Source organism: Halobacillus halophilus (assembly GCF_020171985.1).
In the GTDB taxonomy this organism is placed as follows: domain Bacteria; phylum Bacillota; class Bacilli; order Bacillales; family Halobacillaceae; genus Halobacillus; species Halobacillus halophilus_A.
The window spans coordinates 1-57,671 of record NZ_JAIVAL010000003.1; the positions used below are offsets into that span (position 1 = coordinate 1).

Genomic DNA, 57,671 nt, shown 5'->3' on the forward strand with positions numbered 1-57,671 from the left:
GATCATGTTCATCCCGCAGAAGTCTTCATCGTCCCCCTCCGGACCTTGCGAAATAGGGAGCTCGAAATCATGTTTGAAACGTCCAGCCTTATGACTCAGATAAACGTATAACAATTAGCCTATACGTGTAGATAATCACTGCTATAGAAGCTTTTGAGGCGGATCAAGCATCTCCCTACCGCTTATAGAAGGGTCCGTTCACCTTTCCATCATAGGGTGGCGAAGGAAACGACGAGACTCCCGCACGGGAGAAGGAGCTAGGCGAGACCCCACAGAGAGTGATAACGACTGAGGAGGCTTGTTGTTAAAGGAGGATCGACTAAAGTCGCCACGTCCTGTGGCAACGTCGATCGACCCTACGTCTAGTAGGGCCGCAGGAAAGCGAGTTGTTTCCGTAGCCAGCCCCTCTCTAAATCAGCAACGGACCTAAGATATCTCGAAACTGGATCTTCAACTAATCTGCCCTTATGTTTAATAACCACCTCTTTATTTTCATGCACTTTAGAAATAAGAAAGTCGCACGCTGGACGTGCGACTCTTATTTTTACGCACTCTTTTGTACAGAGTCGCGATCATTCTTGAATATAGCTGAGGCAGCTGTTAAGAGAATCCAGAAAGTGAAGACAAGTATGATGGCTCCAAACGTAAACAGCATCCAGTCACTGCCTTCAGCCCATGGCGCCCATTCTCCAAGTACCTGAGTAATCATAGCCCATAAAGTCATGAACATGAGGAAAACCATCGGGATCATGGTTGGCCAGTAGCTTCGTCCCAGACGCTTCAGCCAAATGGATACGAGCAGTAAACTAATACCGGCAAGCAGCTGGTTAGAAGTACCAAATAATGGCCATAGCAGATAGCCGCCGGAACCAAACCCTTTAGGTCCCTGAGGAATCAAAGTCAGGGCTGCACTGGAAACTACGGCAACAGTAGTAGCTACATGCGTTTTCGTAAGAGGAGTTATCTTATATTCCGTTCCAAGTTCTGCAATAATATAACGCATTAACCGGACAGACGAGTCCAGCGTGGTTGCTGCGAAGCTAACCACAATAACGGAAACTATCGTTGAAGCGACTGCAACAGGAATTCCAAGACCCGCAGCGAGCTGACCCGCTCCCTGAATAAACACACCCAGTCCAGCACTGCTTGCAGCCGTGAAACTACTGTAAGTTGCTGTAAACTCTCCGGCTGTCGGGAAGAACGTAACCACAGCTATAATAGCAACTAGCGCGAGCGCCCCTTCTCCTACGGACCCTAAGTAACCTACAAATCTGGCATCCTTTTCATTGTCCAACTGTTTGGATGAAGTACCGGATGATACCAGTCCGTGGAAACCAGAAATTGCTCCACACGCAATCGTAATGAACAGCAGAGGAAACCATGATGTCTCTGCTGTCGAATTCGTCACCGGTGCTGTAATCTCAGGGTTCGTGAAAAGTAGTCCTAAATACAATAAACCAAGCCCGACAATCAGCTGGTGAGAGTTAATGTAATCACGCGGTTGAAGCAGTTTCCACACAGGAAGAGTCGAAGCAATATAAACATAAGCCATTAACACAACAATCCATACGAAAAAGGCCATGGATGTGGCACTAAGTCCAAAGGCCGACGATGCCCCTTCGCCCCCGAAATACTTCACTAAATCAATTTGCAATACAGGAACATAGCTTGCCACAATAGCTGCCAAGTACATAACGGCAAGCGCTACAATGGACGGAAGCAGCATATTCCCTTTTTTCTTATACACGCTGTAGCCGATCCAAATAGCCAGTGGAATTTGAATAAATACAGATAGTACGCTTGCCGGGAATGAAATAAACAAGTTGGCAATAACCCAGGCAAACACAGCGTTAACCATCAGTACTAATAATAGAATTATAAATAAAAACAGCACTTTCGCTTTTTGACCGATCAACTTGCTCGCCAGGGTACCTACTGATTGTCCCTTATTTCTCACCGATAATACTAACGTACCAAAATCGTGGACTCCCGCTGCAAAGACAGTACCAAGCAGTACCCACAGAACTGCAGGAAGCCAGCCCCAATATACGGCAATAGCTGGACCAACAATTGGCGCAGCACCTGCAACAGATGTAAAATGATGCCCCCAGAGAACAAATTTATTGGTCGGCACAAAATCGACCCCATCCTTATATTGATGGGCTGGTGTTACATAGTTCGGATCCAGCTTATAAATTTTCTCAGCAATAAATTTCGAATAATACCTGTAGCCGAGAATAAAAACAATACCCCCAACTACCGCAAGCCAAATACCACTCACAATACTCCTCCTCCTTTATGTATGCGTTTCCATACTTCTGATATTATACTACAATTTTTTCCTATTCATCAACGCTGTTGACTGATTTATCAAAAAATTCAGCCGAATGTAGGAGGGTATTGTCGATTGGAACTCTTAAAAAGGTTAGATAAATAGGAAGGGCGACTTAAATGCTTGGGAAACAGAAAATACCATAAAAAAGCTTACAGTCTCCATTTGAATAAGAGCCTGTAAGCTAATTTATACCTAACTATTCTGATGCAATACGGCCCAGGAAGAAGCCGTCAACTTGATCCATTCTTCCGCGCCAGAAGAACTGACCTTCAGCGGGAGTAGGGCTTGAATCCCCATTATAAACTTGAGCATTTTTAAGATGAATATAGCTTACATCTTCTTGATTTTGATCCTCAGCATTCTGGCTTGCCTGGGAGAGCTTTTCACTAATTTGTTTTGAAACATCATTTCCCCCTTCAAAAGATTGACTGGCGGAATCGAGATATTTTTGAGCTGATACTGTTGTCCCCGTTACTAAAGCACCGTTAATGTTCAGCGTGATATCCAGGGAAAAACCGTGTTGGTTGGCAGCTTTTACATAAGTCATGAGTAAATCGTCCATATTATCTTCTCCCTTCTATTATTACTACTTTTCATTAGTAGTATCATCATTGGTTGATAGTGATGTTTTGTGCTTATTATTCTTGGAATCTTTGTTTCCATTATTCCGTTCTTGGGAAGCTGCTACTTCTTCATGTGAAGAGTTTGCAATCTTCTCCTGGGTGTCTGAAGGCTGTGTTTCACTGTCAGCAGAATTTTCTTCTTGCTGTTTGCTGCCTCCAGAATTGCTAGACTGTTGGTTCTGTTTTGAAGAATTATTGTCTGGCTCAAACTGCTTAATTCCTGAAGAATTGCTTGCTTGGTTTTTGTTTTCTTGAGAATCATCTTTTGCCTGTTGTTGGTTATCCTCTGACCTGTTACTTGATTGCTGTGCTTCATTAGACGGAGTGGAATTGTTCTGCTCGTCCTGCTCTACTCTATTTTGAGAGCTGTCGGATTGCTGGCTGGTTTCTTCAGCTTTTCCGCTTGGCTGCTGCTGGTTATCCTCTGACGTGTTACTTGACTGCTGTGCTTCATTAGACGAAGCGGAATTGTTCTGCTCGTCCTGCTCCCCTCTATTTTGAGAGCTGTCGGATTGCCGGCTGGATTGGTCAGCGGTTCCGCCTGGTTGCTGTTGCGTTTCTTCTGACGTGTTGCTTGACTGCTGTGCTTCGCTAGACGGAGCAGAGTTGTTCTGCTCTCTTCTACTTTGAGAGCTGTTGTATTGCTGGTTGGATTGACCAGCGTTCCCGTTTGGTTGCTGCTGAGTTTCTTCTGAGGTGTTGCTTGAATGATTCTGCTCATTATTATCCTGGGAACCACTGTCTGATTGTTGTTGATTCTCAATAGGATTGGTATTGATTAATGTCGTTTTGGAGCTTCCTTTTGCATCATCATTCTCAGATCTTCTAAATCTGCTTGCAACATCGCTGGTCCTTTCTTTCGTTTTATCTCTAAAACTCTTAAAGCTAGAACCTGCTTTAGAACTTGCTTCACTCACCTTCGTACTAGCACTTGAAGTAGCTTCTCCTACTCTACTACCGGCTTCACTAATTTTAGACCCAGCTATTGTACCTGCTTTACTAACTTTTGAACCAGCTTTACTTACGTTCTCCTTCAAAAAGGCTCGTTTACTTCTTCCTTCTTCTTCTTGATCACTTGAATGATGATTGTCCGCTTCTGAGTTAGCGTTTTGCTTCTCAGAGTTATTCTCATCATCAGAAGATTTTAGTTTCTTAGCCGTCGTCATTAACCCGGCTGCCAAACCTATGGCGCTTCCAATGACGGCTCTTGATGTTTTACTGTTTACGTCAAATTTTGACTTCTTTGCACGGTCATCTTCATTCTGGAGACTGGTTTTTTTATCACTCATGATTTGTCCTCCTTTTAATATCGACTGTTATGGCTCATATTTTTTTCTAACTGTTCTAAACGCTTGGAAAGCTGTTCGTTTTCTTTTTCTAATTCCTTGGTGTTTTGCTCAGCTGCTTTGGAGCTTAGGAATGGATCTGTTTCCCACCAGTCCATACCGATTTCTTTTGCTTTATCTACAGAAGCAACAATCAGTCGAATTTTGATGGTCAATAATTCTACATCCGCTATACCGACTCTAATATCACCTGCAATTACAACACCCTTATCTAAGACCGTTTCCAGTACATCTACGATACTATTAGACTGTGTGGACTGTTCGATAGCCATGGGTTGAACCTCCTTTTATTACAATAAGTTTCCTAATGGACCCAGATCGATGTTCAAATCCTCATCTTCTAATTCGAAAATATCTTTAAGTTCATCCATTTTCACTTCCAGATTCATGAGGGCTACCCCTAATTTCTCAATTTCTTCTTCCGTTAGGGTGCCGCCATCCACCCTTCTTATAGCATGGCGTTCCACAAGCTGGCGCAGTAATTCTATAACCGTTAAAACCAGCTGGGCGAGACCTTGTTCTGCCCCTTCTGGATCTAATTCAATCCGCCCGCTTTTAACCGGCTGATGCTCAAGATCGCTCTGTGACATATTCGAGTGCCTCCTTTTCTTCATCCATTCGTTCAGAGGAAATGGATTTTGCTCCTTGCTGGTTCGATTGCACCAAGGTTTCTACGGCTGAAATCAATACTCGTAAATCCAGATAGACGAGATCAATCCCGGCAATGGAAATAACTAAATCTCCTTTAATAGCCACACCTTTATCCAGAACGGTATCCAGGATATCAATCAGAGAAATATCTTTATTTTCATATTGCTCTCTTTCACTCATCACTTAGACCTCGCTTTTTGAGAGATTGACAAAATGGTAAGCCGGCCACGGACCGGTCACTTCGAATTTCCAGCCGGCATGCTGGTGCTCGTTGTTTGCTGTTGTCACTTCTTCTAAAAAGCCCTCCACCTGATCTAAAGGAAGTAGAAAAGCGCTGTTCCAGCACATCTCTTCGTCTTTACCTGTGACATCTTTATTCCACGTCTTTTTCACCACATCCTGATCACAATACGTGCTCAATTTATCGTGAAAGCTTTTAGAAAAAGAATTTAGTTCTTTTTCTACTTGTTCATCTACCAGCTGGTCCAGCTTTTTACGCTGCAAGTACTGTTTTCCCTTAGACATACTTTCAATTTCTTCTTTTTTCTCTTTTATCGTTAAATCATGCTCGGCTACTTTCTCTCTTAAAGAAGGCCGATCACAATAAATTTTCAAGTTCCATTCTTCTTTTCCTTTAAGATTATCAAGTAATTGAACCCAGTCTCCTGCGTAGGTACTCACCATATCTTCGAGACTATTTTCGCTTTGATAGATCGTACAAAACTTCATGGGAATAATCGTTGTCCGCTCTCGCAATTTGATTAATGTCTCGTGATGATGAAAAGCTTTATCTTTCACCCATTCCATATCCTTCGTTTTTTCTTCAAGGACTTTCTCGCCATAATTTTTCTCCTCAACACGGCAAATTACGGTCGCACATTGATCAAAATTGATCGTATGAAGCACGTGCTCGCCATCGATACCTATCAAATCGGAAAAAGGCTGCTCTTCTTTTTGATGAGGTATAATGCCATATAAATAAATTAGTTCGCTCATCTCTCAAACTCTCCAATCCTATCGCCGTTTCGTCATTTCCTCCCATTGCTCAAGCTCCATTCTCTTGGCAATTTCATATCGCTCGAGCAATTCCTCTTCCTGTGCTTCGTAAACGTCCTGTGAGATCTCATCCAGTTCATACATCATCTGAAGATTGACAAGCTTCTTCTGAATATGATCCAGGTCATACATTTCTTTATCCACTTCTTCCTTAACGTGCTCGCCGACTTTAACAATCAAATCAATCGGGGAAGTGAATAGTTTATGAATCATGACGTTTCCTCCACTTTCAATTTAATATTTATGAAATTATAAGCAGGCCACGGCCCCGTATATTTAAATTCCATTCGGTCTTTCCAGCGTTCATGAAGTTCATTTACTTTTTCATCAAACGCTTTTTCTTTGTCACGATCAATCAAATAAGCACCATTTAACAACATCCTTTCTCCAACCGTTTCGTTAGATTTCGAGGATACAGACAACCTTACAAGCGGGGTATGAATCTCTTTTTCAATTTCTGTTTTTAAGTTGTTAAAGAAATCCTGGGCCATTTCACCGAGTTTAATCCGGTCAAAATAACCAGCGGCTTCCGATTTACTCGAGACCGTTTCTTTTTGCTTCATTACTTTGTTACTTTTATTAACTTGGTCTTCGAGCCATTCTTTTCTCCCCACCACTTTTAGCCCGATTTCGATTTTGTTTTCAACTTCAGGAAAGAGGCGGGCTAACTGAGGATATAAATTTTCAAGAAGGACTTCTGTATCTTCCCGGGTCTGGAATACGTTTCCGAAACTAATGGGTACCACAGAGGATTCACTTTCCATCACCCGGGAAATAACATTTTGGTGAGTCATTAAATGATCTTTTTTCGGAGTGTATATTTTCACCGGTGCTTCAGCGGCTACCATCGCAGCATCTTTATAATGGATGGTAAAAATAGAACGCTCTTCACCTTCAAATTCAATAGTGCCAAAATCTTTTTCTTCGTTTGTTTGAATGCAGCAAAATACATAAATACCTAATTCTTCAGCCATATCTTCTATGCCTCCTACACCTTTTTACATGCCTCTATAATTTTTTCCTGGAGAGCTTCTTCTTGGTCGTCCGTGCATAAATCCAAGGTGAAGTATGTGATATCAAGACAAAGCTCCTGAAACTCTTGATCATTTCCATCAATCGTCAGTTGATATCGTTTTGCTACATCCGCGATCATGATCGATGCACGTAAACTTAAAGACGAATCACGGTTGTTACATAAGCTTTTTACCCGATGGACAAAACCTACGATGGCTTTTGCTTTGTCCTGATCAATATTCGTCCGTTCAGCCACGATAGTGGTTTCTGCTTCTTGATCCAGTGATTTCAAAGGCAGCGATATCATACGATCCAGAAGGGCGTCCTGTGTTTGATACACACCGACATATTCAGCTGGGTTACTGGTGAAAATGATGGAAAAATCCGGGTGAACTCTTATATGGGAATCCTTCCGCTTCGTTCCATATAGGGGTAGGATTTTTTCTTCCAAAACGGATAAAAATAGGTTGTTAACTTCCGGCTGGGACCTTGTAAATTCATCATAAACAACGGTGTACCCGTTTTTTACAGCTTCATATAAACGGCCTGAAACCCATCCTTCCGTAATGTTTTCCTCAACTTTTCTTACGGTCCGCACATAATTATCGTTTACTTTTTTACGATTGTAGCCTTTAAACGCTCCAATTAATTCAGCGTTTGATAAACTCTTATTTCCACTGATTAACACGACAGGACGTTTTCTGGTTTTAGCGATATGAAGAGCCAGCGTCGTCTTTCCGATTCCTGTCGGCCCCGTAAAGTGAACTGGATAACCTAACGATAAATACCGCTGTGAACGCTTAATCAAATTTTGAAAGAAGGGATGGGCGTAAACGCCTTGATCTTCTTGGGGTTCAGCTTTTGTTTCCGTTAACTTTGTCATTTCCACCCCTCCGTTTCTTAATGTTCTACTTCAATTTTCTCTTCTAAATCACTGCGGTAACGTAAGCTTATTCGGGAAAAACCGGTTACTTCATGGTTGTTATCTAAAAACACTTCATAAAGTCCAATCATTTGATCATTAGCGTACTTTTTCATATATTCTTTTTCTTCAATTATTTCAACTAATGCTCTCCAACCATCATCCTGCTTCTTAGCAGAAATAATTTTGTGAGGAGGAGCGATATTCTGATTGAAAAATTGAGTAACGTTGTCTAACAGTTTCATATGGATTGTCCCGCCTTTCTACTGAATAGATAGAGAAGGGGTTGGTAAAAACCAACCCTCCACTACTTTAAATGCTAAATTCGCCTCGTTCATTAGATTCCTCAGAATCTTGAGATTGAGAGCCCAGACGCTGCTCTGCAAGACGGCCACCAATACCTTCTTCTTCTACTTCATCGCGAAGAAGACCTACGGCTTCTGCATAACGGAGCCAAGTATCCACACTTGCGATAACCACTCTTGCTTCTACCGTGATTAGTTCAATACCGACGACAGATACACGGGCAAACGCATCAATTACAATCCCTTTATCAAGAATACGGTCTACTACCTCTGCGAGACTTGAACTATCTGTTGATTTTTGTATAGCCATTTTCATTCTCCTTTCAAATTTTATCCATGATATGTTTTGATATCTTCAATTCCCTTCACATCTTTAGGACCTTTGACGTTGGGAGCACTCTTAATGTTATTCAGCCCCTTAGCATCTGTTGGCCCCTTAATGCTGTTGGAACTTTTGAGCTCATTCACACCTTTTAGATCGGTGGAGCTTTTTACCTGAGGAGCACTTTTCATTTGACTGAGCCCCTTTATATTAGAGGGACCTTTAAGCTTGGAAGAGCTCCTGACGTTCGATATCCCTTTAATGCTTTCTACACCCTTAGTTCTTCTGTCAGAGTTTCGAGAGCGTTGGCTTTCTCTAATCTTTTCTTGAAGTTCTTCGCCAGACTCTCTTACAGAAGCAATCTTTTCACGGAGCTGCAAGAGTTTTTCCTGGAGCTTTTTCTCTGCTTCATCAGCTCTTTCATGAACTTTATTAGCATTTTCCTGCTTCTTCTCTTCGAGATTAGTTCTTAATTGTTCAATTTCTCTTCGCAGTTGTTCCTTATATTGCTGGGCTAAATAGTCACTGGCTTCATCCTGCGCTTCTTCCGTAACTTCCTGGGAAGCTTCCTGGATTTCATCAGTGGCTTCATCCGCAAATTCAAAAGGGTGCTCTGTTCTTCTTTTGAGTTCAGAGACACTTGGAACTTTTTCACGAAAACTTTTTGCTTTCTCCTTAACACCTCCTCCAAGATCGTTAAGGAGGGAATCGTCGTTAGAAGATTGCTCTTTATTAGGTTTTTCTTCGCTCACTTCCATCAACTCTTTTCCTTTATTTAACTATCGACTAACAAATATTGTGCTATTTTTTATCCTTAGTTCCCATGAGAGCTATATTGAAACCTTATAAAAAGGGATATAAGCAAAAAATGGTTAATTTTTCATTAATTATTACAGAGGATTCCAACTTTTACCTCAGTAATTCCAAGGGGTTAGAAGGCTTATTGATTCATATATTACATTTTTTACATTTTAATTATATAAAGATAGTTTTTTGGAGAGGCAGCTTATATTTTTGTAGAAAAAAAGAGTCTTGCGAGAAAGCTCGCAAGACTCTTTTTATTTATTTACATAATTACGTAATTTTCCTATACCTTCGATTTCAATTTCTAATTCGTCTCCAGGAGAAAGCGGTCCAACTCCTGATGGCGTTCCGGTCATAAGCACATCCCCTGGCTTTAACGTCATCACCTTAGTAACCTGTACAAGGATCTCTTCTACACTATGGATCAAATCACTTGTACTAGAATCCTGCTTCACTTCTCCATTCAATGTAAGTTTGATCCGAGTATTTCCCGGGTCAAGGTCGGTTTCAATCACTGGTCCGAGCGGTTTAAAAGTAGGATAAGACTTGGCCCGGGTGTACTGACCATCTTTCTTTTGCAAATAACGGTCGGAAACATCATTCCCACATGTGTACCCAAGCACATAAGATAAAGCTTCTTCTTTGGTTACATCCTTCGCTTCTTTCCCTATTACTACAGCCAATTCGGCTTCGTAATCAATCCGGTGATCTTCTGTTGGAAGGGTAATCCCATCATTATGACCAATGACGGCTGTCGGCGACAGCATAAACATCATGGGCTCTTCAGGAAGAGGCTTCCCCTGTTCTTCAGCGTGAAGGGCATAATTCAGACCTATAGCTATAAGCTGGCCCGGTTCAGCAGGAGCCAATACTTCCACTTCGTCCAGCGAATCGGTAGCGGATAACTTTTGAACAGGGCCTTCTATGTAATTGCCATCCAGTCGGGTGATTGTCTCGTTTTCGAGCACCCCATAATAAATTGAATCTTCTTTACGATAACGGATATACTTCATCGGAAAACTCCCCTCTTTAGTAATGACTCTATTATAAATCAACATCCCAGGCTAATCCTACCAAAACCTTCCACCTCAGGTCATCCATATTGTGGATGACCTGAGGTGGAAATAAATCCCTGCTTTAAACTACTAAATATTATCAAATTGTTCTATCAATCTAGGTGAAATCGTAATACAATGACAGAGTATAATAAAAGGAGGCCTCAACTCTTGAAAAAAGGCTTTGTAAATGAAATTTTCTTTATCCGATTTGTTGCTTGTATGTGTGTTGTTCTTATTCATTCTATTACAATGACCCGAAGCAACCTCGACGTATCAGCTTCTACAACAAGTGTCACCTATATAATTAATATGAGCATGATGTTCGCCACCCCGGTCTTCGTCATGATTTCGGAGTTTTTGCTATCTTACTCTTATCCTGATCGCCTCCCGAAATCATTTTGGAAGAAAAGAATACTATATATTCTGGTTCCTTACCTCGTGCTCGCAGCCGTTTACTCCGTGTATGCCCTTGGTCTTGATGGTTTAACATGGTCAGCCTTTGGCGAGCTGTTCTTTAAGAAAACCCTTCTTGGCGCCTGGCACGGATATTTCGTACTGATTATCTTTCAGTTTTATGCACTGCACTTTTTATTGAAGAAATCCTTTGATCGCTTTCCCCCACTATTGGTAATCGGTCTTGCTTTAATAATTAACCTTATGTATCTCGGATTTTTTAATTTTAAAGGGACGATCTCAGGGCTTGAATTTATGTGGGAGTATTATCAGCTTCCGTTTCTAGGCTGGTTTTTCTACTTCACGGTTGCTTATTACGCAGGAAAACATCTCGACGAGTTTCTTTCTTATCTGAAGAAATATAGATTATGGATTATCGGTGGAGCAGTCTTTGCCGGAATCATTCCTATCTATTTAAGAATTTCCGGTGTATTGACCTCCGTCAGCTCAAAAAGATTTGATATCATTTTCTACACGTTCCTTGTATTTTGTGTCCTCTATCTGATTGCTATGAAGTTAAATAAGGTACCGAAGCCTGTCCTTTGGGTCAGCAGCTGTTCCTACAGCATTTATCTGCTTCACCCCTTGTTTCAATATAATGCGGTCGGTTGGTTTGAGTCCATTCAGCTGCCGTCTAATATAGTCGTTTATATTTTGGCATTCTTTGCTTTAGGTGTAGCAGGCCCTATCGTTATGAGTTATCTATTTAATCTGATCCCTTTTGGGAGTTTGATTACCGGACGAATTAATATGCCGAACCTCGGCTCCTCTTCTTCCCAAAAACCTGTTGTCACGAAAGGAAAAGCATCCTAATAAAAAGGCACCCATTCCAGGGGTGCCTTTTTATATTGCATTTTAAAAACGGCTGACGCGGATTTGATCGATTTCACTTGAAAGTGGGTATTTCACACGAAACTTTCGATTAATCGCGTGAATGAGGCCATGCTTCGCCTCTTCACTTCTAATTCCACTTTCTGATATATCCTCGTGCTGGTAATTAACTTCAAAGTCAATCTGGTGGTTCTTATAGTGAATTTGTCCAGATACTACCATAAAATAGATCCTCCTTCTTACTCCAGTGTCTGAATCATTGTTTCAATACCTTCTTGCAGGGTTGATAAAGGCCATGCCGGCATTTCAGGCTCGTCCATCGCAATTTCAAAAGATGCTGGTATATGAACAAAACCTGCCGGAATCGTTTTATCCATTTGATGGAGTTCATGCAACAGCGAATACATAACATTATTACAAAGATAGGTGCCCGCTGTGTTAGATATTGAAGCGGGTATTCCTTTTTCTCTTAGACATGTAACTATATTTTTAATTGGGAGCTTAGAAAAGTAAGCATCGGCCCCCTCTTCCTGAATCGGTTCATCCTCAGGGACGTATCCATCATTATCTGGTGCCCCGTCTTTAACATTAATCGCTACCCGTTCGGGTGTAATTCTTTTACGATGAGCCGCCATTCCTAATGTGATGACAGCATCGGGATTAATATGATGATAATGAGTGAGCAGCTCTTCAGCTGAACGATTAAAGTCTACGGGCAGGACAACCCCTTTAATAGTATAGTTCCCAATCGTCCGTCCATCCAGATATTCTACGATGGATTCTGTCGGGTTGAATGCAAAATTTAAAAAAGGTTCAAAACCTGTTAATAATAATTTTTTCATGTGCAGACCGCCTTTCTTGTTTATGAGAGGACCCACAAGAGAATAACAGAATACAGGATGGATCCTCCACCTGCTCCTAAAAAGATCAACTTACAACGCTTAAGCCATACTTCTTTCCAATCTCTCCATTCGTAAGCCTCAGCAATTCTCTCATCGGCCCTCTCCTGAGCTCTCGAGCGTGGAACGATCAATGAAGAGAGCCTCTTAAAACCTCCGAAGAAAATATGAAGAAATCCCGTTTGGCCGATGTAAAAGCTGGCTAATAAAAAGAATAAGCCCCCAATAAAAGGATTCGTTGATCACTACTGCTTCACCAAGACCCATTCCCGAATGAATCAAAAACCATGCAGAAAATGAGAGTAACAATGTAATGATATAGATTTTCAAGTGGATGCTCCTCTCACGGACATTACATAGAAGGAAACCGGATTACTTATTAGACGGTAAGCAGGGTTACATGCCTACAACCAGAAGCTTCGTGGAAGCGACATATATTGACGGAGCGTGTGTGTATAAAAAGAAAATGGAACATGAATAAATCCCCTTCCCTCTTCTTACTGAAAAAGAGAAATCTATCATTTTACTGAAAGATTATTATGGTAGAATAGAATAAGGTTTTTCACCATAAGAGGTAAAGGGGAAGGTATGTATGTCCAGTCAATATAATTTAGCCTCTTCCGAATTTCACTCATTAAAGACGGTGTCTCGTAAAATGTTTGAAATCATCAGCAGGCAATTAAATGTAAATACAGCATATGTTACGAAGCGCGGCGAGAAAGCGATGACCGTTCTTAGCTCGTTTAATAGAGAGGACGAAATTATCCCTGAAGGCTATCGCGTAGAGTATGGCGGGACTTACTGCCGGCTGATTATCTCGGACGATAGGGATTATATGCACACGAATAATTTAACGAAGGATGAATTGACGCGAGAACTCGAAGTCACGTCCCAGTTGGAAGTAAAGGGTTTTCTTGGTGTCACCTTAAAAAACACGAATGGTCATGTATTCGGTACATTATGTGTGATGGATAAAGAAGAAAAGAACTTCAGTAATGAGGATGTGGAATATTTAAAATCAATGGCCGAGATTCTTTCTCATCTGATTGATTTAGATGAAACAAAATATAACATGGGATTATTAAATGTGCCCATTATTCCAATTACGAGCGGTGTTTCTATTCTGACACTGCAGGGCATTATTGATGGATACAGAGCAGATAAGATCATGGAAACAGTACTTCAGTACGGAGTTGATCACGATATCGACTCTTTTGTTATCGACTTGTCTGGACTCGTAATTGTCGATAACACCTTTCCAAGTGTGTTGATTGAGCTGGTCCGATCTTTAAAATTGATGGGAATGGAAACCATCATGACAGGGATTACGCCGGAAATTGCAAAACATGAAGTCAACAACACTCAGCTACTTCACTTAAATACTAAAACAGTGCCGAATCTTGAGTCCGCGCTTGAGTATATTGGATTTAGGCTAATAGAAAAGCAGGAAACGTAAAACCTACCTAAATAGATCAAAAGAATGAGCAGCTCCCCGGATGGGGAAGCTGCTCGTTTTGTGCATATATGGAAAAATGAATATTCTTTTTTATTTCTCTCTGTCAATTCCCAGGTGGTGACCTAGCATCAAGAGGGACTGATTAATTTTCCAAATATAGTATAAATGATGAACTAGATCACCTTGATTGTCTTGATGCCCTGGTGCGAAGCGTTCAATTTTTTCCCGTTCTTCCTGTAAATCATGCAGTGTCCCTGTCCATTCCTCAGTTTCAATCATCTCTGTTAAAACTTGAATGTTATGCGTGAATTTCTCTTCCACGGTTAAAAAAACACTGCTGACTTCTTCTGGATAGTGGAAATTCTTCTGATAGGAAGAGGCGACCAGATGCTTGGCATAGTAGTTAATGGCCGTAAAGATGGTAATCCAGCGTGGAAGTCCAGAATATTTCCTAGCCCCTGGCCCCTGAAGAACAGGTCTCGATTCATCTTCAATGGTTTGAATTTTTCCATCCAGTTCGAATGCAATATCCGCCATGTCTTTAACGCCTGTCGGCTGCTTTAAACTTTGAATATACCGCTTCACATAAGAATCAAGCTCATTTAAGTAATCCGTGAAAGCTTCCGATACCTTGTCCATGGTTTTGGTAGGATAAATGAAAGCGGAAACTCCAAGAGCGATAGCGCCTCCTGCAATCGTATCGATAACCCGGGCGCCTAACAGTTCCATACTAATTCCGCCTAGGATCAGGTCATACATAAAGGCAATCAGCATAGTAATAAACAGACTCATAATGGTGTAGGAAACCGTCAATAAGTAAAAAGCTAAAAAAATCACGGAAAATAAAAGGATCACTTCAAGTGTCGAGTTTCCAGACACAAGCGTAGCAAGGATAAAACCAATTATGGCACCAATCAGCGTTCCTACCGAGCGCTCTAACCCCTTCAAATAAGTACGGCCTACCGTCTCAGTGCCCAATTGAACAATAAAAGTAGTCAACAGTACCCAATACGGTTGAATAGGAGAGATAAGATAACCTACTATAATGGCAATCGTTCCGGCAATGAGGGATTGAATGGCTTTTTTTGTGGTGGGCTTCAGCCCCTTCTCATCTTTCTCATCTTCCTCGTCTTCTACCGTCTCCCCCTCTGAATCTGGGTGTGGAACGTCGATCGCTTGCAGGGAATACTGGATGCGGAGTGCTCCTTCTGTAACATGACTTGCAATGGCTTCTATACGGCGAAGCAAGTAAATCCACCCTTCCGGTCGGGAAGGCTGCTTGTTAAATAACTCATTTATGAATGAATTCAACGATCTAATGACATTTTCCGCTTCCGCGAGGTTTTTCTCCTTATAGTCCTGATCAAGCACCTCAGCTGCCTGCAATGTCGAAATAACCTGGACAAGCAACTTACGAAGTTCAGCCATCTCGAGCGCATCATCTTTTTTCAACTTTTGTAAACTGTCAGCGAGCGTCATAACAAACATAGCCGTATCGAACACATAGAGCTTAAGCTGTTTTGCTGTGAGACCTGGCCAGATACCTTTAATATCCTGAGCACTTAAGTCAGTGGAAACATTATTCGCGTATTCCCTCAACTTCCGAACGTTGTACTCAAGCTTTCTTCTTCGTGATTCACTCGTTTCAGGATCTTGAATAATTTCAATTAAGAGTTGAAATGTAAGGTTTGCCTGGCGATGAAAAGAACGCATACTCCGCTTGAGAAGCTGAACGGAGTCCTTGAAAATGACAAAATTATAAAGGAATGCATAGATGATTCCAATGGTGATGGCCAAATAAAATAAAGGAAATTGGGCGGGTGATAGTTTTAAGAAAGAGGAAAAATAGACTGTAAAAAACCCAATCATACCAAGCGAAAAGTATCGGCTTCCATACCTTGAGAAGTAAAAGCCACTAAAAATTATGGCAATCATTAATGCGGAAACAAGGATGGCGTTCCAGGCTAATAAGGAACCTAACGTCACGCCGCACCCAGCGGACAGCGCAAGCAGCAGTGTGGTCACTTGCTTCTTTTCTTTTGTATCATCCATTACGACCATGATTCCCATGAGACCGGCAATTCCTGAGATGATAGATGGTAAAAGCGGATCAAGACCCAGGAGGTTTAAAATAAGAGTAGTTGTAAAAACGGAGGAAATTAAACTAATGGTCGCTTTACCAGCCTGATTCAAACGTTTCCGTCCAGGATCAGAAGCTAATAACCGGCGGAGCCAATAGGACTTATATAGGAATTGCTTCACTGCAGCATCCACCTTTTCATGTTCATTGCTTATTATTTACTTCTTCTATGGTAAGGGGTTTTAGATTTCAGAACAACTATTATGTCCTGACTGAAAACCAAAAAACCCACCCGCAAATCCGCAATCAGATGAGAAGATGGGAAATTATGCAAGACCTGAGGTGGAAATTAATGGATCTAGTTGTTATTTTCCTTTCAGCTGGTTCATCACGTCTGTAATTTCATTAAAGTAGGCGGAGGCTTGCTCATACTGCTCTGTAACCAAGTTCACAAACAGGATATCAATCATATGCAGCTGGGCGAGACGCGAAGAAGTCGCACCGCTCCTGAATGGCGCTGGTATCTCCCGGGAAGCGGAAATGTACAAGGGAATATCAGCTGAATTCGTCACCGGTGACTGACCGTATCTTGTCAGGCTGATCGTTTTTGCACCTTTTTCCTTCGCGATCTCCATAACTTTGGCAGTTTCATACGTTTCACCGGAAAATGAGATGCCAAAGACAACATCCTCCTCATCCACGTTCGCAATATTCATGACCGCATTGTGAAGGTCTGTGAACGCGGATGTACTTTTGTTCATCCTCAAGAATTTCTGCTGGGCATCCTGAGCCACAATGCCAGACGCCCCCACACCAAAGAAGTGAATCCTCCGGGCGTTCTTAAGCACCTCAACCGCCCGAGCCAGCGTTTGATAATCGACCAGCTCAGTCGTTTCATTGATTGCCTGCATGCTGTTGCTTGTTACTTTTTCAACAATAGAGTCCGGCTGCTCGCCAGGCTGAATATCCCGGTATTTGGAACCGGGCTTTTTCTGTAGATCACCGGATATACGCAATTTAAGCTCCTGTAATCCTTTTAGCCCCAGAGACTTGCATAATCTCATGACCGCCGCGCTGCTGGTAGAACTTAATTCTCCCAGCTGACTGGCCGTACAATGGATCGCCTCATGGGGCTGTTCAAGTATAAACTGCGCGATTTTACGCTCAGATGGAGGTAGCTTATCCTTCATTTCGTTCAATATCACAAGCCCGCCGGTTAAAGAGTTCTTCATCCATATCACCACGCTTATCCTTTAATAGCTCCCTCAGTCATACCTTTCACAATCCTGCGCTGGAAGATGGCATAGAGAATGATAACAGGCACAATTGCAATGACAAGACTTGCAAACAGCGTTCCCCATGCATTGGTATATTGCGTCTCATTACTAATGTAATCAATGGCAAGTGCCAGCGTATAGTTCTCTTCGGATTGTAAAAATATTAACGCCATAAAGTATTCATTCCAGAATTGTATCATGTTCATGATGGTTACGGTAATAATCCCTGTTGTCGAAAGTGGTGTAATAATTTTCCACAGAATACCATAAGGGCTCATCCCATCAATGGATGCAGCTTCCTCCAATGATTTAGGGATCGTTGCCATAAAGCTGGTCATTACAAAAATACTAAAAGGAAGCTGGCTGACGGCATACACGATCGCAAGCCCGAAGATATTATCAAGTAAATTCAACTGCATCAATAAGAAAAACAATGGAATCCATCCGAGTACCATTGGAATCATCATGGCTGAAATATACAGCGTAAATAACAGCCGGTTACCCCGGAACCTCATCCTCTCCAGAGCATAAGAAGTCGGAATGGCCATAGCAAGCGTCAATAATGCTCCAAGACCAGTAACAATTAAACTATTAAACACACTGATATCGATATTATAATTGGTCCACGCGTCCACGAAGTTACCAAAATTAAATGATTCAGGCATCCCCCATGGATTAGAGTAAATTTCAGCATTGGATTTAAATGCCCCAAGAATCATCCATACGATCGGATACAAAACAGCGAGCGACCAAATAATGAGTGGAATGCGTACAAAAGATCGTGAGAAAAATCCGCCTTTACGTTTCACTATCTCTCCTCCTGCTGGTTAATATTCTACTTTCTCTCTTCTCATAAAGAACTGCATAATCAGCACGGTAATTAGAGATAAAATCAGGATCATGACACCGATTGTTGCCCCGTAGCCGAAGTTGTATTTTACGAAAGCCTGTTCATATAAGTATGACCCCATCACATGGGTGGAATTGTTCGGCCCACCCTTCGTCATAACCTGAACGATAATAAACGACCCATTCAATGTAGTAATAATAATATATAAAATGGATATTTTGATCTGCGGCCAGATCAGCGGCAAGGTTACTTTCCAAAACTGCTGCCATTCGGTTGCTCCATCAATTTCTGCAGCTTCATAGTAGCTTTTGGAGATATTTGAAATTCCACCCATCAGCATAAGCATGAATAATCCAATCCCCGCCCAAACCGAAGGCAGTACAAGACTTGGCAGCGCCCAGTCTTCACTTCCAAGCCATGGGCGCGTCCAGCTTTCAAGACCTATAAATTCCAGGCCGGAGTTCACAAGTCCAAGACTCGGATTGTAGATAAACATCCACAGAATACCGATAACCACAACCGACATAATATTCGGGAAGAAAAAGACGATGCGGTAAAAAGGGGCTTCTTTTATTTTCATCTGGGTTAACGCGACTGCAAAAAAAGTTGCTAGAATCATGATGCCAATCACTTTTGTAACCACAAGAAAATAGTCGTGAAGTATAGTTAAGGGGATAATTTCATCGTTTAACAGCCGTTTATAATTATCAAATCCGACAAACTCCGCGAGAGAAGATGCTCCCGACCACTCAAAAAAGGAGTAATACAATCCATTGAACAACGGATAGAGAGTAAAAACTGAAAACATTAAGAACGTAGGCACGAGACAAAAAGCAAGAAACAAGTTACGCTGCTTTTTCGACTGAACCATCTCTTTCACCTCTTTTCAGGATAGGTAGTAAAAATGGAATGTGGAATTGGCTTGAGCCTCCACATTCCATCCCTTCTATGACTTATTCCAAATTGCTGCGATACTCACTGGCTGCTTTTTCAGCTTCTTCTACAAACTCTTCTGCTGTTATATTACCAAGCATAAGGGAAACAAGTGAGTTACTGATTGGAGTTTCTAAGTTTGAACTCATCGGATGTGGCTTCTGATAAATTTGAACCTGATCCGGATCGTTGATCATCTTATTCGCTTCGATTAAGAACTGCGGAACCTCTTCGCTGGAAGCTAAGTCAACACCTTGAAGGTTCATAATTGCACCGGTGTGCTCAGAGAACAATTTCGCATATTCCTTTGTAAACACAAATTCCACAAATGCTTTGGCTGCTTCCGGGTTTTCCGCTTTTTCAGCGATAGCAAGCGGTCTCAGGTCCGGTACGATCGCATATGGTTCCCCTTCATCCTGCATAGGTGACGGGATGAAACCATACTGGAAGTCTTCCGGCGTATCTTTTTCCATTTCATTCGGAAGCCAGAATCCAACAGGAATGAACGCGTTATCGTGCATCAGGAAGTTCATTTGCGACTGCGTATGGTTCAAAGCGCCAAATCCAGGATCAATATAGCCCTCTTTCTGCATCTGTTCTACCTTTTTCATTACATTAAGTACTGGTTCACTCGTCCAAGCACCTTCTTCACCTTTAATCACTTTATTCAGAAGTTCGTCTCCGCCTGCAGCACCGAATGCTGGATATAACATTCCGCGTAAGAAGTAATAAGGATACTGTCCGGTGGTTACAAATGGGGCAATGTCCTCTTCTTGTTTAATCTGTCCCATCGTATCCATGAAACCTGGAAAGTCTTTCGGCACATCCCATCCTTTTTCGTCAAACCAGGCACTGTCATACCATGTTCCCCACGTATCAAAAACGAGCGGCAGACTATAAACATCGCCATCATATTTAGCCGGGTCTACAATAAAGCTTTCGTTTAACGGCGTACCGTCTTCAAGTTCGATACCGTTCATCCATTCCGTCAAATTCATTAGCTGACCATCTTCCACCATTTGAGTTTCACTGGATCCTGCACCATCAATATAGACAACATCTGGTGGATCATCGGATACCCAGCGCGAACGCATCTCTTCGTTGATATTTGGGCCCGCATGTTCCGTTATGGTTACATCAGGGTATTTCTCTTTAAAATCACCGATAACTTCCTTCCACCAGGAATCTCCATACCCTCCAACGAAATACTGAATTTCAAGCTCTCCGGAAATTTCTCCGTCTCCACCAGATTCTGAGCTTCCTTCCGAATCAGAACCTTCACTTTCACTGCTTGTGTCCTCCGACCCTGCTCCCGGAGCGCACGCTGCTAAAACTAAAACCAAAAATGCCACCAACATGAACCAGGCCGATTGTTTTCGCCAAATGGTCAATGCAAGCTCCCCCTTTTATTTGGTAAATTTATTTGAAACCCACAGTGTGGTGTTCAAATCATTCATCCTGTGTTCCCAGTGCCTGCCGCAGATGCCCTTCATTTTTATCCAGCAGGTTAAGTGCTCTTTCATAAGAAACGCCTGATTGAAGCATGATAATGGCCGGCTTCACTTGAAAGTCTGCCTCAACTAAGGCATGGTCGGCTTCTTCATAAGATGTCTGCGTGCACTCCACAATAATTCGTTTGGCCCGCTCGCGCAGCTTATGGTTACTTGCATGAACGTCGACCATTAAATTCTCATATACCTTTCCGAGATGAACCATTGTTGTGGTGCTGATCATGTTCAATATCATCTTGTGGGCGGTTGCGGCTTTCAACCGGGTCGATCCTGTCAATACTTCTGGTCCTACCACTACTTCAATGGAAGTTTCGGCAAAAGCACTAATCTCAGATAATGGATTGCACGAGAGCGATATTGTATAAGCGCCTTTCTCCCGTGCGTATTTCAAAGCTCCGATTGGATAAGGCGTACGGCCGCTTGCGGTAATCCCCACCACTACATCCAGTTCAGTAAGCTGTTTCTCTTTAAGATCCATTTCTCCCTGCTGCTCATTGTCCTCCGTATTTTCCCGGGCCCGGGAGAGCGCGCTCCCTCCACCTGCCATAACGGCTTGAACTTTGTCCGGAGGAACCATAAACGTAGGCGGACATTCAGACGCATCCAGGATCCCAAGTCTTCCACTTGTTCCTGCCCCTACGTAAAACAATCGCCCTCCTTTTTTTAAAGCTGTGGTAATATGTTTGATGGCTTCCTCCACTTGCGGAAGAACGGTTTGCACAGCTTCCGCAACGCGCTGGTCCTCATTATTCATGACCGTGAGGATTTCACCAGTCGACATCCGATCCATATGTTTTGACCGCAGATTTCGCTGCTCTGTAGTTAATAAAGCTAAAGAATCTTCCATATTTTCTTACCACCTTTCTTTACTTTGCGAGTAAACAGGCCCCGAATTCCGGCGGTCCGAAGGCTTTGCAATAAGTTCCCATCCTCCGCCTATGTAATTGTTCAATGAAATGCTGTTTTATAACCGTGGAATGTTGAAAAATAGATCCTGCTGCCGTAACCGGTGTTTCTGAGGTAAACGATGAAGATTGACGGTGTAAGCTTGCTGCATGAAGGAGCAGTTCATCCGCAGCCTCCTGCAACAGAGCAATCGCCACTTCGTCTCCTTGCTCCGATGCTGCAATTACATACTTTGCTAATCGCGCTATCTCGTGCTTTTCATGTGAGCGGCCGTACATATACGATATAAGCTGATCCGGTTGTTCCAAATGAAGACCGCTTAAAAGTAAGGACGTAATCGCCGTGTCCCGGCCACGGCCATCCACGGCTTTCGACACTTTTGACAGCGCTTTCAATGATATGTAATAACCACTGCCTTCATCGCCTATTAGATGTCCCCACCCGCCGCAGCGAATGATTTTTCCGCTATTATCCATGGCAATCGCATTGGATCCGGTACCTGCGATGACGAGCATGCCGCTCGCAGCTTCTTCAGGGAGCGCCCCTTTTAATGCAATAACACTGTCCGAGGTAACAAACAAATGGCAATTTTCAGACAAATTAAGAGGGTAAAATTTTTTTCTCAGCAACTCCGTCATAAGTTCTTCATCATCCTGCCGTCCAACGCCAGCCAGTCCGCATCCCACTCCAACGATCTGTTGTGGTGCGATCGCAAATTTCGAAAGACCCTGTCTGATTAAATTTACCAGTCTTGTTCCTGCTTCCTCAAAACCTATAATATGAGGATTCGCGCCTTTCCCTACCAGTCGTTTAGGCTCCTCCGGGAGCTTACTTTGGCCGGCTTCCATAAACAAACAGGTAGTCTTCGTACCTCCGCCATCAATCCCAATGACATAATTCATGGCCATCCCCCAAACTATTTTATGAATTCAGTATAACGTTCATGAATTTTTATGTCAATTAAACTAAACAAATTTCGATATAAAATTTTAGTTACTTTTGCGTGATTCTATATGGGGTTTTATGGATGACCTGAGGTGGAATAATGTGGAATATACTTCGCTATGTATTCTTAAATCATATATCTTGACTTCAAACTATTTTCTGCGTTACCTTTAATCGTGCAGATAAAAATCATAAGGAGGAATGCCAAATGTCAACACTAACACTAGACCAAGCACACAGTGCCATCGATTTCCAAATTAAACATATGATGGTTTCAAAAGCTAAAGGAGAATTTACTGATTTTAATATAGAGGTGAACGGTGACTTTACAGATCTTGAATCTGCTAAAATCACAGCAACCATACCTGTACAATCAATTGATACAGGAAATGAAGATCGTGATAATCACCTTCGCGCAGGCGACTTCTTTGAAGCGGAAACGTACCCGAATATGATTTTTGAAAGTAAATCTATTCAAAAAGTAGATGATGATGAATACAAAATCACTGGAGACTTTACGATTAAAGGGGTAACGAACGAAGAAACATTTAACGTAGAGTATAACGGAACGTCCAAGAGTCCTTTGGATGGCAGTACGGTAGCCGGCTTCGATGTAACCGGAAAAGTTAACCGCGAAGCGTATGGCATGACGTACAATGCTGCCATGGAAACCGGCGGCCTTATGCTAGGAAAAGATGTAAAATTTGAAGGAAACTTTGAATTCATCGTATCTGAATAATACAGGGAAAAATCCAATCCTCATGCACGAGAGGGTTGGATTTTTTTATTTATCTCTTCTGCCATAATGCCCCATCTATCTTTCCCACTCTCTTTCGTGGTAAGATAAAAGTAACGATAAGGAGGTTGATTTATGCCCTTTTCAACGGTAACGGTTAAAGAAAACAAGCAGGAAGCCCAGTTGCAAGTCCAGCGTATGGCCATCTTCAACCAATGTAAAATTGTTGAAGCTCTCAGTGATCAAGATGAAACGTACTATCTTTTTTTTCATAAAGATCAGTATTTGAATTATGCTTCCGCAAAGAAATTGACCAAGCGTTCTTATGTGAATAAAGCCTTCCAGAAAGGGATTGTATTCATACCTCCTCACCCGCTGATCGACTTTGTACTCTCCTCTCAGTCTCAGTTCAGCAAGCGAAGTTTTAATGGATTGTTTAAAAAACTCCAGAACTACTATAGTTTGCAGGAAACAGCTTTGATTGCCACCTACTTCGAATCCTTTATTAACAAAGAAAAATTATCGAACTTTATCGAAAGCCTTTTTTACAAAGAACGTCGTGACGGAAAACTACTGTCATGCTATCGAATTCTTCACATCCTTAAAGACTTCTCTCCGCATCATCGTTTAGCGGACGCTTTTTCAGGAGACCTTGATTTCAACCGATTTGATGAGCGTTACAAAAACAATGATGAAACCACGCTATCCTCCGATCCCATTTATATGGAGAAAAAATTGTATTCTTCCAAGCATCATGATCAGTCATTTCAGAAATTATCAAGAATGTATGATGAACAAGGCCGAATAAACGACTTGCTGGCCATCTCGATTCAGCAGGCTGTCCACACACAGGAGCCAGAAGCTTATGCAGCCCTGCATAAGCTGATAGACAGTCGATTCGAGGAAATAGATCGTCTCCATCTGCTTGAAGATTTGTATAAACGCGGACTGACTATTGAAACGCTGCAGCAGGATTTGCTTCATGCTTATATAGAAAATGAAAAATTCAAAGACATTATAAAATTAATTCACCAAAGCGGACTCACTTTAAGTCCTCATCAATCTGGTCAATTAGTGAAGATGGTTGGAGGAAATGAAGACGCTGCTGAAGAGTTGACCCCAGAGGAATTACAGATGCTCGTGGGGCTTTTGCTGGAGAGCGGAGATCCCGAGGCAGCTGAGATTCTGACCCGGGCGATCAGTTCCCTGCTGGATGAACATGAGATTTCATATATTAAAAAATGGGCTGAGCCGCTCAAACAACACCCCCAGGCAGAACCCATTCTGAAGAAAGTTGACTTGATGAACGATTTAATCGAGGATCCTAACCAGCAAATGAAGTTAGGCGAACTTTATCATGAATTCCGCCAGCCTCAAAAAGCCATTGAGTGTATGAGTTTTGATATGGAACTTCGCGAAGAGGACCATCGTCCGGTCCAATGGCTTGCTAAACTGTATCATGAAGTGGGCATGAAAGAAGAGCACCACGCCTACAAACAGCTGTACATTGATATGGTGAAACGTCGAGCATAGAGATTCAAGAAGCACAACACGAGACTAACAGCGTGTTGTGCTTCTTCTTTTGTCTGACATATTTATGAACAACGGACCCTCCCTAACATAATACTTGGCAATCTGCCTGCCCCTCGCCGCTCGTTACCCCAATCCTTGCTTATTAGTGGATCGCTCCCCTATCTAGTAATAGTAAATAATCTGCTTCATCATATTCACAGTTTGTATCATTTTCTACCTTTAATAGGTTCAGTGATGCATTGGTAAAAAAAGAGTGTTAGCCTTTATTATAAGGGAATACATAACAAAACAAGAGAGGATGTGTACATAATTGAAAGTAAAAATTAAACATTTAATTTGTCTCTCAGGACTTGTATTACTGCTAAGTTTTCTGCTCCCTATCAACGTTTCAGCCGCTGTGTTCGGTCCAGACTCCTGGGAACAATACCGGTTAAACAAAACAAATAACCCTGTTCACGGAGGATCCGTGGATGAAACCATCCGAAAAAAGTACCCCACCGATAATCAGCTTAGAGCTACTCCAGTGGTAGTTAATGACACCCTCTATATCGGAAACCACAATACTGGAAGCTTGCAAGCCTTTAATGTAAAAAGTGGCGAGCGTCTATGGAAGTCTTCTGCTCCTAACTGGGTACATTCAGAAATGATATACAAAGACGGTGTTCTATTTGTAGGCTACGGGAACCGTTATTATCAGGAGAATGGTAACCGTGGAACCGGAGAAAGCGGAGTCCTGGCTGTAGATGCGGAAACAGGCGAAACCGTGTGGAAGTTTGATACGAATGGAGAAGTTATGCCTACACCTGCCATCCATGGAGATAATGTCTATATCACGGCAGGTGATGAACAGCTATATGGTGTAAACCGGGAATCAGGTGAACTGGACTGGCAGTTTGACCTTGGAAGTATCGTCAGTATGTCCTCTCCTGTCATTGAAGGGGATACTCTTTATGTCGGCGGAGGTGGAAGTGCAGATCAGTTCCATTTTAACGCCATCGATCTTGCCAGCCAAGAGCGGGTATGGGAAACCGAGTTCGACCAGGTAGCCGCTGGACTGGACGATGTGCCTCCTGTCGTGAGTGAAACTTCGATCTATACGACTGCCCTCGTTAAAGCAGAAGGAGATAATATGTATGAACACATGTTGTATGAAATGGACAAAGAAACGGGTGAAATCACTCATAAAGAATCCCTGGGAACAGGAGAGCATGTAAAAAATAATAAATCCGGTGCTCCTGTCCTGCAGGATGGAACCATTTTTGTGGGAAGCCCTATTACACAAAAATTCTATGCCTTTGATACGGAAGCTAAAGAGATAAAGTGGGAATACGAAGGAGGCGTCAATAAAGCACCTCCTGTTGCCTATAACGAATATGTTTATTTTGGCAACGCAAAAGGGGACGTCTTCACTTTTGAAGCAGAATCCGGTGAATTGGTTAACCAGATGAAGCTAGGCGGTACCCTTGCCCCGGCCGGCGCGATTATTATGAACGAGCATTATATATCTGGAAGCCAGGACGGAAATGTTTACATTCAGCCGCTTGAAGATATTCGAACTCTAAGCGAATCGGAACTGTACACTGGTGAAAAGTCAGAAGAATTTACCGAAGTATCATCCGATCAGGCAAACGCTGGCGACTCCACGTCTTCATCAGAAGGCTCTGAAGAATCCAGTACCTCGTCGAACACGACCCTGATCATCATCCTTGTCGTATTAGCTTTAGTCCTTTTCTTAGGTATCTACTGGTATCGTAAAAACTCTGCAAAAAAGAAACCTCACTCAAAATAATGCTATTTAAAAAGCCGCTCTTACAATAAGAGCGGCTTTTTGATTCCTGTTATTGAGCTTTTCGCTGATCTTCTGAATGTCTGATGTTCGCCTTTAAGCGGCGGATATCCACTTTCGTTAGAATTGAAACAATCAAAGCAACGACGAACAAACCAGCAAAATAAATCAAACTACTTTCATAACTGCCCACTGTATCTCTCATGAATGCGGCAAAAGATGGACCTACTAAGCCGGCCGCCGCCCATGCGGTTAAGATATAACCGTGAATAGCTCCGAGTTCCTTCGTTCCAAATAAGTCGCCGATGAAGGCAGGAATGGTTGAGAATCCTCCTCCATAACACGTATAAATAATCCCAAAGAAAATAACAAACAGCGTAACCGATGTCGTCATAGGCAACACGATGAACAATACGATTTGAATAGCAAAGAAAATCAAATAAGTGGTGGAACGTCCAATATAATCGGATGCTGTAGCCCAGGCAATTCGCCCGCCACCATTAAAAAGTCCCATAATTCCTACTAGAGAAGCAGCCGCTGCTGAGGTCATCCCTACGCTGTTTTCCGCAAGCGGTTTTGCAGCGGATATTACAGCGATTCCACAGGTAACATTAATAAACAGCATAATCCATAGATAATAGAAACGCTTCTTCTTCAAGGCTTCCTTGGCTCCGATGAATGCAAGGTCCATCTTATCAACATCCTCTTCCTCGGAGTCATCATAGCCTTCCGGCGTCCATCCTTCTGGCGGACGTGCCATGTAGAGAGAAGATAGAATCATAATAACAAAATAGGAAGCTCCTAAAATATAAAACGTCATAGCAATACCTACTGATCCGATTAGCCAGTTCATTACTGGGCTGGCAATTGCGGCAGCAAAACCAAAGCCCATAATAGCCATGCCGGTTGCAAGTCCGCGTCGGTCAGGGAACCATTTAACCAATGTAGAGACAGGTGCTATGTAACCCACACCAAGTCCAATGCCTCCAAGTACTCCATAAAATAAATAGAGCGCCCACAGTGACCCGAGATTAACAGCAAATCCTGAGCCGAATACTCCAATTCCAAAGAATATAGCAGCCGTAATACCAGCTACGCGCGGGCCATACTTTTCCACAAACCAGCCAAGAAATGCAGCAGATAATCCTAAAAATAAGATAGCTAAACTAAATGTAAATTGTACTTGCGATGAACTCCACCCAAATTCCTCTATTAATGGATTGGTAAAATTACTCCACGCATACACGGAACCAATGGAAATATGTATCCCTACCGCACATAAAGCGATCAGCCATCGATTCTTCACCTTCTGTTTTGCCATAATTGTCCTCCATTCGAGATAAATATGAATCTCTTACCTCTTTCCTTTCTTATGATATTTCAAACATACTTTGGCATATAAGGATATAATTTACATTGTATTCAATTAGTATAGGAGTGATGGTACTAGTGAACCTCCACTTCTTCATCCATCCCCTGCGTTTTCGAAATCTGCGACCACTGCTAATCCGATTACGCTGAAAGCAGCAACAATCTCCACAGATGTCCTACCTTTTCTGAAAAAGAACTTCTATTCTATGAGCAATTTTACGAATACGAAACATATTGGTATCAAAACTGTGGATATTGGTGTAGGGAAATCATACTTTTGTTTTCCTCAGCTATAAGTAAAGCTTAAAACTAGGACATGTCTATTTTGAATAACATGATATATAGTGACAATAACGAAGGAGCGTGGCTATGCAAATTCATGTGGTGCAGCAAGGAGAGTCGTTATGGAGAATTTCACAAAAATATGGATCTGATATGAATCAGATTGTTCTTCTCAACCAGCTGAACAACCCTGATACTCTCGTCATTGGACAGAGCCTTGTGATTCCTGACCCGGTTCGTGAATATGTGGTGCAGCAGGGGGATAGTGTATATGCCATTGCTCAGCGCATCGGCGTAACAATTGAAGAGTTAGCTGAAGTGAATAATATTACGAACCCTGCACAAATTTATGCGGGCGAGATGTTGATCTTTCCATACTTTTCTCATGAGGTGCAGCCTGGTGAAAATTTATGGAGCATTGCTTCTCGTTATGGTACTAGAGTTAATCAACTGGTGCAGGTAAATTCGATCGCAAATCCTGCTCTCATTTATCCGGGGCAGACATTAAGAATTCCAGCACTGCCTCGCCCTTTAATCGAAATAAATGCGTACACGACTAAGCTCAATGTATCCGGGAGTCAGGAAGTCCGGTCGCTCGGCCGAAACTTTACCTATCTTTCGCTATTTATGTATTCCATTCAGTCAGATGGAAGTATAACAGAACGAGATGAACAGCCTGTGCTGGATGCTGCTGCTTCTACTGGAGCACTACCGCTTCTCGTCCTCACTAACTTTTCGGGGGGATCCTTTGATTCTGATTTGGCTGCTGCTCTTCTTAGAGATTCACAACTTCAAGATACACTGATCACGAATTTGCTGGAAGTGATGGGTCAAAAAGGGTACAGAGGGGTGAATGTTGATTTTGAATACGTGTATCAAACAGATCGGGAGAATTACAATGATTTCTTGCGCCGTTTAACTGACAGATTGCGACCTCAAGGTTTTATCGTCTCAACGGCCCTTGCTCCTAAAATTAGCGCTGACCAACAGGGATTACTCTATGAAGCTCATGATTATGAAACCCAGGCTACCATTGTAGATTTCATTGTTCTTATGACCTATGAGTGGGGCTGGGCCGGAGGAAGACCGTGGGCGATTGCACCGATTAACAAAGTGAGAGAGGTGCTTGATTACGCTGTAACCGTTATTCCCAGAAATAAAATACTAATGGGGATGCCGCTCTATGGACGCGACTGGAAGATCCCCTGGGTGGAAGGAACGCTCGCCCGAACCGTCAGTCCGGTGGAAGCCGTGCAGTTAGCTGCAAACTATGGAGTGGCTATTCAGTATAATGAAGAATTCCAATCTCCCTTCTTCCGCTATATGGATAACAACGGGCAGGAGCACGAAGTATGGTTTGAGGATGCTCGAAGTGTTCAAGCAAAATACGATACCATCAAAATTTATGGACTGAGGGGGGCGAGTTACTGGGTTCTCGGGAGTCCTTTTCCTCAAAATTGGCCTGTGCTGCAAAGTAATTTTCGTGTGAAAAAGTTATGAATAACTAAGAGAGAAGCAATATTATCACCACTTCTATTGCCTTAATATTTTCTTTTCAGTCTGGATCGAAAACTTAGTAAAGTATGCACCAAGGAGTAAGAGTCCCATGGTAATGCCCCAACTGATAAGGCCAAGAAGATCAAACCAGTACGCCATAAGCTGGGTTACCGCGATCAGATAAAAGCAAATAGGTGTTAATGCACTTTTGAAGTCCGTATAACCCAGCTTTTTTCTCTTCTTAACCGTAAAGATTACAGACCCAACCAGGGCTCCTATTACAATAATGGATACTACTACATGGATCATCTCTCCTCTCGTAAACATTAGAATCCACCTCCGCCTCCAGAAGGAGGACCAGGAGGACCGCCTCTAAAGGATTTCTCTTTTTCAATTGCCCTGTCCACTTCTTTTTCTTTTTCCGTTTTCTCTCCCTTTTTCATTCCATGAGTATCATATTGTTTCTTCTGCTTTCGTTTATCGAGATAAATCATCATGGCTACAAACCCAATTAAAAATAATCCCCACAGAATATTAGCAAACAAGTAATCTCCTCCTGAATCCTTTGGTCCAGCTTTTCCCTCTAATTTTAAATCCAGCTCTTTCTATACCAGAGTTTATCTGACCAGCCCCTCCATACTTATCTGACTTACTACCTATAAGTTAACATAATTATCCATAAACTTCGATTCGATGATGATTCTATATTTCTACGAATGGCTATTTCTTCCTTTTTGAACTTCCCTTATAATAGAAGAATACTTTCTATTATTAAAGGAGTTCTCCCACATGCAGAAGCAAGCCTTGTACAACCTTAAAGGAGTCTGGCTCTTAATGCGCTCTATTGCCGTCGTCTCCTCCAGTGTCGCTACCATTGTTTCTACTGTTCTTCCTTTGTATTTGTATTTCACCTTCTCTACCAATCAGCTTATGATTTTATTCCTTCTATTAATCTTTGGCGCCTTCCTCATCCATGGCATTCTCACTCATATCCTGAACGATTATGTAGACGATCTCTCCGGCACCGATTCATACAGCCCTGCTATATTATCGGGCGGAAGCCGCGTTATTCAATCTGGCTTTATATCATCAGCCAACCTCTGGAAAATTGGCAAAGGGCTGCTACTGCTTTTAGGTCTAACCATCATTCTTCTGTTTATATCCGGGTATCCAAAACTCGGGATTTTACTCGCAGTAGGAGTATGGGGGGCTGTGTCCTATTCGCTGCCACCGCTTCAATTCAGCTACCGCCCATTTTTAGGTGAATGGCTATCAACCTTCCCGTCTGTTCTCTTCCTCGGCCTTGCCGGTGCGTGGCTCACACTTGATTCTCTGCCGGAATGGGTCATGCAGAATGCTGTCATAAATGCTCTTTTTTGCATAGCCTGGGTAATGGTTCACCACATCCCCGATCGGGAGGCCGATAAAAAAGCAACACCTATGAAGCAGACGAGTGTCGTTTGGGCCGCAGATCGCTTAGGTATCGCTTACGCTCGTCTCCCAGCATTAATGTATTTCACTTTTACAGTTCTATGTGCTTTTTGGCTCGGTGCAGATCGAGGGGTGGCTGCTCTCGGCGTAGTAGCAATGGCTGGAGCTTCTATTTATTTAATCTTTAAAATGAGCATGCATGATTATGAACAAGTTTCGGCCTACGAAAAGATCATTCTTATTTTAGCAATGGTCAATGCCGTATGGCTCGGAATATTTATTTAACTCACATTAGAATAAAAGCACTTCGAATGATTCGAAGTGCTTTCCCGGATTATTGACAAGTTAAGAGTAGAAGTATTTCACTTATTATTTCTGTCGCTCATTTGATCCAATTTTTGTTCAATCCGATCCAACTGTTTTCCTCTTTTTTTAAATGAAACAGCGAATGAAGTAATGCCCGTTATGATTAATAACAAAATAGCAAAGAAAAACAATTGAACAATCATATCTCCAATATTTAAACCACTTGAAGCTGTAAGTAAAAGCATAAATGAGCCCCCTTTAAAAATGAAAATCACATCACAGCGACTTGAAGAAATTCGATGGTTCGTTTCTTCTTCCCTACTTCAAGTCTTTTAAATTTTTCTACGAATTCATTCATTTGTTCTCGATGCTTTGTAATTCCATTAAGTCTTCTATGACCAAATCGGCTTCAGAAAGTTCTTCTTTACGGGCAAAATCAAAACGACAGCCAATAGCCTTAAGCCCATTTTCTTTAGCGGCGCGGAAATCAGACAGCCGGTCTCCAACTAAAGTTCCCTGGGTGATCTCATATTTTTTCATAATATGGTGGACTAAATCTGCTTTATCGAGCGACTTGATCTCTTGAATACTGAATGTTTCCGTCACCCATTGATCTAATTGATAATAGCCCACAATGGCATTTAAATAATCGGTTAGTCCATTGCTTGCTATGTAAATCTCGTATTGATTCTCTTTTAAGTATTGGAAAACTTCCTCCACATGAGGATATAGAGCCCCTTGTCCAGCTTTAATATTTTTCACCAAACACTCCAGAAAGTAATCATTAGCTTCTTCCCTTACTTCTTCTGAATGATTAGGCAAGAGGGCTGCCCACACTTTCGGGAGCGGTACTCCCATAATCTCCCGATATTGAACTATCGGAGTGGCGTCATTCCATTTATTTTGTAACCTTAACTGATTAAACGTATCTTCTAAAGATAACTCTAAAATTCTGTCGGTTTGAAACAGTGTTCCATCCATATCAAAAATTACGGACTGTGTCATAAACTTTTCTCCTTTACGGTATCTCTTTTTTGGCTGGATCATTAGTCATTTTCACGGGTGCAATTTATTCAGATTCCAGTTTTTTTCAATATTAGACGAGGGTATGGAATAATAAATTTTATTTAAATAGGAGTGTTTGAATGAGAACGAACATGATTTTAAAGATCCTGAGAATAATAGGTGCAGCAGCCTTGCTTGCAGGCTTCTTCCTACAAATGCAGAGAACATACGATATCGTCATGAACATCATGCTTCTTGGATTTGTGTGCTGCATCATTACAACCATTGCTATTGAAAATAGTCTATAACAATGCATTATACGCATTTATCGGGCGGCTAGTCATTCAAAATCTGAATGCTTTTCACGTCGTATTCATGAGGCGTCCACGCTTCTGTTGAGGTGTGATCAATCAACACCACTTCCACTTGCTGACCAACATTATATTTGTCGCTATCATTTACTATAATCTCATGGTGCCCAATAGATACCATGTCCCCTTCGATTTTAGTAATCTCACCGCTTAATCGAATCTCTTCTGAATGATTTGAGCATGCCGATAGCATAAAGCACATACATAGGAGATTGAGAGCGCTTCTCAAATTTGCACCTCCAGAAAAATGATTTACCTTGCTTTTGAACAGTATTCATAATCGTAACATAGAAATTTACCAGGAGTTAGGTCGGCATTTAATATAATACAAGACTCGTTCTAAACGAACGAGTCTTGTACTTATCTGTCGTAATTTGGATCCACTTGATCCGTAATGAGCATATGACCGGGTGCATGGGTAATCATAATCGGAGGCTTCGCTTGAAGTGCAACATTTTGAGGAGTGACCCCGCAAGCCCAGAACACAGGTGTCGAAGAAGCAGGATCGAAATCAACAGGATCTCCATAATCAGGATGATGAAGATTAGAAATGCCAATGTCCTCCGGGTGAGCGGCGTGAACCGGACTTCCATGAGCCTGTCCAAATCGTTCAGAGATTTCCAAAGCTTCATCCATTAGATTATTGGGAATGGCTCTCATGCTGACCACCATTTCCCCATCAAACATGCCAGCTTTCTCTAATGGAATGTTCGTCTTATACATCGGAACAACTTTCTCTTGCTCCTGATGAAGCATTGGAATGCCGCCCTCAACCAGGGCCTTTTCGAAGGTGAAGCTGCATCCAATCAGGAAGGTTACGAAATCGTCCTGCCACACATCCATTACGTTCAGTACTTCTTCTGAAAATTCTCCATTGCGGTAAATACGATAGCGCGGCAAATCCGTGCGTATGTCCGCATCGGCAATTTCCGGGACGGTTTGACCGGCTTCAAGCACCTCAACTAATGGGCAGGGCTTTGGATTTCGAATACAAAAGAGTAGAAAATCAAAAGCATATTCTTTAGGCAGGGTTACTAAATTAGTCTGAACGTATTTTTCACATAATCCAGATGTGGTCCCTGTCCTTTCTTCATTACGGAAACGAAGTCTCTGAGCTCCTGGCTTCATAAATAGCCCCCCTCTTTTATAGATCAATATAACCCCTTAAACTTATTTCTAAGTGCACAGTTGTTCTTCTACTTTTTCCTTATAATTAGATGGAATAAACCACGCCTTCATATGGTTCCAGAACTCCTCGGTTCTTTTGTTCCTGATCATTTGATACTACTACTGAGCCTGCTTGAATGGTCTGGATTAACTCCTCAGCTACTCCAGCTTTTTGATCAGAAAAGTTGCACAGTACGACAAGAGTTTCATTCCCATTCGTTCGTTTATAAGCGAATACTACAGGGTCTTCTCTCATCAACAGTTCAAAGTTTCCATCCGTAATGATATCTTTCTCTTTTCTCAGCTGGATCAGCTTTTGGTAGAAATAAAAGATGGAGTGTTTATCCTGAAGCGCGGCTTCTGCATTGATTTCTGGATAGGCAGGATTGACCTGAAGCCACGGTGTGCCACTGGTAAAACCGGCGTGCTCCTGACGGTTCCATTGCATCGGAGTCCGCGCATTGTCTCTGCCTTTAACATAAATGGCTTCCATGAGCTCCTCATGGGACCAGCCTTCCGCTTTCTTTTCCTCATACATATTGAGCAGCTCAATATCCCGGTAATCCTCCAGATTTTCAAATCGGGCATTCGTCATACCTAGTTCTTCTCCTTGATAAATATACGGCGTTCCCTGCATCATGTGAAGGCAGATGGCAAGCATCTTCGCCGATTTCTCCCGGTAGGTCTTGTCATCTCCAAAACGGGAGACAATCCGCGGCTGATCATGATTATTCCAGTACAAACTGTTCCAGCCTGTTCCGTGAAGCTTCGTCTGCCATTTTTCAAAGTTTTCCTTGAGTTCTATTAGATTAAGAGGTTTTAAATTCCACTTATCTCCTTCGGAATCCAGATCCATATGCTCGAAAGTGAAAATCATATTCAGCTCTTCGTTCTCAGGATCAGTGTACTGCCTGGCATCCTCCGGAGAAGCTCCCGGCATCTCTCCAACTGTCATGACGTCGTAATGAGACAGAACTTCTTTATTCATTTCCTGTAAAAATTCATGTATTCTTGGGCCATTCATGAAATAAGGACTTCCATCGCCCTCCAGCCCTTCCGGATAAGAAGGATCTTTCGAGATAAAATTAATAACGTCCATTCGGAATCCGTCCATCCCCTTATCCAGCCAGAACTTCATCATGTCATAAACCTCTTCCCGAAGTTTAGGATTCTCCCAATTCAAGTCGGGCTGCTTTCTAGCAAAAATGTGAAGATAATACTGACCTGTCTGTTCATCAAACTGCCAGGCCGGACCTCCAAAAACGGAATTCCAATTCGTAGGGGGCTCCCCGTTTTCTTTCCCATCCTTCCATATGTAGTAATCGCGGTAAGGGTTTTCTTTGCTTTTGGATGACTCCACAAACCAGGGATGTTCATCCGAGGTGTGGTTAACTACGAGATCCATTACAAGCTTCATCCCTCGCTGATGTACTTCATCGAGGAGTTGCTCCAAATCTTTCATTGATCCGAACAGATCATCCACCTGCCGGTAATTGCGTATATCATATCCGTTATCTTCCTGGGGAGAATCATAGACTGGAGATAGCCAAATCACATCAATTCCCAGTTCTTTTAAATAATCGAGTTTCTCTATGATGCCGGGGATATCGCCGATTCCGTCCCCGTTCGTATCATTAAAGCTTTTCGGATAAATTTGATAGACTACGCTTTTCTTCCACCATTCGTGCGTTCGATTTGTCATACATCTTCACCTGCTTTTCTATAATTTAATTATCTTTTCCCTAACTCAACCTATTTGGAAACCACCTCATTCTAACATACCTTCATCCAAAACCTTCCACCTCAGGTCATCCAGAAAATGGACGACCTGAGGTGGAAGGTTTTGGATTATATAAAATAAATTTCATTTTTACCTTTTAAATATGCTGTAGTTTGATAGGATGTTAATAGGCTGGTTACGAAAGGGAGAGATTGAGAATGGACGTTAAATGTACACAAGAACAGTTTCAGTTACTAATGGAAATGGCTTACATAACCAATCGTACAGTAGGAACTAAAAAGCAAGATCACTTGAGCAACTATGAAGATTTGACACAATATATTCTCTCGTACGCCAAAGATTTTGGACTTGAAAAGCTGGTAAGTTATGACGAAGAATCTAAGAAATACGTACCTACCGAAGATTTCAAAATTCAATTAAATAGAAAAACCAAGACGCCTGAAGAAGAAGTTTTTCTTGACCAGCTAGCAAGTAGACTCGGATCCAGGGATGCTCTTGAGGAAGCTGACCGAGAGGATAAATTAGATAAAGTGATTGAGCAAAAAATCCATTACCATAGTGAATACTTAAAAGAATTTAAGACTTTTAAAACTGACAGACTGTATGTAGTAACGAGTGAAGATGTTGAAATGGACTAAAAAAGAGGAAGAACTGCAATTCCTGCAGCTCTTCCTCTTTTTATCCTTAAAATCCTGCTCTGTCCTAACAACTCCTGATTCGGCATTTCTTCCTTTATCCTTATAGTGATTTCATTCTTCTGTTCCGCACCATTTGATCAGGGTTAATGCCATAATTTCTGCTGCTTCAAATACTTTGTCCATTTCAATATACTCATTTGGGTAATGAGCCATTTCCGTTACTCCTGGGCCAAAGACTAAAGAAGGTGTTTCTCCTGCTTCCGTTAACAATCCGCCATCCGTCCCCCACGGAGAGGCCTCGATAACGGGATCTTCGCCAAGTACATTACGATATTCACCCACAAGGGCATTCATGAAAGGGTGCTCTTGTTCCATAGCTCCTGGAAGCCAGCGTGCACCAAACCATTCCAGCGTGGTCGGATGCTCTTCAAACCAAGGATCTTTATCTTTCAATCGTTGCAGCCAGTTCTCCATTTCTGCTTTAGCATTTTCGCTCGTTTCTTCTGGAGAAATTCCCATACGTCCTTCTATTTTCACGAGATCTGATACAGAAGATGGCCAGTCTCCTCCTTCAATTTTACCTACATTGATCGGAATAGGGATCGGGATGTTTTGGTACAGTGGATCGTTGATCTGATCATTTCGCTGTTTTTCTAACTGGCGAATATGATCGATAACCATCATACTTTTTTCGATTGCGCTAACCCCTTGATAACGCGTCCCACCATGAGCCGATCTGCCTTTTACATAAATACGGAACCACATGGAGCCTTGCTGTTTGGGAAAAATCTTCATGTTGGTTGGCTCAGGGATAAGAGCCGCCTCGGCTTTATATCCTTTCATTACGGCTGCCAGGGTTCCTGTCCCTCCGCTCTCTTCTTCAATAACGCTTTGAAAAATAACGTCTCCCTTTAGCCTGATGTCAAGATTCTTTAATACCTTCAGAGCAAGGAGCATGGAGACATTGCCGCCTTTCATATCCGTAACCCCGCGGCCATACATCCGTCCGCCGATAACTTTACCGCTATATGGATCATGCTCCCACTGGGTGCGGTCCCCGGCAGGAACTACATCAATATGGCCATTAAAAATAATGGAACGGCCCTCACCTGTACCTGATTGCACCCCTACAACGTTAGGGCTCCCCCTAAAGCTTTCTCTCGAAGAAGCAAAATAAGGATGCTTCCTCACATCTTCTTCATCTGGATCCCAACGATCTATGGTCATTCCCAGTTCCTCTAACGTCTCGATTACCACAGCCTGCGCTTCGGCTTCATTCCCCTGGGTGCTGTCCGCTTGAACGAGACGCTGAAGAAGTTTCGTTCCTTCTTCTCTATAACCCTGAAGCCATTCATGAATATTGCCCTTGTGGAGTTCCACTATCCATTCTCCTTCCTCATCATGATAATGTAGTTACTTGATCAGACAGCTTTAACTCAGCAGCCGTATTCTTTATTACATCGTCAACTGTATAAGGAGCCATCACTTCTTTTAACAAAAGTCCTTTCTTCGTTACCTCTATTACAGCCCGATCGGTAATGATGATATCCACACATGCTTTAGCCGTTAAAGGGAGCTGGCACTCAGGTAATATTTTGGGTGCGCCATGCTTGTTTACATGGCTCATCAGTACAATGACTTTCTTAGCCTTTTGAGCAAGCTCCATGGCTCCGCCGATCCCCGGCACTCGTTTCCCCGGTACAATCCAGTTAGCGAGATCTCCCTGTTCACTGACTTCAAGACCTCCTAAAATAGTTATGTCAAGATTTCCTGACCGAATAATGCCAAAGGCAGTCGCGCTGTCAAAATAAGAAGCACCCGGCACGATACTTACAGGGAAACCAGCTGCATTGCAGAGCATTGGATTTTCCTCTCCCTCTTCCGGAGATTCTCCCATGCCAAGTACCCCGTTCTCTGCTTGGAACATAACCTGCATAACTGCCGGAATATGATTGGATACGAGAGAAGGGATGCCAATTCCCAAGTTGACGATCATACCAGGTTCTATTTCTTTAGCCGCACGCCTGGCCATCCGGTTGCGAAGATCTATTCCCATGCCCATGTCCAGTTCACCCCTTTACTTTGAATAATCATATCAACGAAAATTCCGGGTGTTACCACGCATTCAGGATCTAATTCACCGGAAGGTACAATTTCTTCGACCTCCGCAATCGTGTAGTCGCCTGCCATAGCTACAAGAGGACTTGTATTTCTGGCACTTGTATCGTACACAAGGTTGCCAAACGTGTCTGCTTTTTTGGCATAGACTATGGAAACTTCTGCTCTTAGCGGTTTTTCCAGAATGCACGTTTTTCCATCGACCGTTACCTTTTGTTTACCCTCTTCCACCATACTTCCAAGTCCTACATCTACTAAAATTCCTTTCAATCCTACGCCTCCCGCTCTAATTCGCTCAGCGAGTGTACCCTGCGGAGAGAATTCTACCTCTAACTTTCCATCCGTCATTAGTTGACCTGCCACAGGATTAGAGCCGATGTGTGAAGCGATCATCTTTTTCACAAGCCCACGGCTGACAATACGTCCGATGCCGATATCAGGAAAAGCAGCGTCATTACCAATCAGTGTTAGATCCTTGGTTCCCTTTTCTAAAATGGCATCAATTAGAGTTGGCGGATTTCCGATTCCTCCAAAACCTCCGAACATCAGCGTGCTTCCATCGTGAATATAGGACAGTGCTTCATGTATAGTTCCTACTTTATTTACAGGCTTTTGTTTACTCTTTTGCATCTTCATTCCTCCTATCCAGTCGAACCCATATATCCCTTCAGCATCAAATCCTGTTGAACTTCGTGAATAGATTCTTGAAGCAGCTTGATTAAAGTATCCATTTCCTGCTGATTGATCGTTAGAGGAGGAGAGACAATAATGGCATCTCCGTCGCCTCCTTCAATTCCCGCTGAAGCTGGATAAATCAACAATCCCTTATCCCGGGCTTTTTCAACTAATTGCCGGGTCAGGTTCAGCTCTTTAGGGAATGGCGTCTTCGTAAACAAATGAGATACAAATTCAATTCCGATCAGCATCCCTTTCCCGCGAACGTCTCCAACAATAGGAGTGGTAAGTGCCATATTTCTCAGCTGGTCTACTAAATACTCACCGTTTTTAGCGGAACGAGAGACCAGCTTGTGTTTTTCGATAAAGGTAAGAACAGCGAGAGCCACTGCCGAAGATTGAGGATTAGCACTATAGGTGTGACCGCCGATAATCGCTTTTGACCCTTTACGAATGGGTTCCAATATCCGGTCATGAACAAGAGCGGCGGCGATGGGTGCATAGCCTGCACTCATCCCTTTTCCAAGTGTAAGAATATCCGGCTTAACCCCGTAATGCTCCATTGCGAACATTTTTCCTGTCCGGCCTATGCCTGTCATGACTTCATCAGCAATAAATAACACCTGGTGATAGTCACAAATTTCTTTTATCCGTTTGTAGTACTCAGCAGAAGGAGCAATAACTCCTCCAGCAGCCCCTATAATGGGTTCCGCTATAAACGCGGCTACCTGTTCAGCACCCGTCCGGCGTATGGCTGCATCCAGTTCATCCGCACATTTCATTTCAAACTCCGCACAGGATTCCTGGCTGGGCCTTCGGTAGCAGTAGGGCGGCGAAATGTCTGGATAATCTGCTAACATGGGTGCATACCGCTTCCTCCGTTCTGTATGTCCTGACATGGAAAGCGCCCCCATGGTCATCCCGTGGTAACTCGTCCAGCGTGAAATGATTTTATGCTTCTGGTACATCCCTTGCTCCTGCCAATACTGCACAGCCATCTTCAAGGCCGTTTCATTTGCCTCCGATCCACTATTTACAAAAAATGAATAATAGGGATCATCTGCATCAAAAGCAAGCTCATTTAATTTCTCCGCCAGCTTCTCGGCTGGTTGGGACGTGAACTGAGAACGGTAAACAAAGGAAATCTTTCTTGCCTGCTCCGTCACTGCCTCCACAATCTCAGGAATGGCATGACCGATACTTGCGGTAACGGCCCCAGAGGATCCATCTAAATATTTGTTACCCTGTTCGTCATATATGAAGACCCCCTCCCCATAAGCAGCTACTGGATAAACATCTTCAAATGACGGTTTAATCAACCATGAATCGTTCATTGTCTGCCTCCTTTCCATGACCCAGCTTATTACGCCCGCATTTTTTGTAAAAGTTTCCTATTACATTTAGTTTATGTTAATTTGCTGTTCATTTATATTCGTCTTTATCATGTAATTCACACCTTTTTTATTGTACGCTTTGTATAATAGATAAAAGAAATACCTATTCTTAGAAAAGATGAATGATGTGATCTTTATACAAAGATGTGAAATAAGGAGGGGCATTGGTCGTGAGCATTACGGTTTATGAAGCTTTACGACTTCCGGGACTGTCGACGGCGAGGCTCATTGCAGGAGAAGGTGGCACTCACAACTTGATTAAATGGGTGACGACCGTAGAGGTTATTGAAGATATCAGCCGGCTTCAGGAAGGGGAGTTTTTAGTTACAACTGGATATGGTTTGGATCAGAATAGCGAACACTTTCAAAAGCTATTGGGCATGAGGAAACTATCCGGTGCGGCTATCTATACCGGTTTTTATCTGAATCAGATTCCTCAGGCATTTAAGGATATAGCGAACCAGAACGATTTACCTTTAATCGAACTTCCTACCGACCTCAACTTTTCAAGCATTACCAAAAGTATCTTAGAACAAATTGTCAATAAACAGATGGAGTTAATCTCCTCTTCTCTGGATTTTCATAAACAATTAACCCAGCTCGTAGTAAAAAATGAAGGGAAGTCCAGCATTTCTGATCGACTTTCTTTTTTGACCGGCATCTCTGTATTTATCATGGATGAGTCAGGTGAGCTTTCCTATTCTGTGCACAAGCATAAAACGATCAGAATCAATGAAATAGAACTTATGGTACATCAGGATTCTTTACCTTACAAAGATCTATCAGAAAAGTGCCAGTTAGAAAGGCACCCCCTGGAACTGGAGCTGCATAGATTCAAGATCCTCTTCTACCCTATTTCGGCCAATGAGAAAAACTACGGCTGCCTGATTGCGATTAAAGAACTTGATGAATGGAGCGAGCTTCATATAAGTACGCTCGAGCATGCCGCTGCCGTATTTGCCATTGAATACCTGAAAGAAGAAGCCGTATTCGAAACCCAGCACCGGCTCCGGGGAGAGTTTCTCGAGCAGCTGATCAACAAGAATTTTCAAACGTCATCGATGGCTTTAGAACGGGGAAAGAAACTGGGATTTGATCTTTCCCTAAGTCAGGCCATCCTTTACGTCAAACTGGAAAGCATGAAAGACAGCATTCACTATAAGAAAAGCATGGATCTACTTAACGAACTTGCTCGTAAGGAATTGGAAAAAGTGGGCCGGCAGTTTGTAATACGAGAACGGCTCGAAGGATTAATGATTCTATTTGAAGTGAAACAGGGAAGAAATAAAAACTGGAAACAGGACAGCCTTGAGACGGCGGGGACGCTGCTTCGTTTATGGAAACTAAAACTGCCTCGCATAAAAATCACGGTCGGGGTTGGCAGAACATATGCAGAGGTCAGCAAGCTGAATCAGAGTGCGGTAGAAGCTGAATATGCAGCGGATCTCCACACCCTCCTGTTTATGAAGAAAGACATCGTTCACTATGACGACCTGGCTGCCTTTCACTTACTGCTTCAAATGAAAGAAGCCGGACTCAGCCTCAAGCAGTTCTATGAGGAGCAAATGGGCAGCTTATTAAATAAAAGTAAGCAGGGCATTGACCTTATTCAAACTCTTGAAGCTTTCTTTAAACATAACAACCATATTCAGGCAACTGCATCTGAGCTGTTCATCCACCGCCACACTTTGAAATATCGTTTAAACCTTATTGAGGAGCGAAGCGGTTATTATCTGGATTCAGCCGATGACCGGTTAAAGCTTCAGCTGGCGATGGCAGCCTATAAGCTGGAGCAGTATTATCAGTAATAACCGAAAATATTAGCAGCTGTTTCAATAAGGGCTGGGTCCCACACACCGGAACCCAGCCCTTTCTTGAAGATATTATTTATACACTATTGCTCAATCTGATCCACAGCAATAGCGGGAACAGTAATCTCTCCACCCATAGTCGATTCATAGGTTAAGAGACCAAGCGATACTCCCATAATTGTAATTTTATCATCTTCTAATATACGTGAATTAATAATGCCGGAATCATAAGAAACAAAGATGACTTGATCATAATCATCATCAACAGCAATCCTTAATTGTGTTTCTTCTCCTTCCGCTTCAATCACTTGAATAACTTTCCCTGAAAACTTAACTTTTTCACCTTCATAATCATCAGGTGTGCGGGCTAATTGTTCAAACGTGGTATCGGTCTCGTATCCTTTCTTGGCTTCTTCCTCCGCTTTTTCTCTTGCTTTTTCTTCTTCAGCTTCCTGCTTCGCTTTTTCTTCGGCAGCTTTCTTTTCAGCTGCTGCTTCTTCAGCTTCCTGCTTTTTCTTCTCTTCCGCTAACTTCCGTTCTTTCTCTTTTTCATTTAATTCAAACCATGGCTCTGCTTCTGCTAATTTAGCTTCAAGCTCTGCGATAGTTTGATCTTTTTTCTCGACCTCTTCTTCAAGTAAGGTAACTTTATTAGTAAGAGTTTCACTTTCGGCCGTATTTCCAGAAACCATTCCAATCATTATAAAAATGAGAATAGCACTGCCGCTGATCCACAACCATACTTTTTTCTTTTTCTTTTTTGTTTCCAAAATTAATCCCCCTCAGACTAAATACTAAATGTTTCTATAGTATTATCGGTTAATATCCGAGGAATTCCACGAATTTAAACACTTATCTTCATTTAAATGATCCATTAAATATGAAAGTAAAAGTGAAAAAATAATAAAGACCACGAGTATGAAGGAATTAATTTATTCGGCATTATATAAAAAAGCAAACAAAAAAGCTGCCTCCGAAAAGACAGCCTTTCTCACACTAAATTAACTTTTCACTTTCTCATTAGACTCTACCAGCTCCGTAATTAATTCCATCACATCGTCTTTCAAGTCCTCACGTTCCAATGCAATTTCAATGGTCGTTTTGATAAAGCCAAGTTTTTCACCTACATCGTAGCGGGCGCCCTCAAAGTCATAAGCAAACACGCGTTGGATTGTATTCAAATGCTGAATAGCATCTGTTAATTGAACTTCGTCGCCGGCGCCTTTCTCCTGCTTATCCAGATACATCATGATCTCTGGTGTAAGAACATAGCGTCCCATGATCGCAAGGTTAGATGGAGCCTGCCCTTTAGGCGGCTTCTCAACGAAATTTTTCACGCCGTACAAACGTCCATTCTTATTTTCAGGATCAATGATCCCATAACGGTGCGTCTGGTCCTCATCTACCTGTTGAACTCCAATAACAGAAGAGCGCGTTTCTTCGTATTGATCCATCAGCTGCTTAAGTCCCGGTTCTTCCGAGCGGATGATGTCATCACCTAGTAGGACAGCGAACGGTTCATCTCCAATGAACTTACGGGCACACCAGACCGCATGTCCCAGGCCTTTAGGCTCTTTTTGACGAATGTAGTGAATATCTACATTCGAGGTTTCGTTTACCTTATCGAGCATTTCAAATTTTTCTTTGCTCATTAAATTGTCTTCCAATTCGAAGTTTTTATCGAAATGGTCTTCAATCGCACGTTTCCCTTTACCTGTCACGATAATAATATCCTCAATGCCGGATTTAATTGCTTCTTCCACTATGTATTGAATAGTTGGTTTATCTACAATTGGCAGCATTTCTTTTGGCATGGCTTTTGTTGCAGGGAGGAACCTCGTCCCCAGCCCTGCTGCCGGGATGATCGCTTTTTTTATTTTCCCCATTCCATTCATTCCACCTTTAGCATGAATTTTGTCTAACTTTAGTATAATTTAAAAGGCAGATTATAACAAACTGAAATTTTTATGGTAAAAAAGACTTAAAATACAATCGTTTTATTTTCATGTACAATCACCCGGTCTTCGATATCCCACTTAACCGCTCGGGTTAGCACACTTCGCTCAATTAAGCGCCCTTTTTTCTTTAAATCCCGCACGCCGTTCCGGTGATCAACCCTAATGACATCCTGTTCGATAATTGGACCTTCATCCAGATCATCTGTAACATAATGAGAAGTTGCCCCGATCAGCTTAACGCCGCGCTCATAAGCACGCTTATGCGGGCTTGCTCCGATAAACGCAGGCAGGAACGAGTGGTGAATATTGATAATCTTGGATGGGTGCGCCGCCACGAAATCCGGCGTCAAAATCTGCATATAACGAGCGAGAACAATCACGTCCACCTCATACTCTTCCAAAAGTTTCAGCTGCTGAGCTTCGACTTCTTTTCGTATATCTTTATTTGCTGGAATATAGTAAAACGGTATCCCAAATGACTCCACAATCTCCCTTCCTGTCTCATGGTTACTGATTACAAGCGCAATGTCCGTCATCAAATCGCCGCTCTCCCATTGGTAAAGAAGCTCCCTAAGACAGTGAACTTCTTTAGAAGCAAAAATCGCGGTTTTCTTTAAGTTGGATAAAAAAGTGAGCTTCCATTTCATTGAAAACTGCTCACCAATATCGTTGAAAGCTTCTCTAATTTCTTCTTCCTTCTCTTTCATCTCAGGGGCTTCAAATACAATCCGCAGGAAAAAAGTACCCTCGCTCGGATCCGTCGTATATTGACTGGATTCCACAATATTCGCTCCGTGCTCGAACAAAAATGTAGAGATGGCTGAAACGATGCCCGGCTGGTCGCTGCAGCTGACCAGAAGCCTTGCTTTGTTTTGATTATTAGTTAAGTATTGCTGTATTTGTTCATTGTTGTATGAAGACATAAACTACCTCACCTTTTATTCATTGTTTCCTTCATTATAGAGGAGGGTGATTGGATTGAAAAGGTAAGCCTTATTTTTTCAACCAGAACCTTTTTAACACATTTCCATCCTCTTCTATGTAGTCTTCATCGGGATGCCCACCGTTGTTAAGAATGGTTTTAAAGGAGGCTGTATTCCATTCGTCACATACAACAAGTGCCTCGTTTATCCCCAGGCCCTTCGCTTTCTCTAGAGACAGTGACAGAAGCTTGCTCGCGTATCCTTTTCTTCTTTCTGAAGGCCGGATGCCGTACCCGATATGACCACCGCTGTTCCTAAGCAGTTCTGTTAGAGCGTGACGAATATTGACGACTCCAATAATCTTCTTTTCAGCGTTAATCAGCCAGTAGGTTGAAGTTGGTACCCATCCTTCTCGAAGTTTTACTCCATTCTCTTGATCGATTAAATATTGTACCATTTCTCCGAAGGGCACCGGATTCTTTTGAATAACCCAGGGCACCATTTTTTCACCGCTTTTCAGCCATTCGTTATAGAAAGATAGGTACTCCTTTTCTAACTCGACTGTAGGTTTGACTAAATACAATTCTTCATTCATCTAATCTATGCACCCTTCCTTTGTTTTTAGTTCAAACAGAAAAGCTCCCATTACTTGAAGACTGAGTCTTCCACAATCCGTCCCTTTAGCTAATAAGCTTGTGAATGATTAATATCCCTTCTTCTCTACAAGAATGCAGCTACTAAGATTGTTAAAATGATCAGGGGCAAAAGGACAAAAACCCCTATCAGTACTTTCAGGTTTTCTGGGTTTCTTGAAAACAGAGAGTTACGAAAACGATATAACATAATAATCAGAAGGCTGATCGACATAATCGTTATGGCCAGATACATAAAACCACTCCTTTTTGAAGAAAACGACAACAGTTGAAAACAGAGTACCATGAGTCCGTTCATGTCAAAGCAAGTGCTAGTCGACCCGCTTCGCCCCGTAATATTTCGGTCCCCAGTATTCGTTCGACTTCAGATTCGTCACTTCCACGCCTTCGGCTAAAGTTACATGAACGATTTGATGATTGCCGATATAGAAAGCAGGATTCAGGTAATCATCTTTGAAAAATACAAGGTCGCCAGGCTGGAGATCATCTTTTTCTACAGGTTCCCCCACCTCCCATTGCTCTTCGGCATGACGAGGGAACGGCACCCCTTCCTTCTCCATAACATATTCGACGAACCCTGCGGTATCAAAACCGGCGGGTGTGGTTCCACCTTTTTGATAGGGGACTTCCCCAATATACTTAGTGGCTTCTGAAACCACAGGATCTTCCTTAGGAATCGTCAAATCTTTATACCGTTTTACTCCGGTGAATTTTTCCTGCCAGTATTCCCCGCTTAGATAAGAGATCGTGACTTCCTGAGTCCGCGAGGCATGGAGGAATCGACCTCCTCCAATGTAGATACCATTATGAGAAATGCCGTCCCGGTATGTGTCGCTGAAAAAGATAACATCACCCGGTTGGATGTTATCTACATCTATCTTTTCTCCTACCTGCCACTGCTGATCAGTAGAACGAGGGAGGTAAATTCCTTTTGCTTCCTCAAATACATACTGTATGAGCCCGGAACAATCAAATGCTTCCGGCGTTTCCCCACCAAAAAGATAAGGAACTCCCAGATACTGAAGGGCTGTTTGTACCAGATCTTCTTCTCTGGCGATTTCTGGAGCATCCGTTATTCTTCTAGCCATCTCGAAGTTTCCACTCCAGTAGCTGTCACTTTCAAAAGACGTCACTTCCACTCCATCTGAAACAGTAGGATGAATGATTTTGTCTTTTCCCATGTAGATCGCCGCATGGGAAAGCCCTTCATCGTCTTTACTGAAAAAAAGTACGTCACCTTCCTGCAAAGAATCGCGCTCTACCTGTTCCCCCATATTTTTCTGCTGCTCCAGCGTTCGAGGGAGTTCGAACTCCAGGACTTGCTTGAATATATATTGAATAAATCCAGAGCTGTCGAACCCTTGCTTTGGAGATGCACCTCCATGCTCGTAGTCAACGCCTATATAGATTTCCGCTTCTTCTACAAGCGGATGCTTTTCACGTTCATCTTTGGAAAACTGCCATACCATCAAACTAATAACCATGAGTGTGATGGCTGTCATCCATTTACCACGATGCTTGCGCAATGATTGGCCTCCTTTACATATAAGGCTAGTGTCGTGATGCAAATTTTACCAAAGATTGCTGGGAAAGTTTACTGATCTGTCCGGTCCATCCTCTCGTTAGTTTTTAAGAGGATCTCTATATAGGAAAAGAGAAAGAGGCTCTACCTATCATTTCGGATAAATGAAATGGAAGATTAAATCTGACTGATCGTTTTTCAACAAAGTATTCCTCCTGATGGAATAACTTACCAATATACCAAAAAAAGACCGTCTCCACTGAGACAGTCTTTTCTCCTCTTTATTTATAGAGCTTTGACCAGTCCGCCATCAATTACAAGCGATTGACCAGTTAGATACGTATTCGCACCCGATGCCAGAAAGACCACCGCTTTCGCAAATTCTTCCGGCTCTCCGTAACGTCCGATCGGAATGTTCTGCTCAGCTTTCTCTCTGACTTCTTCCGCAGACATCCCTGCCTGATCCGCCCGTTTTTGATCTAGCGAAGCAACACGGTCTGTCGCAATCCGGCCAGGACCGACTGTATTAATTAAAATATTATCAGGAGCGAGCTCCTGAGATAGACTTTTAGAAAGCCCAACGATTCCAGCTCGGAAAGTGTTCGATAGAATCAAGTTATCCAGCGTCTGCTTAATCGAGGAAGAAGCGATGTTCAGTATTCTTCCACTTTTCTGATCACGCATGGACGGCAGCACTTCGCGAATCGTCCTGGTAAAACTGAGGAGATTCAGTTCAAAGGCCTGCTGCCAATCTTCATCTGTGAATTGATCAAACGTTCCAGCCGGGGGGCCGCCTGCATTGTTAATGAGCACATCTACGGTTCCGTGCAGCTCAACGGCTTTTTGAACAAGCTGTTTGATATGTGATTGGTTAGTCACGTCACAAACTTGATATTCTACATTCGGATTGCCGCTAACTTCTTTGATTTCAGCTTTTGCTTTTTCCAGTTCTTCCTCACTGCGACTGGATATAAGAACCTTTGCCCCTTCTTTCGCAAATTCGGTGCTGATTGCTTTTCCTAATCCCTTACTTGAAGCCAGTACAACAACGGATTTATCTTTTAAGTGAAGATCCATCTACTTCATCCTTTCTCGTTATCTTTTAAGTCTTTCACTGAGTTTCGCAGAGTTGTAAATCCATCAATCTGACATTCGATTACGTCCCCATCTCTTATCACTACAGCACCCGGTGTCCCAGTTGAGATAATATCTCCAGGCAGCAGGGTCATCACTTTGGAATGAAAGGATACGAGATAATCAGGGTCAAACGTCATATTATTAACTTCGTTCTTACGATGCGGACGACCGTTAATGGTCGTAGTCACGTTCAGCTTCCTTACGTCGTTTACTTCCTCAGGAGTAATAAGCTCAGGACCGAAGCTGAAAAAAGTATCGAAGCTCTTCGCTCGGGTCAAATACCTGGGATTTTGTTTTAAAATATCTTCAGCCGTCATATCAATTATGGTGGTATATCCTGCGACTACCTGATCTGCTTCTTCCTCTGGAACATCTTTGCAGGTTTGTCCAATGATGATACCTAACTCCGCTTCTCCGGTCGTTCGCTCCGATTGGGTGGGAATACAAATAATTCCTTCGTGGCCGATAATGGTCGTGTCCGGCTTCATAAAACTGGCAGGTTCTTTCTGTGGCGCCTGTTCCTCAAGATCTGAAGCATGGTCCACATAATTCAATCCAATCCCCCAAATTTTTCTGGGCCGGCGATAAAGCGGACCTACGTTATAGTTCTCTGCTATCTCCAGCGACTCCTTTTCCTGTTTTGGAAGCTTGTCCCACCAGTTTTTAAATCGTTCAAAGCTCTCGGACTGGAGAAGTTCAAATAGATCAGTCGGCCACGCCTTATCCATCTTCTCATTTATTGCCTGAACAGTGATCACATTTCTTTCTTCATCAAGCACCGCTGCTGTTTCTATTCCCTCTTGTTCTATTGTTAAAAAGCGCATTCCTTTCCTCCTTTCATTAAAGAGCGGATCGTTCCTGTTGAATTTCATTAGTTTTTCTAAAATTCACCGCAAGTACCAGGGCAAAGACGGCCAAACCAATTACATCCGTAATAAATCCGGGATAAATCAGGAGCATCGCCCCTGCTCCAGACAGGGCACGCATCCATCCAGGCACACTTTTCTTCAAATACCCCTCGGCCATAATCGATAGCAAGAACACACCGATCAGCGAGGTTACGGTAATGATTAAGATATTCATAATCGTGGCATCGACCATAAGCATCTCATGGGAAAACACAAACATGAATGGCACGATGAATCCAGCAATCGCAAGTTTCATAGCCTGGAAACCAGTCTTGTTCGGGTTCCCTCCGGCTACACCCGCTCCGGCAAAGGCGGCGAGAGCGACGGGCGGTGTGATGTTCGCAAAAATGCCAAAGTAAAAAACAAACATATGGGCTACGAAGGTTGCCGTCTCTGTCGATCCTGCAATTTCACGGTACAGAGGAAGCTGAAGCAGAATCGGTGCTGCCATTGTACTCGTAATAATATAAGTCGGAATACTAGGCAGTCCCATACCTAGAATAATGGATGTAACCATTGTCAGAACGAGCGTAATCAGCAATTGAATCAGTGGACTGTTCACGGCGCTGCCGATATTGACAATACTGTTGGCAATTTCCAGTGCCACACCGGTTAAGGAAGCAATCCCTACTACAATGCCTACGGCTCCGCAGGCAATAGCCACTGGAACAGTCGTCCGTGCTCCGTCTTCCAGAGCTTGCAGACAATCTTTAACCCCTACTTCTTCACCCTCAATTTTCAGACGTTTTCTCCACACATTAATGAGAAGCGGGACAACTAGAATAATGAGCAGCTCCCACCAGTCACTCCTAACGTTCGGAAGCGAGCTGCCGGTAAGGATCGCAGACAACTGCGGCTGAAAAATAAGGAAGAGAGAGATAGCCGTTATAATAGGAAGCATTCTTTTAGACCCTGCAATGACCACGGTCGCAATGATTGACCAGAAAGCCGCATAGAAAGGGGTTTTACCCGAGAAAAGTAAATAAAGCAGCGTAAGCATCGGAATGATTAAGTGTCCGCGTTCGACGATCACGCCTTTTAACGAAGGCAGTTCACTTTTCGGTAATCCTTTCAAACCACGTTTGGCCGCACGAAAGTGAACCTGCAGAAGAATTCCGATGTAAAATAGAAGGGCAGGTATAATTCCTGCTAGAATTATTTTTGTATAAGCTACATTCAAGTTCTCAGCCATAATAAAGGCTGCGGCTCCCATAATCGGCGGAAGAATCTGACCTCCGACACTTGCAGCTGATTCAACAGCGCCGGCAAAGTTTTTATTGTAGCCGATTTTTTTCATCAGAGGGATCGTAAAGGTTCCTGTGGTGACGACGTTCGCAATTGCCGATCCATTGATGGATCCCAAGAATCCGCTGGCAATTACAGCAACCTTGGCCGGACCGCCTTTCGTATGGCCTGCGACGGCGAGGGCAAGATCATTAAATAATTTCCCCATACCGGACCTGCCCAGGAAAGCTCCAAATAAAATGAAAAGAATGATATAGCTTGCGGATACTCCGATGGCTGTACCGAGTACTCCTTCTGTGATAAACACTAGCTGTGAAATAATCTGTTTCCCTACTCCGGTAATCGTGTTCATGTTGAGGACTGGATAAACAGAGAGCTTTACGTAAAATCCGTAGATCAGAAATCCAAGGCCTAATAGGGAAAGTCCCCATCCCGTTACTCTTCGCGTTATATCAAACAGCAGTACAATAACCAGAATGCCGACATAAAAATCCATGTCGTTAATTTGGCCTCCGGACTGGATAATCCGCTCGGCTGTCATAAACATATATACCGCTACAAACAGCGAAAGAGCGGCCGTTATGTAATCGTAAAAAGGGATTCCTTTTCCACCTTTTTTCCTTATAAATGGATAGAGTAAAAATCCAAGCGTCATTAATGTGTATAAGTGGATACTCCGTTGTTTAATGTCTACCAGCGATCCTGCGTAAGAGGTATATAAATGAAACAAGGATAAAGCAATCGCAAGGACGGATATAGTCAGGGCTACTGGTTTGGCCAAGTTTTCCCGGGTGGTACTTTCGCGGTCATAGTCTTCTGCCTGTTTTGCTTTTTTCTTCACTTTTCCCTCACCTCAGCTTTACTGAAATATAAGTTTCTATTCCATTCCAAATAGAGGAACGGACGACCTTGATTCGATAGGAATGATTCTTCTTAAGGTCCAGTTGTTTCTGCTCATACATCACCTGGTGGTTTGTCTCTCTTCCTGTCCTTAAGGCAAGTTCTTTCCCGATCGTCTGAGTAATGCCTGTCATATAGACCCATCCATCCTTTATGAATGTATCTTCACCCGCATCATTCGGCACTCCCGCTCCAAAGGTCTTAAAACGGGTGGCTGTTAGTTCAATCACCCCGTCTTCAAGCACAAACATTTCTTCCCAGTCTTCTTTTTCCACCGAATGTGTCCACCGGATGGAGAATTCTGCACCTTCCTTGTACCGGAACGCACTTTCAGTTTCACCTTCCTCTACAATCAAAAGGAGCGGAATTTTGACAACCGCGAGAAGAATGCCCAGGCAAAGAATGACGGCGACGATTATGATTCCTATCCATTTCATCGTATAAAAAAGGGCACCGCAGTGATGCCCTATTTCCCTTACTCTAAGATTCCCTGTTCTTCATAGAATTTCTTGGCTCCCGGGTGAAGAGGGGCCACTAAATCCTTAGCAATTTCATCACGGCCCAGCTGTTTCAATGCCCCGACCGAAACGCCTTCCGTGCCTAAGTATTCATAGTAACGCTTCGTCAGATCATAAACTACGTCTTCACTTAAGTCCGGGGAAACAATAATCATATTCTGAATTCCTACCGTTTCAACAGGATTCTCTAAGTTATATTTGGCTTCATTTCCGGCTTCAATTTTATTGGCTTTGTAGAAAGGATATTTATCCATCAGTTTCTTAGCTGTTTCTCCTTTAATTTCTACGAAGTTAATATCTGTTTGCTGCTGTAGATCTGTGATGTTGCTGTTCGGTACACCTGAAGTAAAGAAAGCCGCATCGAGATTTCCATTTTTCATTTCTTGTACGCTGTCTGCATAGCCTGTATGAGTTACCTTGGATAAGTCATCATAAGTCAGATCCACCGCTTCCAGTACTTTCTTCGCGCTCTGCTCTACTCCTGAACCTACTTTTCCAACGCCTACTTTTTTCCCTTTCAAATCTTCTATGGATTGGATACCGCTGTCTTTCAGCGCAACTACCTGCACCACATTCTGGTACATGCCGGCCATGGCTTGAACATCCACTGAATTTCCATCAAATTGTCCATTGCCTTCGATTGCATCATATCCCACATCACTCATAATGATAGCCATCTGATTTAATTGATCCTGGATGTTCTGGATATTCGCTACAGAAGCTCCAGTCGATTCGACGGTTACGTTATCAATACTGTCACTTTCTTCAAAAACTGGCTTTAAAGCTCCGCCAATCGGATAGTAAGTTCCTGATGTTCCTCCTGTTCCAAGTACAATAGATTTCGAATCCGATCCGCCTGATCCAGATGCTCCTTCTGAGCCTCCGTCTCCTCCACAGGCAGCTAATACCATCACTGAAGCAAGTGCTATAAAAAATACTAGTTTTTTCAACATCGTTCATCCCCCGTTTCTGAATTTCAAATTCTAAAACTAATGGTAACGCTTTCATATTATTTTTAGAATATTATGAACATATTGGACATTTTGGTCTTTTTGGTCACGTAATGAACAAAAAGAAAGGAGCAGTTAAAAATCATCGGTGATTTTCATAGAAGACTTATTAAACTAAAGGGCCGATTAGTTGAAGACTCAGTTTCGAGATAATTGGGTCCGTTACGTTAAATGGAAGTAGAGGCTGGTGGGGAAATAACTCGCTTTCCTGTGGGGGAACGGTGAGCTTCCTCACTCGTTTCACTCGCTGTGGGATCTCACCTGATTCCTTCTCCCACGGGAGTCTCGCCATTTCCCCACCAGCCCCACTTAGTTAGGAGAAACGGGCCCTTCAGAAAAGAAGTGCTTGGCTTCTATTACCTGCCCGAAATGTTTATGTATCGGGCAATTAATCAAAATTATCGACTTTAAAACGCCTTTCACTGCTTCATGTTATTTCCCTGAAAACTGGTACTTTTTGAGTGATTTCGAGTCTCTGATTCGGCCAGGTCCGGAGGGGGATGATGCAGACTCCTGTGGGATGAACATGATCGGTGAGACCCCGGAAAGCTTTAGCTTGAGGAGGCTCAGCACATATAGGAAGTTCGACTAAAATCGCCACGTCCTGTGGCAACGTCGAACGACCCTGCATCGTGCAGGGCCGAAAAGCGAAATCGTCCCCCGCAGGACCAAATTCTCACAAAAGTCTCCAAACTGAGTCTTCAAGTAACGGGAGCTTTACTGGAAATTCAACTTGGCAATCCAGAAGCCAGAATTAAAAAAAGACTTTTTGCCTGATCTGCAAAAAGTCTCATACCTTCATTTGATAACGATTAACCGGGCGTCCTACCCCTCCATACTGAATATCAATCTCCACATCACCTATCCTTTGAAGATATTCTAGATACCTGCGTGCTGTCACTCTTGCCATTCCTACACCGTCTGCTACCTGTTCAGCGGATAAAGCATCAGAGTTTCGGCTGAGAAACGTAATGATTTGCTCCAGGGTCTGCTGGTTTAGTCCTTTAGGTAATTCTTTAACATCCTGATCAATCTTACTGCCCACCAGCTCATCGATCTGCTGCTGTTGCAAACCTCCCGTACCACTCATTTCCGAACGGAAATCCCGGTAGTTTGTGAGCGCTTGCTGCAGACGTTCAAATTTAAAGGGTTTAATCAAATAATCAACGGCGCCGTGCCTGAACATGGAGCGGATGGTATCTTTATCATTGGCTGCGGTAATTACAATAACATCAACATCAAACGCATGCTTTCGTATTTCTTTAAGGGCTTCCACACCATCCTGCTCCGGCATAAAAATATCCAGAATGATCAGATGAGGAGAAAGCTCTTTAGCTAATCTCACTCCTTCTTTCCCATCCGAAGCAACATCCACAACTTGAAACGGTGACACTCGTTCAATGAATTGCCGATTTACCTCCTGGACCATGGGGTCGTCTTCAATTAACAACACTTCAATAACCTGTTGCCTGCTCATAAGAATCCTCCTCAAGTGTCATGGGAAACGTAATAAATACACTTGTGCCTTCTCCCCTCTGAGAAAACACTTCGATCTCTCCCAGTCCTTTATCCACGATATTGTTTACTAAATAAAGCCCGATCCCTGAGCCCTTCTGTCCTTTTGTTGTAAACCCTTTTTCAAAGATAGCGGCTTGCTTTTCACTGGAAATGCCCTTGCCGTTGTCCTCCACACTGATGGAACAGCTGTGTTCATTTTGCAAGATAGAAACATCAATCCACTTTTCTTCACGTTCGATTTCCTCAAAGGCGTGAAAAGCGTTTTCGATAAGATTGCCTAATATCAGAACAAAATCATGCTGGTCAAGTAAAGGCGGGTACCGGTGCATTTCACTTTGGCTATCAATCATCACTTCGATTCCAAGTTCTTTACCACGGCTTACTTTACTGAGCAATAGACCGGATAAACTGTAATCCTTCAAATTCTTCACTAAAAAGTTAGACAGGCGCTCCTGTTTTTCTGAAGTTTCAAATACAAAATCCAGTGCTTTATCTTTCTGATCCAGTTGAATGAGACCCGCAATAGTATGAAGCTTGTTGAGGTGCTCATGATTTTGAACACGTAACGCATCCACAAAAGCTTTTACACCTGTTAGTTCCTCAGCGAGTCTGGTAACATCTGTCCGGTCCTGGAAAATAACCACCGCACCGATTGTCTGCTCTTCTACTCTTATCGGCACACGTGTGCTCATTACTAAAGTGCTCCCCAGCCGAAGCTCTTCATTATAAACACCCTGTCCTGAAGAGAGTACGTCCCCAAGTCTGATGTCCGGCATAACCTGTTCGATCCTTTGCTTTCTTTGATCTCCTTTAATATCAAGAATCGTTTTAGCTTTATCGTTCATAATTGTAATTTTTCCTTCATTATCAATGGCTACAATTCCTTCATTCATAGCCTGAAAAGTGGCCGTTCGCTCTACAAGCAGCTGAACTACTTCGTGAGGCTCCAATTGAAATGTCTGTTCTTTTAAATGCCTGGCGAGCAGCCAGGAACCAGTAATTCCGAAAAGTCCAGTTAATAAAAGCACAAGCAGAATTTCGCTTTTCATTCCAAGCAGAATTTCCTTCAGTGAGGGGAGGAGATTTCCGACAATCACGACACCGATCTGCTCGTGATCTTCGTTCATCACGGGGACAAATCCGCGTACAGCTACTCCCATTACCCCTTCGGCCTTAGAAGTATAACTATGCTCCCCAAAGGCAGGCCCTTCATCCTTGCCCGAAGATAAAGTGCCGAGTTTCTCTTCCACTGGGTGAGAATATCGAATACGATTCATATTCAGAACTACGATATAGTCCGAACTGTTAATTGTACGAATCCGCTCCACTACAGGATTAATTTTCTTCCAACCCTCTGATTCGGTTAACCCTTCTTTAAGAGCTGGTAGATTTGCAATAGTCCTTCCAGTGACGAGGGCGTGCTCTCCAAGTGATTCTTCTTTGGATTCAATCGTATTTCCTATAATGATAATACCGCCTATTAAAACGGTAAAGGCTACAATTCCAAATGATAGAATAGTAATCTTCCAGCGGATGGGCATCCGTTTAAGTGACATGACCGATCTTCCTCCCTCGTCTATTATTAATAGTGTATCACTTTAAAGCAGGCCTATGTTACACTATTGGAAACGATTACAAGGAGTATTCGCTTTGAAAACGGTCGCAGCCATTTGTTTATTTATTTTCACAGGAATCGTGACAGCTTTTGTATTCGGATTCGATTTAAATGGATCCCAGGCTTCCTTGCAGTACGATGATGAACAGGAAGGAATTGAAGATAAAGTCGTCATTAAATTCAGTCATGTCGTTGCCGAAAACACCCCAAAAGGCAGAGCCGTCCGGCGCTTCGCCTCCCTCGTCCGTGAGCGGACAGACGGGGATATTAAAGTGGAGATTTATCCGAATGGAACCCTTTATAACGACCAAAATGAGTATGACGCCTTACTAAACGGCCATATTCAAATGATCGCACCGGCTACATCCAAGCTTACCGAGCGATTCCCTAAATGGCAGGTCCTGGATCTCCCATTTGCCTTTCCCACCTATCAAGCAGTGGAAGAAGCGTACGAGGGGACGATCGGTCAGACGCTCATGAATCAATTGGGGCCTAAGGTAAAGGGAATGACCTTTTGGTACAACGGCTATAAACAAGTAACCAGCAGCGAAGAACCGATGATCTTGCCTTCTGATTTCAACCAAACTCACGTTAGAATCATGCCTAGTCCTGTTATCGAGTCTCAGTTCCATGCCCTTGGAGCAAGTACCAGTCAGATGCCGTTCAATAAAACGTACAGTAATCTGGAAGTCGATTTTATTAATGGTCAGGAAAATACTTTATCAAACATCTACTCTAAGAATCTATACAAAGAACAAGACTACTTAACGATCAGTAATCACGGCTACCTGGGTTATGTAGTCCTTATGAATGACGAGTTTTGGAGTGAACTCTCTAACGAACATCAGGTTATAATTTCACAGGCCTTAGAAGAAACGACTGATTGGATTAAAAGGCATTCCATAGAAATTAACGATACACACCTTCGTCAGATTAAACGGGACGACTCTCTGGAGGTACATTATTTAACAAAAGAACAACGTGCCTTGTGGAAAGAGGCTGTTCAGCCTGTATATCGGGAAACAGAGCCTATCGCCGGGGAACATCTAATGGAAGAAGTTTATCGCTTACAAGAAAAATATCAATAGGAACACTGGAGGAATTAATATGAACACATTATTTGTAGCTGGTCATTCTAAACTGCCTACCGGAATGGCCGCAAACCACATATCCGAATCTTTAACGCTTACTTTGGAAGTTGATAAAAAATATGGTGTCATAGTGGACGCTTCCTGTACGCTCGCCACAGATCATGGAAGAGAATTTATCAAATCCTTATTAAAAGGCTACAGTTTAAAAGAAGGTACAGACGAACCGGTCGCGCG

61 protein-coding genes (1 of these 61 running past the window's edge) are annotated in these 57,671 nt (G+C 42.7%); 12 read left to right on the top strand and 49 right to left on the bottom strand.

The features are described from left to right. Positions 1–544: 544 nt before the first annotated feature. The 14 genes from LCM11_RS06780 to LCM11_RS06845 form a co-directional block, all read right to left on the bottom strand. Positions 545–2,281 (bottom strand): carbon starvation protein A, encoded by a 1,737-nt coding sequence (locus LCM11_RS06780; RefSeq protein WP_224893493.1) that lies wholly within the window; start codon positions 2,279–2,281, stop codon positions 545–547. Positions 2,282–2,531: 250 nt separating this feature from the next. Next, positions 2,532–2,897, bottom strand: a complete 366-nt coding sequence (gene gvpU, locus LCM11_RS06785; protein WP_224893494.1) for a gas vesicle accessory protein GvpU — start codon at positions 2,895–2,897, stop codon at positions 2,532–2,534. A 24-nt stretch (positions 2,898–2,921) separates the two neighbouring features. Continuing rightward, on the bottom strand, positions 2,922–4,247 hold the full coding sequence (locus LCM11_RS06790; protein ID WP_224893495.1) for a hypothetical protein: 1,326 nt from the start codon (positions 4,245–4,247) through the stop codon (positions 2,922–2,924). A 14-nt stretch (positions 4,248–4,261) separates the two neighbouring features. Continuing rightward, positions 4,262–4,576, bottom strand: coding sequence for a gas vesicle protein (locus LCM11_RS06795; RefSeq protein WP_224893496.1), 315 nt, complete (start codon positions 4,574–4,576; stop codon positions 4,262–4,264). A gap of 18 nt (positions 4,577–4,594) precedes the next feature. Beyond that, on the bottom strand, positions 4,595–4,894 hold the full coding sequence (locus LCM11_RS06800) for a gas vesicle protein K (RefSeq protein ID WP_014644360.1): 300 nt from the start codon (positions 4,892–4,894) through the stop codon (positions 4,595–4,597). Beyond that, positions 4,875–5,135: a gas vesicle protein gene (locus tag LCM11_RS06805; RefSeq protein WP_014644361.1), complete on the bottom strand. Its 261-nt coding sequence runs from the start codon at positions 5,133–5,135 to the stop codon at positions 4,875–4,877. Before LCM11_RS06805 ends, LCM11_RS06800 begins: the two co-directional genes overlap by 20 nt. 3 nt (positions 5,136–5,138) lie before the next feature. After that, complete coding sequence (locus LCM11_RS06810) at positions 5,139–5,951, bottom strand: GvpL/GvpF family gas vesicle protein (RefSeq protein WP_224893497.1); 813 nt, start codon at positions 5,949–5,951, stop codon at positions 5,139–5,141. Positions 5,952–5,969: 18 nt separating this feature from the next. Beyond that, on the bottom strand, positions 5,970–6,224 hold the full coding sequence (locus LCM11_RS06815) for a gas vesicle protein GvpG (protein WP_224893498.1): 255 nt from the start codon (positions 6,222–6,224) through the stop codon (positions 5,970–5,972). Beyond that, positions 6,221–6,985 carry a GvpL/GvpF family gas vesicle protein gene (locus LCM11_RS06820; protein WP_224893499.1) on the bottom strand — a complete coding sequence of 255 codons (765 nt, stop codon included), beginning with the start codon at positions 6,983–6,985 and terminating at the stop codon, positions 6,221–6,223. Before LCM11_RS06820 ends, LCM11_RS06815 begins: the two co-directional genes overlap by 4 nt. A 14-nt stretch (positions 6,986–6,999) precedes the next feature. Next, positions 7,000–7,908 carry a gas vesicle protein GvpN gene (gene gvpN, locus LCM11_RS06825; RefSeq protein ID WP_224893500.1) on the bottom strand — a complete coding sequence of 303 codons (909 nt, stop codon included), beginning with the start codon at positions 7,906–7,908 and terminating at the stop codon, positions 7,000–7,002. A gap of 17 nt (positions 7,909–7,925) precedes the next feature. Then, positions 7,926–8,192: a gas vesicle protein GvpO gene (gene gvpO / locus LCM11_RS06830; protein WP_224893501.1), complete on the bottom strand. Its 267-nt coding sequence runs from the start codon at positions 8,190–8,192 to the stop codon at positions 7,926–7,928. 67 nt (positions 8,193–8,259) lie between these two features. After that, on the bottom strand, positions 8,260–8,562 hold the full coding sequence (gvpA, locus tag LCM11_RS06835; protein WP_014644367.1) for a gas vesicle structural protein GvpA: 303 nt from the start codon (positions 8,560–8,562) through the stop codon (positions 8,260–8,262). 20 nt (positions 8,563–8,582) lie between these two features. Further along, positions 8,583–9,326, bottom strand: a complete 744-nt coding sequence (gene gvpQ / locus LCM11_RS06840; RefSeq protein WP_224893502.1) for a gas vesicle protein GvpQ — start codon at positions 9,324–9,326, stop codon at positions 8,583–8,585. Between the two features lie 306 nt (positions 9,327–9,632). After that, on the bottom strand, positions 9,633–10,391 hold the full coding sequence (locus LCM11_RS06845) for a fumarylacetoacetate hydrolase family protein (protein ID WP_224893503.1): 759 nt from the start codon (positions 10,389–10,391) through the stop codon (positions 9,633–9,635). A 213-nt stretch (positions 10,392–10,604) separates the two neighbouring features. Between LCM11_RS06845 and LCM11_RS06850 the strand changes: the two genes are divergently transcribed. Further along, positions 10,605–11,702: an acyltransferase family protein gene (locus LCM11_RS06850; protein WP_224893504.1), complete on the top strand. Its 1,098-nt coding sequence runs from the start codon at positions 10,605–10,607 to the stop codon at positions 11,700–11,702. A 42-nt stretch (positions 11,703–11,744) separates the two neighbouring features. Here LCM11_RS06850 and LCM11_RS06855 read toward each other — a convergent pair whose 3' ends face one another. From LCM11_RS06855 to LCM11_RS06865, 3 genes are read right to left on the bottom strand one after another with little or no spacing between them, the layout of a single operon-like run. Continuing rightward, a complete protein-coding gene (locus LCM11_RS06855) occupies positions 11,745–11,942 on the bottom strand; it encodes a hypothetical protein (protein WP_224893505.1) in 198 nt (65 codons plus the stop codon). Positions 11,943–11,959: 17 nt separating this feature from the next. Next, entirely contained in the window at positions 11,960–12,562 is a 603-nt protein-coding gene (locus LCM11_RS06860) for a pyroglutamyl-peptidase I (protein WP_224893506.1), read from the bottom strand. 20 nt (positions 12,563–12,582) lie between these two features. Continuing rightward, positions 12,583–12,846 carry a DUF3899 domain-containing protein gene (locus LCM11_RS06865; RefSeq protein ID WP_224893825.1) on the bottom strand — a complete coding sequence of 88 codons (264 nt, stop codon included), beginning with the start codon at positions 12,844–12,846 and terminating at the stop codon, positions 12,583–12,585. A 365-nt stretch (positions 12,847–13,211) separates the two neighbouring features. Between LCM11_RS06865 and LCM11_RS06870 the strand changes: the two genes are divergently transcribed. Beyond that, the gene (locus tag LCM11_RS06870) at positions 13,212–14,075 is read left to right on the top strand and encodes an STAS domain-containing protein (protein ID WP_224893507.1); all 864 of its coding nucleotides are present in this window, start codon (positions 13,212–13,214) and stop codon (positions 14,073–14,075) included. Positions 14,076–14,165: 90 nt separating this feature from the next. Here LCM11_RS06870 and LCM11_RS06875 read toward each other — a convergent pair whose 3' ends face one another. The 7 genes from LCM11_RS06875 to LCM11_RS06905 form a co-directional block, all read right to left on the bottom strand. Further along, on the bottom strand, positions 14,166–16,337 hold the full coding sequence (locus tag LCM11_RS06875; protein ID WP_224893508.1) for an FUSC family protein: 2,172 nt from the start codon (positions 16,335–16,337) through the stop codon (positions 14,166–14,168). Between the two features lie 183 nt (positions 16,338–16,520). Continuing rightward, complete coding sequence (locus LCM11_RS06880; RefSeq protein WP_224893509.1) at positions 16,521–17,387, bottom strand: MurR/RpiR family transcriptional regulator; 867 nt, start codon at positions 17,385–17,387, stop codon at positions 16,521–16,523. Between the two features lie 14 nt (positions 17,388–17,401). Further along, entirely contained in the window at positions 17,402–18,241 is an 840-nt protein-coding gene (locus LCM11_RS06885; RefSeq protein WP_224893510.1) for a carbohydrate ABC transporter permease, read from the bottom strand. A gap of 18 nt (positions 18,242–18,259) precedes the next feature. Next, entirely contained in the window at positions 18,260–19,153 is an 894-nt protein-coding gene (locus LCM11_RS06890) for a carbohydrate ABC transporter permease (RefSeq protein ID WP_224893511.1), read from the bottom strand. A gap of 82 nt (positions 19,154–19,235) precedes the next feature. After that, positions 19,236–20,606, bottom strand: a complete 1,371-nt coding sequence (locus tag LCM11_RS06895; protein WP_224893512.1) for an extracellular solute-binding protein — start codon at positions 20,604–20,606, stop codon at positions 19,236–19,238. Between the two features lie 58 nt (positions 20,607–20,664). Next, positions 20,665–21,573, bottom strand: a complete 909-nt coding sequence (murQ, locus tag LCM11_RS06900) for an N-acetylmuramic acid 6-phosphate etherase (protein WP_224893513.1) — start codon at positions 21,571–21,573, stop codon at positions 20,665–20,667. Between the two features lie 19 nt (positions 21,574–21,592). Further along, positions 21,593–22,534: an N-acetylglucosamine kinase gene (locus tag LCM11_RS06905; RefSeq protein WP_224893514.1), complete on the bottom strand. Its 942-nt coding sequence runs from the start codon at positions 22,532–22,534 to the stop codon at positions 21,593–21,595. Positions 22,535–22,785: 251 nt separating this feature from the next. On the opposite strand from LCM11_RS06905, the gene LCM11_RS06910 reads away from it, so the two are divergent. The 3 genes from LCM11_RS06910 (at position 22,786) to LCM11_RS06920 (ending at position 26,635) form a co-directional block, all read left to right on the top strand. Next, positions 22,786–23,316 carry a YceI family protein gene (locus tag LCM11_RS06910; RefSeq protein ID WP_224893515.1) on the top strand — a complete coding sequence of 177 codons (531 nt, stop codon included), beginning with the start codon at positions 22,786–22,788 and terminating at the stop codon, positions 23,314–23,316. 132 nt (positions 23,317–23,448) lie between these two features. Continuing rightward, positions 23,449–24,846 (top strand): hypothetical protein, encoded by a 1,398-nt coding sequence (locus tag LCM11_RS06915; RefSeq protein ID WP_224893516.1) that lies wholly within the window; start codon positions 23,449–23,451, stop codon positions 24,844–24,846. A 310-nt stretch (positions 24,847–25,156) separates the two neighbouring features. Continuing rightward, positions 25,157–26,635: a PQQ-binding-like beta-propeller repeat protein gene (locus LCM11_RS06920; RefSeq protein WP_224893517.1), complete on the top strand. Its 1,479-nt coding sequence runs from the start codon at positions 25,157–25,159 to the stop codon at positions 26,633–26,635. A 49-nt stretch (positions 26,636–26,684) separates the two neighbouring features. Here LCM11_RS06920 and LCM11_RS06925 read toward each other — a convergent pair whose 3' ends face one another. Beyond that, positions 26,685–27,953: an OFA family MFS transporter gene (locus tag LCM11_RS06925; RefSeq protein WP_224893518.1), complete on the bottom strand. Its 1,269-nt coding sequence runs from the start codon at positions 27,951–27,953 to the stop codon at positions 26,685–26,687. A 419-nt stretch (positions 27,954–28,372) separates the two neighbouring features. Here LCM11_RS06925 and LCM11_RS06930 point away from each other — a divergent pair, with 419 nt between their 5' ends. Next, positions 28,373–29,785, top strand: a complete 1,413-nt coding sequence (locus LCM11_RS06930; RefSeq protein WP_224893519.1) for a LysM peptidoglycan-binding domain-containing protein — start codon at positions 28,373–28,375, stop codon at positions 29,783–29,785. A gap of 33 nt (positions 29,786–29,818) precedes the next feature. Here the strand turns inward: LCM11_RS06930 and LCM11_RS06935 are convergent, their stop codons facing one another. Continuing rightward, the gene (locus LCM11_RS06935) at positions 29,819–30,109 is read right to left on the bottom strand and encodes a hypothetical protein (protein ID WP_224893520.1); all 291 of its coding nucleotides are present in this window, start codon (positions 30,107–30,109) and stop codon (positions 29,819–29,821) included. Beyond that, positions 30,109–30,327 (bottom strand): hypothetical protein, encoded by a 219-nt coding sequence (locus LCM11_RS06940; protein ID WP_224893521.1) that lies wholly within the window; start codon positions 30,325–30,327, stop codon positions 30,109–30,111. The genes LCM11_RS06935 and LCM11_RS06940 overlap by 1 nt, the downstream gene beginning before the upstream one ends. A gap of 244 nt (positions 30,328–30,571) precedes the next feature. Here LCM11_RS06940 and LCM11_RS06945 point away from each other — a divergent pair, with 244 nt between their 5' ends. Further along, positions 30,572–31,498 (top strand): prenyltransferase, encoded by a 927-nt coding sequence (locus LCM11_RS06945; protein WP_224893522.1) that lies wholly within the window; start codon positions 30,572–30,574, stop codon positions 31,496–31,498. A 77-nt stretch (positions 31,499–31,575) separates the two neighbouring features. Here LCM11_RS06945 and LCM11_RS06950 read toward each other — a convergent pair whose 3' ends face one another. Both LCM11_RS06950 and LCM11_RS06955 read right to left on the bottom strand, forming a co-directional pair. After that, positions 31,576–31,764, bottom strand: a complete 189-nt coding sequence (locus tag LCM11_RS06950) for a hypothetical protein (protein WP_224893523.1) — start codon at positions 31,762–31,764, stop codon at positions 31,576–31,578. A gap of 109 nt (positions 31,765–31,873) precedes the next feature. Further along, positions 31,874–32,524 carry an HAD hydrolase-like protein gene (locus LCM11_RS06955; protein WP_224893524.1) on the bottom strand — a complete coding sequence of 217 codons (651 nt, stop codon included), beginning with the start codon at positions 32,522–32,524 and terminating at the stop codon, positions 31,874–31,876. A 140-nt stretch (positions 32,525–32,664) separates the two neighbouring features. Between LCM11_RS06955 and LCM11_RS06960 the strand changes: the two genes are divergently transcribed. Then, a complete protein-coding gene (locus tag LCM11_RS06960; RefSeq protein WP_224893525.1) occupies positions 32,665–32,832 on the top strand; it encodes a hypothetical protein in 168 nt (55 codons plus the stop codon). A 28-nt stretch (positions 32,833–32,860) separates the two neighbouring features. Here LCM11_RS06960 and LCM11_RS06965 read toward each other — a convergent pair whose 3' ends face one another. The 3 genes from LCM11_RS06965 to LCM11_RS06975 form a co-directional block, all read right to left on the bottom strand. Continuing rightward, entirely contained in the window at positions 32,861–33,124 is a 264-nt protein-coding gene (locus LCM11_RS06965) for a hypothetical protein (RefSeq protein WP_224893526.1), read from the bottom strand. Between the two features lie 131 nt (positions 33,125–33,255). After that, positions 33,256–34,023, bottom strand: a complete 768-nt coding sequence (locus tag LCM11_RS06970; RefSeq protein ID WP_224893527.1) for a putative hydro-lyase — start codon at positions 34,021–34,023, stop codon at positions 33,256–33,258. 85 nt (positions 34,024–34,108) lie between these two features. Beyond that, positions 34,109–35,764 (bottom strand): glycoside hydrolase family 13 protein, encoded by a 1,656-nt coding sequence (locus tag LCM11_RS06975; RefSeq protein ID WP_224893528.1) that lies wholly within the window; start codon positions 35,762–35,764, stop codon positions 34,109–34,111. 236 nt (positions 35,765–36,000) lie between these two features. Between LCM11_RS06975 and LCM11_RS06980 the strand changes: the two genes are divergently transcribed. Next, positions 36,001–36,441, top strand: a complete 441-nt coding sequence (locus LCM11_RS06980) for a hypothetical protein (RefSeq protein WP_224893529.1) — start codon at positions 36,001–36,003, stop codon at positions 36,439–36,441. A gap of 111 nt (positions 36,442–36,552) precedes the next feature. On the opposite strand, the gene LCM11_RS06985 is transcribed toward LCM11_RS06980, so the two are convergent. The 4 genes from LCM11_RS06985 to LCM11_RS07000 are packed head-to-tail and all read right to left on the bottom strand — an operon-like array spanning position 36,553 to position 40,568. Continuing rightward, on the bottom strand, positions 36,553–37,821 hold the full coding sequence (locus LCM11_RS06985; RefSeq protein ID WP_224893530.1) for a peptidase: 1,269 nt from the start codon (positions 37,819–37,821) through the stop codon (positions 36,553–36,555). A 19-nt stretch (positions 37,822–37,840) separates the two neighbouring features. Continuing rightward, positions 37,841–38,503 (bottom strand): 3-oxoacid CoA-transferase subunit B, encoded by a 663-nt coding sequence (locus tag LCM11_RS06990; protein ID WP_224893531.1) that lies wholly within the window; start codon positions 38,501–38,503, stop codon positions 37,841–37,843. Beyond that, entirely contained in the window at positions 38,488–39,189 is a 702-nt protein-coding gene (locus LCM11_RS06995; RefSeq protein ID WP_224893532.1) for a CoA transferase subunit A, read from the bottom strand. Before LCM11_RS06995 ends, LCM11_RS06990 begins: the two co-directional genes overlap by 16 nt. Before the next feature lie 11 nt (positions 39,190–39,200). After that, positions 39,201–40,568, bottom strand: coding sequence for an aspartate aminotransferase family protein (locus LCM11_RS07000; RefSeq protein ID WP_224893533.1), 1,368 nt, complete (start codon positions 40,566–40,568; stop codon positions 39,201–39,203). Positions 40,569–40,798: 230 nt separating this feature from the next. Between LCM11_RS07000 and LCM11_RS07005 the strand changes: the two genes are divergently transcribed. Beyond that, positions 40,799–42,436 carry a PucR family transcriptional regulator gene (locus tag LCM11_RS07005; protein WP_224893534.1) on the top strand — a complete coding sequence of 546 codons (1,638 nt, stop codon included), beginning with the start codon at positions 40,799–40,801 and terminating at the stop codon, positions 42,434–42,436. Between the two features lie 86 nt (positions 42,437–42,522). On the opposite strand, the gene LCM11_RS07010 is transcribed toward LCM11_RS07005, so the two are convergent. The 13 genes from LCM11_RS07010 to LCM11_RS07070 all read right to left on the bottom strand — a co-directional run bounded on the left by LCM11_RS07010 (position 42,523) and on the right by LCM11_RS07070 (position 56,287). Then, positions 42,523–43,209 (bottom strand): toxin regulator, encoded by a 687-nt coding sequence (locus tag LCM11_RS07010; protein WP_224893535.1) that lies wholly within the window; start codon positions 43,207–43,209, stop codon positions 42,523–42,525. A gap of 231 nt (positions 43,210–43,440) precedes the next feature. Beyond that, on the bottom strand, positions 43,441–44,325 hold the full coding sequence (gene galU, locus LCM11_RS07015) for a UTP--glucose-1-phosphate uridylyltransferase GalU (protein WP_224893536.1): 885 nt from the start codon (positions 44,323–44,325) through the stop codon (positions 43,441–43,443). Between the two features lie 95 nt (positions 44,326–44,420). Next, positions 44,421–45,320: a formyltetrahydrofolate deformylase gene (gene purU, locus LCM11_RS07020; protein WP_224893537.1), complete on the bottom strand. Its 900-nt coding sequence runs from the start codon at positions 45,318–45,320 to the stop codon at positions 44,421–44,423. 70 nt (positions 45,321–45,390) lie between these two features. Continuing rightward, on the bottom strand, positions 45,391–45,915 hold the full coding sequence (locus LCM11_RS07025) for a GNAT family N-acetyltransferase (protein ID WP_224893538.1): 525 nt from the start codon (positions 45,913–45,915) through the stop codon (positions 45,391–45,393). A 125-nt stretch (positions 45,916–46,040) separates the two neighbouring features. Next, positions 46,041–46,208 carry a hypothetical protein gene (locus LCM11_RS07030; RefSeq protein ID WP_224893539.1) on the bottom strand — a complete coding sequence of 56 codons (168 nt, stop codon included), beginning with the start codon at positions 46,206–46,208 and terminating at the stop codon, positions 46,041–46,043. 76 nt (positions 46,209–46,284) lie between these two features. Further along, a complete protein-coding gene (locus tag LCM11_RS07035) occupies positions 46,285–47,499 on the bottom strand; it encodes a C40 family peptidase (protein WP_224893540.1) in 1,215 nt (404 codons plus the stop codon). Between the two features lie 281 nt (positions 47,500–47,780). Continuing rightward, on the bottom strand, positions 47,781–48,572 hold the full coding sequence (locus LCM11_RS07040; protein WP_224893541.1) for an SDR family oxidoreductase: 792 nt from the start codon (positions 48,570–48,572) through the stop codon (positions 47,781–47,783). Between the two features lie 5 nt (positions 48,573–48,577). Continuing rightward, positions 48,578–49,456 carry a fumarylacetoacetate hydrolase family protein gene (locus LCM11_RS07045; protein ID WP_224893542.1) on the bottom strand — a complete coding sequence of 293 codons (879 nt, stop codon included), beginning with the start codon at positions 49,454–49,456 and terminating at the stop codon, positions 48,578–48,580. Between the two features lie 16 nt (positions 49,457–49,472). Beyond that, entirely contained in the window at positions 49,473–51,626 is a 2,154-nt protein-coding gene (locus LCM11_RS07050; protein WP_224893543.1) for a TRAP transporter permease, read from the bottom strand. A gap of 7 nt (positions 51,627–51,633) precedes the next feature. Continuing rightward, on the bottom strand, positions 51,634–52,122 hold the full coding sequence (locus tag LCM11_RS07055) for a DUF1850 domain-containing protein (protein WP_224893544.1): 489 nt from the start codon (positions 52,120–52,122) through the stop codon (positions 51,634–51,636). Between the two features lie 38 nt (positions 52,123–52,160). Further along, positions 52,161–53,156, bottom strand: coding sequence for a TAXI family TRAP transporter solute-binding subunit (locus LCM11_RS07060; RefSeq protein WP_224893545.1), 996 nt, complete (start codon positions 53,154–53,156; stop codon positions 52,161–52,163). Positions 53,157–54,003: 847 nt separating this feature from the next. Continuing rightward, positions 54,004–54,690, bottom strand: coding sequence for a response regulator (locus tag LCM11_RS07065; RefSeq protein WP_224893546.1), 687 nt, complete (start codon positions 54,688–54,690; stop codon positions 54,004–54,006). Beyond that, entirely contained in the window at positions 54,668–56,287 is a 1,620-nt protein-coding gene (locus tag LCM11_RS07070; RefSeq protein WP_224893547.1) for a sensor histidine kinase, read from the bottom strand. The genes LCM11_RS07065 and LCM11_RS07070 overlap by 23 nt, the downstream gene beginning before the upstream one ends. A 94-nt stretch (positions 56,288–56,381) precedes the next feature. Between LCM11_RS07070 and LCM11_RS07075 the strand changes: the two genes are divergently transcribed. Together LCM11_RS07075 and LCM11_RS07080 are read left to right on the top strand one after the other, a co-directional pair. Next, on the top strand, positions 56,382–57,434 hold the full coding sequence (locus LCM11_RS07075) for a DctP family TRAP transporter solute-binding subunit (protein ID WP_224893548.1): 1,053 nt from the start codon (positions 56,382–56,384) through the stop codon (positions 57,432–57,434). A gap of 19 nt (positions 57,435–57,453) precedes the next feature. Continuing rightward, on the top strand, positions 57,454–57,671 hold the 5' portion of the coding sequence (locus LCM11_RS07080; RefSeq protein ID WP_014644424.1) for a DUF3870 domain-containing protein. The gene runs 88 nt beyond the window's last position; only the first 218 of its 306 coding nucleotides appear in the window; it begins with the start codon at positions 57,454–57,456; the stop codon falls past the right edge of the window.

What these genes read in the sequence shown, in the direction of transcription:
- LCM11_RS07070 (WP_224893547.1), bottom strand. Translation starts at nt 56,287, where the DNA reads ATGTCACTTAAACGGATGCCCATCCGCTGGAAGATTACTATTCTATCA.
- LCM11_RS06975 (WP_224893528.1), bottom strand. Translation starts at nt 35,764, where the DNA reads ATGACAAATCGAACGCACGAATGGTGGAAGAAAAGCGTAGTCTATCAA.
- LCM11_RS07025 (WP_224893538.1), bottom strand. Translation starts at nt 45,915, where the DNA reads ATGAATGAAGAATTGTATTTAGTCAAACCTACAGTCGAGTTAGAAAAG.
- LCM11_RS07055 (WP_224893544.1), bottom strand. Translation starts at nt 52,122, where the DNA reads ATGAAATGGATAGGAATCATAATCGTCGCCGTCATTCTTTGCCTGGGC.
- LCM11_RS06960 (WP_224893525.1), top strand. Translation starts at nt 32,665, where the DNA reads ATGAGAACGAACATGATTTTAAAGATCCTGAGAATAATAGGTGCAGCA.
- murQ (WP_224893513.1), bottom strand. Translation starts at nt 21,573, where the DNA reads ATGGAAGATTCTTTAGCTTTATTAACTACAGAGCAGCGAAATCTGCGG.
- LCM11_RS06980 (WP_224893529.1), top strand. Translation starts at nt 36,001, where the DNA reads ATGGACGTTAAATGTACACAAGAACAGTTTCAGTTACTAATGGAAATG.
- LCM11_RS07040 (WP_224893541.1), bottom strand. Translation starts at nt 48,572, where the DNA reads ATGGATCTTCACTTAAAAGATAAATCCGTTGTTGTACTGGCTTCAAGT.
- LCM11_RS06890 (WP_224893511.1), bottom strand. Translation starts at nt 19,153, where the DNA reads ATGGTTCAGTCGAAAAAGCAGCGTAACTTGTTTCTTGCTTTTTGTCTC.
- LCM11_RS06815 (WP_224893498.1), bottom strand. Translation starts at nt 6,224, where the DNA reads ATGATTCATAAACTATTCACTTCCCCGATTGATTTGATTGTTAAAGTC.
- LCM11_RS06860 (WP_224893506.1), bottom strand. Translation starts at nt 12,562, where the DNA reads ATGAAAAAATTATTATTAACAGGTTTTGAACCTTTTTTAAATTTTGCA.
- gvpO (WP_224893501.1), bottom strand. Translation starts at nt 8,192, where the DNA reads ATGAAACTGTTAGACAACGTTACTCAATTTTTCAATCAGAATATCGCT.
- LCM11_RS06915 (WP_224893516.1), top strand. Translation starts at nt 23,449, where the DNA reads ATGCCCTTTTCAACGGTAACGGTTAAAGAAAACAAGCAGGAAGCCCAG.
- LCM11_RS06925 (WP_224893518.1), bottom strand. Translation starts at nt 27,953, where the DNA reads ATGGCAAAACAGAAGGTGAAGAATCGATGGCTGATCGCTTTATGTGCG.
- LCM11_RS06855 (WP_224893505.1), bottom strand. Translation starts at nt 11,942, where the DNA reads ATGGTAGTATCTGGACAAATTCACTATAAGAACCACCAGATTGACTTT.
- LCM11_RS06990 (WP_224893531.1), bottom strand. Translation starts at nt 38,503, where the DNA reads ATGGGCATGGGAATAGATCTTCGCAACCGGATGGCCAGGCGTGCGGCT.
- LCM11_RS06845 (WP_224893503.1), bottom strand. Translation starts at nt 10,391, where the DNA reads ATGAAGTATATCCGTTATCGTAAAGAAGATTCAATTTATTATGGGGTG.
- LCM11_RS06955 (WP_224893524.1), bottom strand. Translation starts at nt 32,524, where the DNA reads ATGACACAGTCCGTAATTTTTGATATGGATGGAACACTGTTTCAAACC.
- LCM11_RS06820 (WP_224893499.1), bottom strand. Translation starts at nt 6,985, where the DNA reads ATGGCTGAAGAATTAGGTATTTATGTATTTTGCTGCATTCAAACAAAC.
- LCM11_RS06930 (WP_224893519.1), top strand. Translation starts at nt 28,373, where the DNA reads ATGCAAATTCATGTGGTGCAGCAAGGAGAGTCGTTATGGAGAATTTCA.
- LCM11_RS06795 (WP_224893496.1), bottom strand. Translation starts at nt 4,576, where the DNA reads ATGGCTATCGAACAGTCCACACAGTCTAATAGTATCGTAGATGTACTG.
- LCM11_RS07065 (WP_224893546.1), bottom strand. Translation starts at nt 54,690, where the DNA reads ATGAGCAGGCAACAGGTTATTGAAGTGTTGTTAATTGAAGACGACCCC.
- LCM11_RS07060 (WP_224893545.1), bottom strand. Translation starts at nt 53,156, where the DNA reads ATGTTGAAAAAACTAGTATTTTTTATAGCACTTGCTTCAGTGATGGTA.
- LCM11_RS07045 (WP_224893542.1), bottom strand. Translation starts at nt 49,456, where the DNA reads ATGCGCTTTTTAACAATAGAACAAGAGGGAATAGAAACAGCAGCGGTG.
- LCM11_RS07030 (WP_224893539.1), bottom strand. Translation starts at nt 46,208, where the DNA reads ATGTATCTGGCCATAACGATTATGTCGATCAGCCTTCTGATTATTATG.
- LCM11_RS06935 (WP_224893520.1), bottom strand. Translation starts at nt 30,109, where the DNA reads ATGTTTACGAGAGGAGAGATGATCCATGTAGTAGTATCCATTATTGTA.
- LCM11_RS06950 (WP_224893523.1), bottom strand. Translation starts at nt 31,764, where the DNA reads ATGCTTTTACTTACAGCTTCAAGTGGTTTAAATATTGGAGATATGATT.
- gvpN (WP_224893500.1), bottom strand. Translation starts at nt 7,908, where the DNA reads ATGACAAAGTTAACGGAAACAAAAGCTGAACCCCAAGAAGATCAAGGC.
- LCM11_RS06910 (WP_224893515.1), top strand. Translation starts at nt 22,786, where the DNA reads ATGTCAACACTAACACTAGACCAAGCACACAGTGCCATCGATTTCCAA.
- LCM11_RS06800 (WP_014644360.1), bottom strand. Translation starts at nt 4,894, where the DNA reads ATGTCACAGAGCGATCTTGAGCATCAGCCGGTTAAAAGCGGGCGGATT.
- LCM11_RS06805 (WP_014644361.1), bottom strand. Translation starts at nt 5,135, where the DNA reads ATGAGTGAAAGAGAGCAATATGAAAATAAAGATATTTCTCTGATTGAT.
- LCM11_RS06870 (WP_224893507.1), top strand. Translation starts at nt 13,212, where the DNA reads ATGTCCAGTCAATATAATTTAGCCTCTTCCGAATTTCACTCATTAAAG.
- LCM11_RS06810 (WP_224893497.1), bottom strand. Translation starts at nt 5,951, where the DNA reads ATGAGCGAACTAATTTATTTATATGGCATTATACCTCATCAAAAAGAA.
- LCM11_RS06905 (WP_224893514.1), bottom strand. Translation starts at nt 22,534, where the DNA reads ATGAATTATGTCATTGGGATTGATGGCGGAGGTACGAAGACTACCTGT.
- LCM11_RS06880 (WP_224893509.1), bottom strand. Translation starts at nt 17,387, where the DNA reads ATGAAGAACTCTTTAACCGGCGGGCTTGTGATATTGAACGAAATGAAG.
- purU (WP_224893537.1), bottom strand. Translation starts at nt 45,320, where the DNA reads ATGTCTTCATACAACAATGAACAAATACAGCAATACTTAACTAATAAT.
- LCM11_RS07000 (WP_224893533.1), bottom strand. Translation starts at nt 40,568, where the DNA reads ATGAACGATTCATGGTTGATTAAACCGTCATTTGAAGATGTTTATCCA.
- galU (WP_224893536.1), bottom strand. Translation starts at nt 44,325, where the DNA reads ATGGGGAAAATAAAAAAAGCGATCATCCCGGCAGCAGGGCTGGGGACG.
- LCM11_RS06790 (WP_224893495.1), bottom strand. Translation starts at nt 4,247, where the DNA reads ATGAGTGATAAAAAAACCAGTCTCCAGAATGAAGATGACCGTGCAAAG.
- gvpU (WP_224893494.1), bottom strand. Translation starts at nt 2,897, where the DNA reads ATGGACGATTTACTCATGACTTATGTAAAAGCTGCCAACCAACACGGT.
- gvpA (WP_014644367.1), bottom strand. Translation starts at nt 8,562, where the DNA reads ATGGCTATACAAAAATCAACAGATAGTTCAAGTCTCGCAGAGGTAGTA.
- LCM11_RS06995 (WP_224893532.1), bottom strand. Translation starts at nt 39,189, where the DNA reads ATGCAAAAGAGTAAACAAAAGCCTGTAAATAAAGTAGGAACTATACAT.
- LCM11_RS06945 (WP_224893522.1), top strand. Translation starts at nt 30,572, where the DNA reads ATGCAGAAGCAAGCCTTGTACAACCTTAAAGGAGTCTGGCTCTTAATG.
- LCM11_RS06970 (WP_224893527.1), bottom strand. Translation starts at nt 34,023, where the DNA reads ATGAAGCCAGGAGCTCAGAGACTTCGTTTCCGTAATGAAGAAAGGACA.